This is a genomic window from Paracoccus spongiarum (assembly GCF_030732095.1).
Lineage (GTDB): Bacteria > Pseudomonadota > Alphaproteobacteria > Rhodobacterales > Rhodobacteraceae > Paracoccus > Paracoccus spongiarum.
The window spans coordinates 113,054-162,779 of sequence record NZ_JAVAMQ010000010.1 but is presented as its reverse complement, the minus strand read 5'-3'; the positions used below and the strand labels follow the sequence as shown (position 1 = coordinate 162,779).

At 65.1% G+C, this 49,726-nt stretch carries 45 protein-coding genes, 2 tRNA genes and 3 pseudogenes (1 of these 50 only partly in view); 27 read left to right on the top strand and 23 right to left on the bottom strand.

What is annotated here, in order from left to right:
* Positions 1-157 precede the first annotated feature (157 nt).
* Both Q5Y72_RS12510 and Q5Y72_RS12505 read right to left on the bottom strand, forming a co-directional pair.
* The gene (locus Q5Y72_RS12510) at positions 158-655 is read right to left on the bottom strand and encodes a hypothetical protein (protein WP_305963749.1); all 498 of its coding nucleotides are present in this window, start codon (positions 653-655) and stop codon (positions 158-160) included.
* 282 nt (positions 656-937) lie between these two features.
* Positions 938-1,405, bottom strand: coding sequence for a type II toxin-antitoxin system RatA family toxin (locus tag Q5Y72_RS12505; RefSeq protein WP_305963748.1), 468 nt, complete (start codon positions 1,403-1,405; stop codon positions 938-940).
* Between the two features lie 69 nt (positions 1,406-1,474).
* Here Q5Y72_RS12505 and Q5Y72_RS12500 point away from each other — a divergent pair, with 69 nt between their 5' ends.
* Positions 1,475-1,660, top strand: coding sequence for a hypothetical protein (locus Q5Y72_RS12500; RefSeq protein WP_305963747.1), 186 nt, complete (start codon positions 1,475-1,477; stop codon positions 1,658-1,660).
* Between the two features lie 21 nt (positions 1,661-1,681).
* Here Q5Y72_RS12500 and ypfJ read toward each other — a convergent pair whose 3' ends face one another.
* The gene (ypfJ, locus tag Q5Y72_RS12495) at positions 1,682-2,533 is read right to left on the bottom strand and encodes a KPN_02809 family neutral zinc metallopeptidase (protein ID WP_305963746.1); all 852 of its coding nucleotides are present in this window, start codon (positions 2,531-2,533) and stop codon (positions 1,682-1,684) included.
* A gap of 197 nt (positions 2,534-2,730) precedes the next feature.
* On the opposite strand from ypfJ, the gene Q5Y72_RS12490 reads away from it, so the two are divergent.
* The 4 genes from Q5Y72_RS12490 (at position 2,731) to Q5Y72_RS12475 (ending at position 7,814) form a co-directional block, all read left to right on the top strand.
* Positions 2,731-3,309 carry a YqaA family protein gene (locus Q5Y72_RS12490; protein WP_305963759.1) on the top strand — a complete coding sequence of 193 codons (579 nt, stop codon included), beginning with the start codon at positions 2,731-2,733 and terminating at the stop codon, positions 3,307-3,309.
* On the top strand, positions 3,306-3,773 hold the full coding sequence (locus Q5Y72_RS12485) for a disulfide bond formation protein B (RefSeq protein ID WP_305963745.1): 468 nt from the start codon (positions 3,306-3,308) through the stop codon (positions 3,771-3,773). Before Q5Y72_RS12490 ends, Q5Y72_RS12485 begins: the two co-directional genes overlap by 4 nt.
* A 169-nt stretch (positions 3,774-3,942) precedes the next feature.
* Positions 3,943-6,654 carry a DNA gyrase subunit A gene (gene gyrA / locus Q5Y72_RS12480; RefSeq protein WP_305963758.1) on the top strand — a complete coding sequence of 904 codons (2,712 nt, stop codon included), beginning with the start codon at positions 3,943-3,945 and terminating at the stop codon, positions 6,652-6,654.
* A 62-nt stretch (positions 6,655-6,716) separates the two neighbouring features.
* Positions 6,717-7,814 carry an AI-2E family transporter gene (locus Q5Y72_RS12475; RefSeq protein WP_305963744.1) on the top strand — a complete coding sequence of 366 codons (1,098 nt, stop codon included), beginning with the start codon at positions 6,717-6,719 and terminating at the stop codon, positions 7,812-7,814.
* A gap of 21 nt (positions 7,815-7,835) precedes the next feature.
* On the opposite strand, the gene Q5Y72_RS12470 is transcribed toward Q5Y72_RS12475, so the two are convergent.
* The 4 genes from Q5Y72_RS12470 to Q5Y72_RS12455 form a co-directional block, all read right to left on the bottom strand.
* Complete coding sequence (locus Q5Y72_RS12470) at positions 7,836-10,313, bottom strand: DUF3772 domain-containing protein (RefSeq protein ID WP_305963743.1); 2,478 nt, start codon at positions 10,311-10,313, stop codon at positions 7,836-7,838.
* A 6-nt stretch (positions 10,314-10,319) separates the two neighbouring features.
* Positions 10,320-11,351, bottom strand: a complete 1,032-nt coding sequence (locus Q5Y72_RS12465; protein ID WP_305963742.1) for a cysteine synthase A — start codon at positions 11,349-11,351, stop codon at positions 10,320-10,322.
* A 94-nt stretch (positions 11,352-11,445) separates the two neighbouring features.
* Positions 11,446-12,534 (bottom strand): NUDIX domain-containing protein, encoded by a 1,089-nt coding sequence (locus Q5Y72_RS12460; RefSeq protein ID WP_305963741.1) that lies wholly within the window; start codon positions 12,532-12,534, stop codon positions 11,446-11,448.
* Positions 12,531-13,415, bottom strand: coding sequence for a DUF2059 domain-containing protein (locus Q5Y72_RS12455; protein ID WP_305963740.1), 885 nt, complete (start codon positions 13,413-13,415; stop codon positions 12,531-12,533). The genes Q5Y72_RS12460 and Q5Y72_RS12455 overlap by 4 nt, the downstream gene beginning before the upstream one ends.
* Positions 13,416-13,513: 98 nt before the next feature.
* Between Q5Y72_RS12455 and Q5Y72_RS12450 the strand changes: the two genes are divergently transcribed.
* The 3 genes from Q5Y72_RS12450 (at position 13,514) to Q5Y72_RS12440 (ending at position 16,301) form a co-directional block, all read left to right on the top strand.
* Positions 13,514-13,603 (top strand) — tRNA-Ser (locus Q5Y72_RS12450).
* Between the two features lie 921 nt (positions 13,604-14,524).
* Positions 14,525-15,379, top strand: coding sequence for a retron St85 family effector protein (locus Q5Y72_RS12445; protein ID WP_305963757.1), 855 nt, complete (start codon positions 14,525-14,527; stop codon positions 15,377-15,379).
* Positions 15,369-16,301 (top strand): retron St85 family RNA-directed DNA polymerase, encoded by a 933-nt coding sequence (locus tag Q5Y72_RS12440; RefSeq protein WP_305963739.1) that lies wholly within the window; start codon positions 15,369-15,371, stop codon positions 16,299-16,301. The genes Q5Y72_RS12445 and Q5Y72_RS12440 overlap by 11 nt, the downstream gene beginning before the upstream one ends.
* A 107-nt stretch (positions 16,302-16,408) precedes the next feature.
* Here Q5Y72_RS12440 and Q5Y72_RS12435 read toward each other — a convergent pair whose 3' ends face one another.
* The 7 genes from Q5Y72_RS12435 to Q5Y72_RS12405 form a co-directional block, all read right to left on the bottom strand.
* The gene (locus Q5Y72_RS12435; RefSeq protein WP_305963738.1) at positions 16,409-17,257 is read right to left on the bottom strand and encodes a hypothetical protein; all 849 of its coding nucleotides are present in this window, start codon (positions 17,255-17,257) and stop codon (positions 16,409-16,411) included.
* Between the two features lie 775 nt (positions 17,258-18,032).
* Complete coding sequence (locus Q5Y72_RS12430) at positions 18,033-18,533, bottom strand: HIRAN domain-containing protein (protein WP_305963737.1); 501 nt, start codon at positions 18,531-18,533, stop codon at positions 18,033-18,035.
* Positions 18,534-18,557: 24 nt separating this feature from the next.
* Positions 18,558-19,994: a peptidoglycan-binding domain-containing protein gene (locus Q5Y72_RS12425; RefSeq protein WP_305963736.1), complete on the bottom strand. Its 1,437-nt coding sequence runs from the start codon at positions 19,992-19,994 to the stop codon at positions 18,558-18,560.
* Between the two features lie 231 nt (positions 19,995-20,225).
* Positions 20,226-21,503, bottom strand: a complete 1,278-nt coding sequence (locus Q5Y72_RS12420; protein WP_305963735.1) for a hypothetical protein — start codon at positions 21,501-21,503, stop codon at positions 20,226-20,228.
* A 396-nt stretch (positions 21,504-21,899) separates the two neighbouring features.
* Positions 21,900-22,211, bottom strand: a complete 312-nt coding sequence (locus Q5Y72_RS12415) for a ParB/RepB/Spo0J family partition protein (RefSeq protein ID WP_443147231.1) — start codon at positions 22,209-22,211, stop codon at positions 21,900-21,902.
* A 77-nt stretch (positions 22,212-22,288) separates the two neighbouring features.
* A complete protein-coding gene (locus tag Q5Y72_RS12410) occupies positions 22,289-23,599 on the bottom strand; it encodes a recombinase family protein (protein ID WP_305963733.1) in 1,311 nt (436 codons plus the stop codon).
* Positions 23,596-24,051 carry a DUF2924 domain-containing protein gene (locus tag Q5Y72_RS12405; protein WP_305963732.1) on the bottom strand — a complete coding sequence of 152 codons (456 nt, stop codon included), beginning with the start codon at positions 24,049-24,051 and terminating at the stop codon, positions 23,596-23,598. The genes Q5Y72_RS12410 and Q5Y72_RS12405 overlap by 4 nt, the downstream gene beginning before the upstream one ends.
* A 291-nt stretch (positions 24,052-24,342) precedes the next feature.
* On the opposite strand from Q5Y72_RS12405, the gene Q5Y72_RS12400 reads away from it, so the two are divergent.
* The 7 genes and pseudogenes from Q5Y72_RS12400 to Q5Y72_RS19910 form a co-directional block, all read left to right on the top strand.
* Complete coding sequence (locus Q5Y72_RS12400) at positions 24,343-24,702, top strand: helix-turn-helix domain-containing protein (RefSeq protein WP_305963731.1); 360 nt, start codon at positions 24,343-24,345, stop codon at positions 24,700-24,702.
* A 102-nt stretch (positions 24,703-24,804) separates the two neighbouring features.
* On the top strand, positions 24,805-25,419 hold the full coding sequence (locus Q5Y72_RS12395) for a glutathione S-transferase C-terminal domain-containing protein (protein ID WP_305963730.1): 615 nt from the start codon (positions 24,805-24,807) through the stop codon (positions 25,417-25,419).
* Between the two features lie 61 nt (positions 25,420-25,480).
* Positions 25,481-25,966: a DUF1772 domain-containing protein gene (locus Q5Y72_RS12390; RefSeq protein ID WP_126155449.1), complete on the top strand. Its 486-nt coding sequence runs from the start codon at positions 25,481-25,483 to the stop codon at positions 25,964-25,966.
* Positions 25,967-25,981: 15 nt separating this feature from the next.
* The gene (locus Q5Y72_RS12385; RefSeq protein WP_082658013.1) at positions 25,982-26,428 is read left to right on the top strand and encodes a hypothetical protein; all 447 of its coding nucleotides are present in this window, start codon (positions 25,982-25,984) and stop codon (positions 26,426-26,428) included.
* A gap of 498 nt (positions 26,429-26,926) precedes the next feature.
* Positions 26,927-27,724: pseudogene (locus tag Q5Y72_RS12380) on the top strand (baseplate multidomain protein megatron); the annotation flags it as partial.
* Between the two features lie 14 nt (positions 27,725-27,738).
* Positions 27,739-27,867: a hypothetical protein gene (locus Q5Y72_RS20035; protein ID WP_504222731.1), complete on the top strand. Its 129-nt coding sequence runs from the start codon at positions 27,739-27,741 to the stop codon at positions 27,865-27,867.
* Between the two features lie 73 nt (positions 27,868-27,940).
* Positions 27,941-28,141: pseudogene (locus Q5Y72_RS19910) on the top strand (D-Ala-D-Ala carboxypeptidase family metallohydrolase); the annotation flags it as partial.
* Here the strand turns inward: Q5Y72_RS19910 and Q5Y72_RS12375 are convergent.
* A complete protein-coding gene (locus Q5Y72_RS12375; protein ID WP_371930819.1) occupies positions 28,050-28,787 on the bottom strand; it encodes a heavy-metal-associated domain-containing protein in 738 nt (245 codons plus the stop codon). The pseudogene Q5Y72_RS19910 and the gene Q5Y72_RS12375 sit on opposite strands and share 92 nt — an antisense overlap.
* A gap of 153 nt (positions 28,788-28,940) precedes the next feature.
* Between Q5Y72_RS12375 and Q5Y72_RS12370 the strand changes: the two genes are divergently transcribed.
* The 4 genes from Q5Y72_RS12370 (at position 28,941) to Q5Y72_RS12355 (ending at position 31,291) form a co-directional block, all read left to right on the top strand.
* Positions 28,941-29,138, top strand: coding sequence for a heavy-metal-associated domain-containing protein (locus tag Q5Y72_RS12370; RefSeq protein ID WP_090614344.1), 198 nt, complete (start codon positions 28,941-28,943; stop codon positions 29,136-29,138).
* A gap of 512 nt (positions 29,139-29,650) precedes the next feature.
* Entirely contained in the window at positions 29,651-30,145 is a 495-nt protein-coding gene (copM, locus tag Q5Y72_RS12365; protein ID WP_305963728.1) for a CopM family metallochaperone, read from the top strand.
* A gap of 120 nt (positions 30,146-30,265) precedes the next feature.
* Positions 30,266-30,664: a Cu(I)-responsive transcriptional regulator gene (gene cueR / locus Q5Y72_RS12360; RefSeq protein ID WP_305963727.1), complete on the top strand. Its 399-nt coding sequence runs from the start codon at positions 30,266-30,268 to the stop codon at positions 30,662-30,664.
* A gap of 159 nt (positions 30,665-30,823) precedes the next feature.
* Positions 30,824-31,291: a c-type cytochrome gene (locus Q5Y72_RS12355; RefSeq protein ID WP_305963726.1), complete on the top strand. Its 468-nt coding sequence runs from the start codon at positions 30,824-30,826 to the stop codon at positions 31,289-31,291.
* Between the two features lie 17 nt (positions 31,292-31,308).
* Here Q5Y72_RS12355 and Q5Y72_RS12350 read toward each other — a convergent pair whose 3' ends face one another.
* Both Q5Y72_RS12350 and Q5Y72_RS12345 read right to left on the bottom strand, forming a co-directional pair.
* Positions 31,309-31,920, bottom strand: a complete 612-nt coding sequence (locus Q5Y72_RS12350) for a class I SAM-dependent methyltransferase (protein WP_305963725.1) — start codon at positions 31,918-31,920, stop codon at positions 31,309-31,311.
* A 10-nt stretch (positions 31,921-31,930) separates the two neighbouring features.
* Complete coding sequence (locus Q5Y72_RS12345) at positions 31,931-34,264, bottom strand: heavy metal translocating P-type ATPase (protein WP_305963756.1); 2,334 nt, start codon at positions 34,262-34,264, stop codon at positions 31,931-31,933.
* Positions 34,265-34,602: 338 nt separating this feature from the next.
* Here Q5Y72_RS12345 and Q5Y72_RS12340 point away from each other — a divergent pair, with 338 nt between their 5' ends.
* The gene (locus Q5Y72_RS12340) at positions 34,603-34,857 is read left to right on the top strand and encodes a hypothetical protein (RefSeq protein ID WP_305963724.1); all 255 of its coding nucleotides are present in this window, start codon (positions 34,603-34,605) and stop codon (positions 34,855-34,857) included.
* Between the two features lie 287 nt (positions 34,858-35,144).
* Here Q5Y72_RS12340 and Q5Y72_RS12335 read toward each other — a convergent pair.
* Positions 35,145-35,219 (bottom strand) — tRNA-Gln (locus tag Q5Y72_RS12335).
* A gap of 94 nt (positions 35,220-35,313) precedes the next feature.
* On the opposite strand from Q5Y72_RS12335, the gene Q5Y72_RS12330 reads away from it, so the two are divergent.
* Positions 35,314-36,498 carry a BaiN/RdsA family NAD(P)/FAD-dependent oxidoreductase gene (locus Q5Y72_RS12330; protein ID WP_305963723.1) on the top strand — a complete coding sequence of 395 codons (1,185 nt, stop codon included), beginning with the start codon at positions 35,314-35,316 and terminating at the stop codon, positions 36,496-36,498.
* Here Q5Y72_RS12330 and Q5Y72_RS12325 read toward each other — a convergent pair.
* From Q5Y72_RS12325 to Q5Y72_RS12310, 4 genes are read right to left on the bottom strand one after another with little or no spacing between them, the layout of a single operon-like run.
* Positions 36,495-37,814, bottom strand: a complete 1,320-nt coding sequence (locus Q5Y72_RS12325; RefSeq protein ID WP_305963722.1) for a mechanosensitive ion channel domain-containing protein — start codon at positions 37,812-37,814, stop codon at positions 36,495-36,497. The two genes, Q5Y72_RS12330 and Q5Y72_RS12325, sit on opposite strands and share 4 nt — an antisense overlap.
* Positions 37,811-38,653 carry a 3-deoxy-8-phosphooctulonate synthase gene (kdsA, locus tag Q5Y72_RS12320; protein ID WP_305963721.1) on the bottom strand — a complete coding sequence of 281 codons (843 nt, stop codon included), beginning with the start codon at positions 38,651-38,653 and terminating at the stop codon, positions 37,811-37,813. Before kdsA ends, Q5Y72_RS12325 begins: the two co-directional genes overlap by 4 nt.
* The gene (locus Q5Y72_RS12315) at positions 38,650-40,434 is read right to left on the bottom strand and encodes a KpsE/RkpR family capsule polysaccharide export protein (protein WP_305963720.1); all 1,785 of its coding nucleotides are present in this window, start codon (positions 40,432-40,434) and stop codon (positions 38,650-38,652) included. Before Q5Y72_RS12315 ends, kdsA begins: the two co-directional genes overlap by 4 nt.
* Complete coding sequence (locus Q5Y72_RS12310; RefSeq protein ID WP_305963719.1) at positions 40,418-41,071, bottom strand: ABC transporter ATP-binding protein; 654 nt, start codon at positions 41,069-41,071, stop codon at positions 40,418-40,420. The genes Q5Y72_RS12315 and Q5Y72_RS12310 overlap by 17 nt, the downstream gene beginning before the upstream one ends.
* Positions 41,072-41,244: 173 nt before the next feature.
* Here Q5Y72_RS12310 and Q5Y72_RS12305 point away from each other — a divergent pair, with 173 nt between their 5' ends.
* Positions 41,245-41,910, top strand: a complete 666-nt coding sequence (locus Q5Y72_RS12305; RefSeq protein ID WP_305963718.1) for a uracil-DNA glycosylase family protein — start codon at positions 41,245-41,247, stop codon at positions 41,908-41,910.
* 155 nt (positions 41,911-42,065) lie between these two features.
* On the opposite strand, the pseudogene Q5Y72_RS19905 reads toward Q5Y72_RS12305, so the two are convergent.
* A pseudogene (locus Q5Y72_RS19905) lies at positions 42,066-42,266 on the bottom strand (carboxymuconolactone decarboxylase family protein); the annotation flags it as partial.
* Between the two features lie 139 nt (positions 42,267-42,405).
* Between Q5Y72_RS19905 and Q5Y72_RS12295 the strand changes: the two are divergent.
* The 5 genes from Q5Y72_RS12295 to Q5Y72_RS12275 all read left to right on the top strand — a co-directional run.
* Positions 42,406-43,737 (top strand): aspartate aminotransferase family protein, encoded by a 1,332-nt coding sequence (locus Q5Y72_RS12295; protein WP_305963717.1) that lies wholly within the window; start codon positions 42,406-42,408, stop codon positions 43,735-43,737.
* Between the two features lie 196 nt (positions 43,738-43,933).
* Complete coding sequence (locus Q5Y72_RS12290) at positions 43,934-44,905, top strand: TAXI family TRAP transporter solute-binding subunit (RefSeq protein WP_305963716.1); 972 nt, start codon at positions 43,934-43,936, stop codon at positions 44,903-44,905.
* Between the two features lie 149 nt (positions 44,906-45,054).
* On the top strand, positions 45,055-47,820 hold the full coding sequence (locus Q5Y72_RS12285; RefSeq protein ID WP_305963755.1) for a TRAP transporter permease: 2,766 nt from the start codon (positions 45,055-45,057) through the stop codon (positions 47,818-47,820).
* Positions 47,813-48,235: a universal stress protein gene (locus Q5Y72_RS12280; protein ID WP_305963715.1), complete on the top strand. Its 423-nt coding sequence runs from the start codon at positions 47,813-47,815 to the stop codon at positions 48,233-48,235. Before Q5Y72_RS12285 ends, Q5Y72_RS12280 begins: the two co-directional genes overlap by 8 nt.
* 48 nt (positions 48,236-48,283) lie before the next feature.
* Positions 48,284-49,726, top strand: partial view of a formate--tetrahydrofolate ligase gene (locus Q5Y72_RS12275; RefSeq protein WP_305963714.1) — the 5' portion only. The gene runs 228 nt beyond the window's last position; only the first 1,443 of its 1,671 coding nucleotides appear in the window; its start codon is at positions 48,284-48,286; its stop codon lies beyond the right edge, outside the window.

The window sequence follows — 49,726 nt, the reverse complement described above, 5'->3', positions numbered from 1 at the left end:
GCGGCCAGCTTCAGGACGTCATAGACTTGGCGTATGGCACTGATAGCCGCATTCCAGTTGTCAGGTTCCATGAGATCCTTACCTTTCGTCATATGCATTGCGACTTGCCCAGCCGATTGAATATTCGCAGAACTTACCCGTCGATTGGCATCATTGCTCAACGGCGCGGTGATAAAGACGATGAAAGCAACGGGCGCCCGCTTAGGTTTGAGGCCAAAGACCTCTGTTGCACGCGCCTCTGGCGCAGCACGAAATCATTCAGCAGCCAGGGCTTGATCCGTTCGTCCAGCCGTGGCGGGCCGGGCGGGGCCTCGGGCAGCGCCTCGGTCACCTTGCGGACATGCAGGTGCAGATAGGCATAAAGCGCCGCGCCCAGGATCGGAGCGAAGACAAAGAAGGAGAATGTCGGGATCGAGACATTGACCAGCGGCAATTGCGTCTGCCGGCTGTCCACGAAGAAATCGACATCCTCGACCCCCAGCGTGGTGACCAGCGCGAAGGCCAGATAGGCCAGCAGCGCCAGCCAGTTCGTCCGCCCGGTCGCGGTCAGCGCGTCGATGCGGGCGATGGGGTCGATCTGCGCGGGCGGTGTCGGATCGGGCCGGCGCGCAGACCGGCGCCACAGCTGACGAAGATTGCGACGCGCGCGCGACATGGCACCACCCGACCTGACACTGGCAACCCCGCGATGCCAGCACGGATCACCCGGCCCCGGAACAGCCTCGCCCGCGCCCGCCGTTGCGCCGATCCGGTTAACGCAGCGTGCGCAAGCGGTGTACGCCCTGTGCACGCCCGGTGCCTGTCCGGTGCACCCGCTGTGCAGGCGGTTTTCGTGGCGGATCAACCGCTTGCCGAATCGCGACCCAGGCCTGCCACCACCCCGGACGCGCCGCGCCGGGGCTGTTGCGTTAACGCCGGTCCGGTCGGAAAACGGGGCTCAGCGCGGCCCGTACAGTGCCCGCGCCCGATCCTCGAAGGCGCGCACGATCCGCGACATCGCCTCGTGAAAGACGACCCCGATCAGCTTTTGCAGGATCGCGTTGCGGAACTCGAAATCAACGAAGAAATCAACGTGACAGCCGCCCTCGGGCCGGTCTGCAAAGGTCCAGCCGCTGCGCATGTGGCGAAACGGGCCGTCGAGGTATTCGGTGTCGATGCGCAGCCGCCCCCGGTCGTCCTCGGGCCACAGCACGACGCGGCTGCCAAAGCGTTCGCGGAAGACCTTGAAGCTGATGACCAGATCCGCCGCGACCTCCTCGGCCCCGTCCGCCCGCCGCGTGCGCGCCCGCACCCGCGCCGCGCTGTTCCACGGTAGAAACTGCGGATAACTTTCGATATCCGCCACAAGATCGTACATCTGGCGGGCGGTATAGGGCAGGTTTCGGCTGTCCTGGTGATGCGGCAAGGCGGTCTCTTGAGTCTGGTCGTGCCGGCATGGCATGTCTGCCCCGGGACATAGCAGGGCAAACACCCGATGAACAACCTGATCTGGCTGCTGCGCGCGTCGAAATGGGCCCGCAACCCGCCCTCGGCGCGCCGCGTCCGGCTGGTGCTGGCGATCGTCGCGCTGGCGATCGGGGTCGTCGTGCTGGAACGGCTGGGCTGGTGGCCGGACTGGGCGCGGCTGGAGGAAGGCCGCGCCGTCCGCCTGCCGCGCTGAGCCCCTTGGCCGTTCAGCCCCTCAGCCGCGCGCCGCCTGGAAGGTGTCGCACTGCGCCATGTCGCCCGAGCGGAAGCCGCGCATCAGCCATTCCTGCCGCTGCGCCGCGCTGCCGTGGGTAAAGCTGTCGGGCATCGGCGTGCGTCCGGCATTGGCCTGGATCACGTCGTCGCCGACCGCCTGCGCGGCCCGCTGCGCCTCTTGCAGGTCGCCCTCGTCGAGGGTGCCGAACATCTTCTCGGCGCCCCGCGCCCAGATGCCCGCATAGCAATCGGCCTGCAATTCGGTCAGCACCGACAGCTGGTTCGACTGCGCCTCGCCGGACCGCGACCGCGCGGCATTCACCTGGCCCAGAACCCCGGTCAGGTTCTGGACATGGTGGCCGATCTCATGCGCGATGACATAGGCATAGGCAAAATCGCCCCCCGCCCCCATCCGCTTTTCCATCATGTCGAAGAAGTCGGTGTCCAGATACACCTTGCGGTCATTCGGGCAGTAGAACGGCCCCATGGCCGCCGAGGCGCCGCCGCAGGCCGACTGCACCTGGCCGCGATACAGCACCAGGCTGGGCTTGACATAGTCCATGCCGGCCTGCTGCGGCAGGACCGCGCCCCACACCTCTTCGGTATCGGCCAGCACGACCGAGACGAATTCGCCATATTGCTTGTCGCGCTCGCTGAGCTCGACGGTGCCCTGCTGCTGGGGCTGACCCTGATCCAGTTCCTGCACCAGCGGCGAGATGTCCACGCCGAAGAAATAGCCGACCGCCAGCACCACCAGCATGCCCACGATGCCGATGCCGCCCGCGCCGGCGATACTGCGCCCGCGCCGATCCTCGATGTTGCTGCTTCCGCGCCTGCCCCGCCACTGCATCCCTTGCATTCCTCCGCAAAACATGGATTGCGCGCTGCCACCCGGCGCAGACGCGTTGTCGCCAGCATCCTGGCCACCGCCCATCCGGGCGTGCCATTGCGGATGAAATCATCACAGCGTCGCGACGGCAACGCAAGATGCTTGACCCGGCAAAATCGCCGGTCCATCCACGGCGGCGACATGACGAAGGGGCGGTGATGCTGCGCAGGCTTTACGACTGGACGATGGGGCTTGCCGGGCACCGCCACTCGATGTCGGCCCTGTTCGGGGTCAGCTTCATCGAAAGCTCGGTCTTTCCGATCCCGCCTGACGTGCTGATGATCCCGATGGTGCTGGCCCGGCGCGCACGGGCGATGGCCGTGGCGCTGGTGGCAACCGTGGGCTCGGTCCTGGGCGCGTTGCTGGGCTACTGGATCGGGGCGGCGCTGATGGACACGGTCGGCCAGTGGGTGCTGACGGCCTATGGCAAGCACGCGGCCTTCGACCAGCTTGCCGCCCGCTTCTCGGAATATGGCGGATGGGCGGTGCTGTTCGCGGCGCTGACCCCCTTTCCCTTCAAGGTCATCACGATCTTCTCGGGCGGCGTGGGCATGTCGCTGCCGCTGTTCGTGCTGACCTCGGTGATCGGCCGGGCGGCGCGGTTCTTCATCGTGGCGGGGCTGCTGTGGCGCTTTGGCCCGCCGATCCGCGACTTCATCGAACGCCGGCTGGGGCTGGTGTTCACGCTGTTCATGGCGGCGCTGATCGGCGGCTTCGCCGCGCTGAGGCTGCTGTGACCGCGCGGCGTCTCGCATTGCTGGCCGGGGCCGGATCGGCCGGCTTGCTGATCGCCGCCCTCGGGTTTCAGGCGGCCGGCTATGCGCCCTGCGAATTGTGCATCCTGCAACGCTGGCCGCATGTCGCGGCGGTGGTCGTCGCAGGCCTGGTCTGGCTGACCGGACGGGTGCGGGCGCTGGCGATGCTGGGCATGGTCGCGGCAGGCGCGGCGGCGGGGCTTGCGCTGTATCACGTGGGCGTCGAGCAGGCCTGGTGGGCCGGCCCCTCGCATTGTTCGGGTGGTGTGGGCGATGTGGCGCGGATGTCCCTGCAGGACCTGACCGAGCGTCTGAACGCCGCGCCGGTGGTGCGCTGCGACGAGATCGCCTGGAGCCTCCTGGGCCTGTCGATGGCGGGCTGGAACGCGCTCTGCTCGGCGGTGCTGGCCAGCCTCTGGGGACTGGCCGCGACGCGCGCCCGCTGAGGCCCGGCAGGGCCGAAAAAGCCGGGCACAAGATTGCCCCCACCAAGGCGGTCGGCTATACCGAAGCTCAACAAGATGTTGAGGAAATCCCGTGGCCGACACTCCCGAAGACGACCTGCCCGAAACCCCGGATTCGGGGGACGGCAGCGGCGCCGACCTGCGGAGCGTGATGGCGCATGACGGCCCGGTCATCGACATCAGTTCCGAGATGCGGACCTCGTATCTGGACTATGCGATGTCGGTCATCGTCAGCCGCGCGATCCCCGACCTGCGCGACGGGCTGAAGCCGGTGCATCGCCGCATCCTCTATGCGATGGACGAAAGCGGCAACACGCCCGACAAGCCCTATCGCAAGTCGGCCCGGCCGGTGGGCGACGTCATGGGGAAATACCACCCGCATGGCGACGCCGCGATCTATGACGCGCTGGTGCGGATGGCGCAGGATTTTTCCATGTCGCTGCCGCTGCTGGATGGGCAGGGCAATTTCGGCTCGATGGACGGCGACCCCCCGGCGGCGATGCGCTATACCGAAGTGCGCATGGACAAGCCGGCGAACTTCCTGCTGATGGACATCGACAAGGACACCGTCGATTTCCAGGACAATTACGACGGCAAGGACCGCGAGCCGACCGTCCTGCCGGCGCGCTTTCCCAACATGCTGGTCAACGGCGCGGGCGGCATCGCGGTCGGCATGGCAACCAACATCCCGCCGCACAATCTGGGCGAGGTCATCGACGCCACGCTGGAGCTGATCGCCAATCCCGACCTGCCGACCGAGCGCATCCTTGAGATCATTCCCGGCCCGGATTTCCCGACCGGGGCGCTGATCCTGGGCCGGTCCGGCGCCCGCAAGGCCTATCTGGAGGGGCGCGGCAGCGTCATCATCCGCGCAAGGACCCATATCGAAGAGCCGCGCAAGGACCGGTTCGCCATCGTGGTGGACGAGATCCCCTACCAGGTCAACAAGTCCACCCTGATCGAGCGGATCGCCGATCTGGCCAAGGAAAAGCGGGTCGAGGGGATCGCCTCGGTGCAGGACGAATCCGACCGGCAGGGCGTGCGCGTCGTGGTCGAATTGAAGCGCGATGCGACCCCGGACGTCGTGCTGAACCAGCTGTTCCGCTTTACCGCGCTGCAGACCACCTTCGGCTGCAACATGCTGGCGCTGAACGGCGGCCGGCCCGAGCAGCTGCCCTTGCGCGATTTCCTCACGCATTTCATCAGCTTCCGCGAAGAGGTCGTGGCGCGGCGCACGGCCTATGAACTGCGCAAGGCCCGCGAGCGCAGCCATGTGCTGTGCGGTCTTGCCGTTGCGGTCAGCAATGTGGACGAGGTGGTGGCCACCATCCGCAGCAGCGCCGATGCCGCCGAGGCCCGCGAAAGGCTGATGGAGCGCCGCTGGCCGGCGCATGACATCGCCGAATACCTGCAGCTGATCGACGATCCGCTGCATCCGATGAATGATGACGGCACCTACAACCTGTCGGAAACCCAGGCCCGCGCGATCCTGGACCTGCGGCTGCAACGGCTGACCCAGATCGGCGTCAAGGAAGTCACCGACGAGTTGCAGGGCCTGGCCGACGCGATCCGCGAATTCCTGGCCATCCTGGCCTCGCGCGACCGCATTCTGGGCATCATCAGCGACGAGTTGCGCGAGGTCCGCGACCTGTTCGCCGTGCCGCGCCGCACCGAGATCACCGACTGGTCCGGCGACATGATGGACGAGGACCTGATCGAGCGCGAGGACATGGTCGTGACCATCACCTCGGGCGGATATATCAAGCGCACCGCGCTGGCCGAGTTCCGCAGCCAGCGGCGCGGCGGCAAGGGCCTGTCCGGCATGGCCACCAAGGAAGACGACGTGGTGACCACCCTGTTCGTGGCCAACACCCATACCGAACTGCTGTTCTTCACCACCGACGGAATGGTCTATCGCCTCAAGACCTGGCGGCTGCCGCTTGGCGGCCGCACGGCCAAGGGCAAGGCGATCATCAACATCCTGCCGATCGAGCCCGGCGTGTCGATCGCCGCGCTGATGCCCGTGGACGCCCCGGAAACGGAATGGGAGGCCTACCAGGCCGTCTTCGCGACCTCCGAGGGCGACGTGCGGCGCAACGCGCTGTCGGATTTCACCAATGTGAAGTCCAACGGCAAGATCGCGATGAAGCTGCCCGAGGGCGTCAGCCTGATCGGCGTGCGCATGGCCACCGCCGATGACGACGTGATGCTGGTGACCGCGCAGGGCCGGGCGATCCGGTTCCCGACCCCGGCGGTGCGCGTCTTCAAGGGCCGCGATTCCACCGGCGTGCGCGGCATCCGTCTGGCGGCCGGCGACAGCGTGGTCAGCATGGCCGTGATCCGGCATTTCGAGGCCGATCCCGCCGAACGCGCCGCCTATCTGAAGATGCGCCGGGCGGTGGCCGGGGCGCTGGATGACGGTGCCGAGGCCGATGACGACGAAGAGGCCGTCGAGGCCGGCAGCATCACCCAGGAACGCTATGCGCAGATGTCGGCGGCCGAGGACCTGATCCTCACCATCACTGCCAGGGGCGCCGGCAAGATCAGCTCCAGCCATGATTACCCGGTGCGCGGGCGCGGCGGCCAGGGCGTCATGGCCATGGACCGGGCGATGCGCGGCGGGCCGCTGGTGGCCAGCTTCCCGGTCGAGATGGACGACCAGATCATGCTGGCCACCTCCACCGGCCAATCCATCCGCGTCCCGGTCGAGGGAATCAGCTTCCGCTCGCGCAGCGCGGGCGGCGTGCGGGTGTTCAACACCAGCACTGGCGAGGTGGTCGTGTCCGTGGCCCGGATCGCCGAACAGGGCGAGGCAGAACCCGGCGCGATCGCCGATGGCGACGATCCCGAAGAAGATAGCTGACGTCGGCGCGGGGGTCGGGCTATGCTCGGCCCCGCATCATCGGCACGAAGGCAGGTCAGGCATTGGACGGATCGGGTGAATCGGTACTGCGCGAACGGCTGCAGACAGGATTTCTGGGCATCATCGCCTTCGCGCTTCTGCTGTTCATGCTGGTGCAGGCGCGCTTCATCCTGATCTCGCTGGCCATCGCGATCATCCTGTTCTCGCTGACCTCGGACGCGATCTTCGCGATCTCGTCGCGGCTGAAGGTGCCGAACTGGCTGGCCACGACGCTGGCGCTGATCGGCATCGCGCTGGGGATCCTGTGGATCTCGACCACCATCGTGTCGCAGGTCAACGAGGTGGTGGTGACGGCGATCGCCTATGCCGAACAGGCCCAGGCGGCGCTGCCCAGCCTGACCGAATGGCTTGGCCCCGAGGCGCAGGAACGGCTGCTGACCGCGATCTCGAACGTCAACATCACCGGCTGGATCCGGTCGCTGGCCGGACAGGCCACGGGCATCCTGCAGGGCAGCGTGCTGGTGATCCTGTTCGTGGGCTTCATGTTCGCCGAACAGGTCTGGTTTCCCGCCAAGGTCGAGCGGCTGACCGAGGACGCCGGCAAGGCCGTGCAGGTGCGCCGCATCATCTCCTCGATCATGCACCGGGTGAACCGCTATCTGGTGGTCAAGGCCGGGGTCAGCGCGGTGACCGCCGCCGCCGTCTGGGCGATCTTCCGCATCGCCGGGCTGGAACTGGGCGGGCCGGTCGCGCTGCTGACCTTCGTGCTGAACTTCATCCCCTCGGTGGGCTCGATCATCGCGACCGGGATCACGGTCCTGCTGGTCTTCGTGCTCAGCGGCGACACCACCCTGACGCTGCTGGTCGGCGCCGCCTGCACGATGGTCCAGTTCGTGATAGGCAATGTGCTTGACCCGATGCTGCTGGGCCAGACGCTGCGCCTGTCCAGCTTCGGCATCATCCTCAGCCTGGCCTTCTGGGGCGCGGTCTGGGGCATTCCGGGGATGTTCCTCGCGGTGCCGATCATGGTGGCGCTGATGATCGTGTGCGCGCATATCCCCTGGCTGCGCCCGGTCGCGGTCATGCTGTCGCGCGAAGGACTGCCCGACGATGGCAGCAGCGACGACCAGCCGGCCCCGCCGCCCTCGCTGGCCGCCTGATCCGGGCGGGCCGTGGCCCGCCTAGCGGTCCCCGCCATCGCCATCCGCATCCGGCAGCCCCGTCTCGGCACCGTCGAAGGCGATGCGCGGGTCGTTGCGCGGCGGTTGGGCGGGCCGATCGTCGGGGCGGTGGTCGGGAATGTCGCCGTCGGGCCCGGGCGCGGCCCGCAGCGCCTCGGGGTTGCGCAGCCAGATGTCGCGCTGCGCGAAGGGGATCTCGATCTTCTCGGCGGCAAAGCGTTCGGCGATCTGGTGGCAGACCTCGGATGTCACGCCCAGCCCGCCGGTCACGTCGGACAACACGGCCCGGATCTCGAAGTCCAGCGCATCGGCCCCGAAGCCGCGGAACAGCACCGCGGGCGCCGGGTCCAGCGTCACGGTGGGCTGGTCGTCGATGATCTCGCGCAGGATGCGTTCGACCTTGCGGGTGTCGCTGCCATAGGCCACGCCGACCGGGATGATGATCCGGCCGACCTTGTTGTGCCGGGTCCAGTTGATGACCGGCTGGCTGATCAGGTCGCTGTTGGGCACGATCACCTCGGTCTTGTCGAAGGTCTCGACCTGGGTCGAGCGCACCGAGATGCGCTTGACGATGCCCTGCTGGCCGCCCGCGCTGATCCAGTCGCCGACGCTGACCGGACGCTCGATCAGCAGGATGATCCCCGACACGAAATTCGAGACGATGTTCTGCATCCCGAAGCCGATGCCCAGCGACAGTGCGCCCGCGACGATCGCCAGCGAACTGAGGTCGATGCCCGCCGAGGTGATCGCCAGCAGCACCGCGACGACCACGCCGAGATAGCCCAGCCCCGACACGACCGCGTTCTGGCCGCCCGCATCCAGCCGCGTCTTGGGCAGGATCGAGCCGCGGAACACGCCCTGGATGGCGCGGGTGACGAAATAGCCGATGCCGAAGACGATCAGGAATGTGACCACGCCGCCCGGCGAGATGGTCACCCCGCCCAGGCTGATGCCGTTCGAGAAGGTCGTCCAGATCTCGGACAGATCGGTTTCGCGCGCGCCCCAGATCAGCATGAACAGCGGGATCGAGGCGAGGATCAGCAGAAACCCGATCAGCAGCGGGGCCAGCCCCTCGCGCGCGCCTTCCTTGCCGCGCATCATCATGTTGAAGACGTCGGCGATGAAATCCTGCAACAGGATCAGCAGGCAGACCAGTGCCAGGGTCAGGATGCTGGGCCAGATCAGCATGTTGGCGAAGTTGACGAAGCCGACCGCCCCGACCAGCAGCGCCACGACGGCGACGATGCGAACCAGCAGCCCGGCGACCGCCAGGATCCGGTGGCGATAGGCCAGGTTGCGGCCTTCGCCCGCGCCTTTCAGGCTGCGCAGCGCCTTGCCCAGCCGGAACAGCGCCACCGCCGCAAGGATCAGGATGACGTAGTGACCGACCGAGATGGTCGCATCCGCCAGGTCCATCGGCACGCGGGTCACGCGATCGCCGATGCGTTCGTAAAGGCCCGACAGCGGCAGGGCGGCCCGCGACAACACATGGTGGACCGCAAAGATCACCGAAAGCGTGTTGACCATGCGCCGGGCCTTGTTGCGCGCGCCGTCCGCCATGTCCAGCGTGTCGTAGGTGATGGCGTGGCGCGGGAACATCTGCCGCGCCATCCAGGCGCCGCCGAACAGGATCACCCCGGCGCGCGGCAGCGCATCCAGGAACGGCGTGGTCCATTGCCCTGCAAGCCCGGTGGCCTTGATCGCGCTGATCGCCAGGTAGACCCCGATCATCGGAATCGCGATCTGGGCAAGCGAGACGATGAAGGCCACGACGGCGCGCGAGTAGTCCGAGGCCCGTGCCGACAGCCGCGAGGGCAGCGATTCGACCCAGATCCGCCCGAAGGTCAGCAGCACCAGCGCGGCCAGAAGATAGCCCGCGACATGCGGCAGGCGGGGCCGCAGCTGGGGCCATTCGGCGCTGTCGGCCAATTGCCCGACCTCGGCGGCGACACCATCGGCCAGCTTCAGCCCGTCGCTGGCCGCCACCGTCCAGCTCGACGGCAAGAGGGGCGAAGGCGACAGCCGCGCAAGCTGCAGCGCCTGCAGCGCGGCGGTCAGTTCGTCGACCCGCTTGATCAGGGCATCGGCCCGGCTGAACGCCTCGACCGCCTGCAGTCGCGGGGCCTGCAGGGTCGACAGCAGCTCGTTCAACTCGGCACGCCGAGCGGCCAGATCGGCGTCCTCGGTCTCGCCCTCGGCGGGCGCGGGCCCCAGCGCGTCGATCTGGTCCTTCACCGTCGCGATGCGGCTGCCATTGATGTTCTGCGCCGCCTGAAAGCGGCTGCGCCATTCGACCAGCCTGTCACGCATTGCCGTCAGGCGCTGGCTGTCGACGCCCGCCTCCTCGACAACATCCTCGGCCATGGTCGCGACGCGTTCCCAGGCCTGATAGTCCGGGGCATCGCTGTCCTGCGCGGCCAGCGGCGCGGCAAAAAGCAGAAGGACCGTCAGGATGACGGCGAAAAGGGATCGAAACATGGGCTGTCAGTCCTCGAAGACTTCGGGCAGGTCCGGGGCTTCGCGCGTCATCCAGCCGGGCACCGGCAAGCCCTTGGCGCGCAGGAAATCGGGGTTGAACAGCTTGGTCTGATAGCGGTTGCCGTAATCGCAGAGGATGGTGACGATGGTGTGGCCCGGCCCCATCTCGCGCGCCATGTGGATCGCGCCGGCGACATTGATCCCCGATGACCCGCCAAGGCACAACCCCTCGTGTTCAAGCAGGTCGAACACGATCGGCAGCGCCTCGCTGTCGGGAATGCGCCAGCTGAAATCGGGGGTGAAGCCCTCGAGGTTGGCGGTGATGCGCCCCTGCCCGATGCCCTCGGTGATCGAGGTGCCGGGGGCGTCGAATTCCCCGGTGGTGTAGAAGGAATGCAGTGCCGCCCCCTCGGGATCGGCCAGCCCGATCCTGACGCCACGCGGCTGCAGCGCCATCGCCACCCCGGCCAGCGTTCCGCCCGAGCCCACCGCGCAGACGAAGCCGTCGACCCGCCCGCCGGTCTGATCCCATATCTCGGGGCCGGTGGTTTCCAGATGCGCCTGCCGGTTCGCGACATTGTCGAACTGGTTGGCCCAGACGGCGCCGTTCGGTTCGGTCAGCGCAAGCGCCTCGGCCAGTCGGCCCGAATAGCGCACATAGTTGTTGGGATTGCGATAGGGCGCGGCCGGCACCTCGACGAGGGTTGCACCGGCAAGGCGCAGCATGTCCTTCTTTTCCTGGCTCTGCGTCTCGGGGATGACGATGACCGACCGGAAGCCCAGCGAGCCGCCCACCAGGGCCAGACCGATCCCGGTATTGCCCGCCGTCCCCTCGACGATCGTGCCGCCGGGCTTCAGCGCGCCGCGCGCGACGGCATCGCGGATGATGTAAAGGGCGGCACGATCCTTGACCGACTGCCCGGGGTTGAGGAATTCCGCCTTGCCGAGGATCTCGCAGCCGGTCATCTCGCTGGCGCGGTTCAGCCGGATCAGCGGCGTGTTGCCGATCGCGTCGGCCAGATCAGAACAGATTCGCATCGCGACCGGCCCTCCCTCGGGATGGTTTCAGTTTCCCGAATACCTACACATTGCCTGCCCGTGGGGGCAAGCCCGCCCCGCCCGGCACCCGGGCTCACGATCCCGCCAGTTCCCGCGCCATCTCGTCGGCGCGCAGGTCCAGCCACAGGGACAGCATCGCCAACGGGCCGTTGCTGATCTGCCCGTCCCGGACCATCCGCGAAAGCCGCGCGCGCGTCACAAGATGGCCGCGGATATCCTCGGCCTCGCCGTCCAGCCCGTGAATGCCCACGCTGCCATCCGGCAGGTCCGCCGCGCCCACGAAGAGATGGAGGTATTCGGTGATCGCGCCGGGGCTGGGATAGTGATTCACCGCGGGGAACATCCGGCCAAGGCGCAGATCGGCCTCTTCCAGCGCCTCGCGCCGGGCAGCGTCCTCGACGGTCTCGCCGGCGTCGATCCGGCCGGCGATCGGCTCCAGCAGCCAGGGCTGCGGATCGTGGCGCAGCGCCGGCGCAAAGCGGAACTGCTCGATCAGCAGCACCCGGTCGCGCTGCGGATCCCAGGGCAGCACGACGACCGCATCGCCCATCACGAAGCCCTCGCGCCGCACCCGCGCCGAAAAGCCGCCCTCATGGGTGCGGTGCGACAGATCCCAGGTCTCGACGGCAAAATAGCCGGCAAAGGGCGTCCGGCGGTCATGGCAAAGAACATCGCCCGCGCCGCGCCGCGCGACCAGGTCGCCCCCCGAGACCGGACCCGCCGCCGCCCGCATCCGGCTTTGCACCCAGACGCCGATCATCGGCAGGCGCGCGGCAAGCGTGGCCGGATCGGTGTCCTCGGGCGCGTCCAGAAGCTCTGCGGCGATGCCCGCCGCCAGATCGCCCTGCCAGCCCGAGGCGTCCGCTGCCTCCGATGCCCCGCCGGGCTGCACGCCCAGCAGGGGGCCCGCCTCGGTCTCGACCATCGCAAGCCCCATGACCGCCGCATATCGGCTCAGCCGCGGCGTGGCCGGGACCGGCACCGCCATGATGCCCGCGCCCTGCGCGCTCAGGACCGGCCAGCCGCCAGCCTCGATGCCCGCCATCCGCCCGCCATGCAGGCCGCCCGCCAGCCGCCGCCCAGCCTCTCCAGGCCTCAGCCCGATCGCGGCCATCATGCGCGGATCGGCCAGCGGCCCGGCCAGCAGCACCCGGCGGCTCAAAGCTCGCTCCCCTGCATCTGCGCCGCTGCCGCAAGGCCAAGGTCGCGCGAGGTCTGCAGAAAGATCGCGTCGAAGCCCTCGAACAGCAGGGCCGACAACGCCTGCCCCTCGGGGGAGCCGGCAAACCCGATGTAGCGATCCAGTTCGGCATCGCTCAGCGGCGAATAGGCCAACATGAGATAGGCCTCCATCCAGCCAAGGGTGGCGGCCCGGATCTCGGCCTCCTGCGACCAGGCATCGGCCAGCATCTGGTCCTCGGTCATCGGCATGTCGAAACCGCCCCCGTCCGAAAATCCGCGCGAAAAGGCCACAGCCGCGTTCAGGCCACCGGCGACGTTCGGGCCGATCAGGTCGGCCTCCTCGATCAGGCGTCCGATCCGTCCGACGCGCGGATCGTTCCGGCTGGCCGCGGTCGCGAAAGCCTCGCGCGCCAGCGCCTCGGCATCGGGATCAAGCATCGCCCGCCGCGCCGTCGTCTCGAGACCGACCAGCCGCCGGCCCAGATCAGTCTCGTAGAAATCAAGTGCCGCCTGAAGGCGCGCCTCCGGCACACCCGCGGCCGGACGCCGCAGCGCGGCGCGAAACAGCGCCTCCAGCCGCGCCGGCTCATGGATGCGGGCGACGCTGTCCAGCCAGCCAATCCCCGCGCCACCATCGCGCAGGGTGTCCAGCATGGTCCGCGCCTCGGCCAGCGCCTCGTCACGCAGGATGGGCATCAGCTCGGCCAGCCGCCGCACCCGCCACAGCCGCAGATCGACCTGCCCGGCCTTCGGGCCGGCCTTGGGAACGGGCGCCGACAACGGCGGTTCCTGCGCCGGGCCGGGCCCCGCACAAAGCACCAGAAGCCCCAGAAAAAGCGCCAGGCAGGACGTTCGGAACATGGCGGGCCCCCTTGCCTGCTGACGCGCTTTTTTCGGCGAAACCCCCTTGCACTTCAACCCCCACCTGTCTACATCCCCGCCTCACCACACCACAGCGCGGAGAGGTGCCGGAGTGGTCGAACGGGGCGGTCTCGAAAACCGTTGAGCCTGCAAGGGTTCCGTGGGTTCGAATCCCACCCTCTCCGCCACTTGCCGCCACGAAAGCGTTCTCCCGATCCGGCTGCGGCCGGATTTTTCCGTTGTTTTCGAGGGTTATGCGGGTGGGGCTGAGCACTGGCGCTGCCGCCAAAAGCCCCGGAAGCGGTCTCTCAGTGCCAATAGTCTCCGGACCTGATGACTGCACCAATTTGGTGAATAGCCTGTAAATATCTGCAATTTAACCGTATTTCTGACCGGCAGCCTGAACACTTCGACGCCAGTGGCACTCGCCGAGATGGAACAGAAATCGAACGTTCCCCATTGCGGCCGTTCGCTGCGCCTGCACAATTAACGTCCTTAACGTTCCAACGGGCGGACTGCCGACATGCGGCGATGCAGCGTCGCATCCGCGGCAATCTGGATAAGCCGACATTCAGGGACAGGGCGATAACTGGCGGGCGAGACCCGCAGGTCGGGCGGAAAGCCGTCTGACGGCAGTGCGGCACCGCACTCACAGCAAGCCCGCGAAAGAGGTCCTTCGCGCCCTTTGCAGCATGTGCTCTTTCATCCGCAAAGGAACGGACGGAAAGCCGATCGACATCGCTGCGGCACGGTTTTTGCAGCAAACATGAGAGATCAGTCATCGGCACAGACCGCCGAGGGAATCTCATTCGCAACTGATAGTTGCGCCATGGTAGGGGCTTCGTGTGAAATTTTACACTTGCACGGTCACTAAGCATTTGCGAAAGTTGAGATCTCTTAGCTGGGTTCTGTCAAGCAGGAACTCTATGCCGGGTGTTTAGCCAGGCTGAACTGAATTGTACGCTTTTGGGCGCCGACTTCGGCCTTCGAAGTCGAGCCCGGCTTCACTCGGCCTCGACTTCGAAGGCCGAAGTCGGCCGCTTAAGTAAGAGGAACTACAGTTGACGCACCCGATTATCGCAAAGGAAAATAGTTCCTTGCGTTCTCGGGTGCTGCGCCTTCTAAAAGAGGGTTATCTTTATCCCGGTCGAAGTAACATCATTTTTGTATGCGGTGGCAATGAGTCGAGCCAAATGCGGCCGAGGTTTATGTCCTATTGCGCAGAGGCCAAAGTCGAGTATCTGCTGTTTCAGCCCGAGTATGCTATCGACTATGCTCACTCCCTCAGTGATGATCCGTTTAACCTAAGTGCTTTCGAGAAAGTAATTGGAGAACTTTCGCTAGCTATAGTAATTTTTCCGGAGGCACCCGGCTCTTTTGCCGAGGCGGGATATTTTTCCGCATTTGATTCCTTGGCCAATAAGAGCATTCTTATTCTGGATCAAGATCGCCTCGACAAAGACTCTTTTCTTTCGCTGGGTCCCGCAAAGTTGATAGGCGACAAGACTAGATTTCACCCTCAAATCCAGATGTCATATGCAGCGCCTGATTTTTCCGGGATTATTTCAAGAATAAGGGAGCGAGGTCGCTTATCTAGGCGAAAATCTTTTCCGGACACATCATATTCAAAGACTGGCTACTTTGACAAATTTTCCATCGTTCATTGCATATATAATATCCTTGAAGTGGCGACGGTTGATGATGTCCTTTACATTTGTAGGGGGCTGTTCTCCGGGCGTGCAGACATAGGGGAGATTCGGGAGGTATCATCAATCCTCTTGGGCGCAGGGCTCATAAGGCCTCATGGCGATGCTGGGGAGTTTTCTTCAGAGCCAATAGATAGAATAAACTGCACTACACGAGATGGTTTCAATGAAGAGCGAAACTCCATAAAGGTGGAGGTAATGAGCCTTCTGGTGGATTCTGGAGCCCTACTACTGGGAGATGCCGCATATGTTGCGTGAGATCCTAGCAGAAAAATCTGGTATGTCGCCGGCTAGGATAGAGAGGCTTCAGCTAAACGCCTCGCGAATGTACAAAACCTACTCAATCCCGAAGAAGGATGGGTCGGATCGAGTTATTTCCCAGCCAACGCCGGAATTGAAAGCTGTTCAGAGATGGCTCGCCCGCGGCATATTTCAGCAGTTGCCGGTGAGTGCTTGTGCCACCGCCTACAAGGCAGGCGCATCAATCCGGAAGAATGCCGAAGCTCACGTTGCTTCAGCATTTACCATACATCTAGACTTCAAGGACTTCTTTCCTTCTTTCTCGCGTGATAATATCAGGAGTTTCCTGTCAGAGGCCACTAGATTAAGCCATGATGACATCTCATTTTGTTCGGACGTCGTCACCAGAAATGGCCACCTGACGATAGGGGCACCCTCGTCACCATCAGTAACGAACGCCTTAATGTTCTCATTTGATGCAGCAGTTAGCGAGTGGTGTGCACGCCGCGATCTTGCTTACACTAGGTATGCTGACGACATTAACATTTCCGCGAAGTCTTCGAACAGCCTGTCTGAGGTAGAGGTCTTTGTACGCGAGACAGCTAGATCCTTCAGGTATGCCAGTTTAACGATCAACGATAAGAAAACCGCCTATCTATCAAGAAAGTATAGGCGATCAATCACCGGCATAAACTTAACGCCAGAAGGCAGGATTTCGATTGGTCGAGGCAGAAAAAGAGAGATAAAATCGTTAGTGCATAGCTATACGATTGGTACGCTTCAAGCTGATCTGTTTTGGAAGCTCGGCGGGTTAATCGCATTCGCAAGTGACGTTGAACCTGCTTTCGTTGACTCTTTAAAGAGCAAGTATGGAGCGCGCGTAGTGGAGGAAATTTTACACCAAAGGACACCAAGAGGATTAAAGGAGGCAATTAAGTAGCGCTGTGTCACAGCCGCGGTTTTCGCTGTCGACCGCTTTGATGTCAGCTTCAGGTGATCGCGTTGTGCCCAATGCAATGTGCTCAGCCGGCCGCTTGGGATCGAGATTTACTTTGAGGCTAAGCTTAACGCATTCAAGACATCAACATCCCCGGCGAGGAACTGTGCTACTTCAAGACCCGTCCTCAATTCGGAAGCTCCGCCTTCAGGATGTTTTATCTTTGGAAGATTCGAAACTCTTCGGAACTCTGTGTCCAGTCCAAGAGTATTATCCCTCCACATAATCCCGCTTCCACCACTGGGCCAGGCGCACGTCGAGTCCAAGAGCAACGCTGTATCAAGATAGAAATTCGGGCCGGGAAGCCCACCACTGCGTCCAGAGCTTTCGGCAACATATGCCTTTGTGAAAGCAAAGTTCGCCTGAAGCTGAGGCACAACATCAAATGAGGGCCTAGCAGTGGACGCTTCCCGTATTGCTTGTTCAGCGGTCAGTTGCCCGTCACGGAAACGGTAAAGGATAGAGTTCACCTTGCTATGGTCGTTTTCGACTTTGGCCCTTCGCCCCCTCATCCGGAAACCACAGGCAACCACCATTCGAATCCCTGGATCTCCACGCTTGGCCTCAAGTTCGTTGATCGCGCTAAACAGTTCCCAGCTCCTTTCCAAAAAGTCGTGGCTTATGGAACGGCCCCGCAAGGACAGGTCTCGGTAGGCTGCGACGCCGTCGTTTATGACAAGACTTGGAAAATGTCGGTTGCTATGTTCTGCTACGACACGGTGAAACTCGCGCATTCGAATGATGCTGGTCTTTGCGCGTTCATCCAAGGGATTGAAGCCAGCCTCAGCTATTTTTCTCCCGTAGCCCAGTAGGTCTCCCCACGCAACAATCGAAACTTGAAACGGGAACCTATTTCCCTTGGCAACGGGAGGGTTGTTTTGGGGAACTTTGGTAGCCATGTGTCCAACGAGTCTTGAAACCTATTTGTGGTGCCTAAGCTATGACCGTAGGCGAGTGGTTAAGAGTCCGCTTTAGGAGGCCGCAGCTCAGAGGTCAGAAAGACACCGGACGACATTTTAGACCGTCAACTGATCGAGATGGATCAGCTGACGCAGTCTAGCTTATCTCTGCCAGTATCGATCACCTTGAGAAGTTGATCTACCTAGGACTGTTAGGCGCTTGGCAGACTTTTTCTCGCCGAAAGGAAAGCTCCTAGCGAACTCCAGGGCAGCTGCTTCGGTGGCAAAGGCGTATACCAAGCCCGGATTCCCAGTTGTGCTGAAGCTGCCCTTTCGCCAAGTGGCATAGCTCCATCCACTGTCGCCACGCCCGACAAGCCCGACCAAGGATGCGCTTCATCGTGTTCTCGGGTGCCACCAAAGGTCTCTGGAAGATGAATTTCTCTACTCATTTGGCCGGCCTTCCATGGATTTGTCAGCGTTGGATCGTTCTTGGGCAAGCACGTCAAATATGGTCATTTTTCCATTCCTTAGGCAAGCCTTGGGCAAGGTCGGCCCGGAAAATTCTGAATGATCTTCCGACGGACCGTCATCTCACGCAACCAGCGGCGACGACATGCTGCATTGTCGCCGCCCGAACGGCAACTATATGAAACGCCGCCACGCAGCATGGCTCAAGCTCGACTGGCTGCAAGGGGCCGTCCGGGAGAGCGTTGCCGCGCTTTGGCATCCCAAGCGGGTCGGCAGGATATGGCGCGTCCCGTCGGCTGGTGTCTCATTGCTCCTTCGCCCCCACGCCAAAATCTACCCAGCCCCGGCGAGGCAGTCGCAGCTTCACACCAAAGTTCCCCTGATCGTGCTGGTTCGTCCTCCAGCCGCCACGGATCTGAGCCTTGAGATCGGCCTCCTCGATGCCCTGCTGGCGCATCATCTCGCCGATCCGCTTCGCCTCGGCCGCTGGCAGGTATCCGACTGTCACGCCCTTGATTTCGACCTTGACCGCGTTCGGGTCATAGCTGTTCGCGGGATCGAGCGCGATGACGGCCGGGATCTCGAAGGCCTGGCTGTCGCGCTGGTAGCCTCCCGCCACCTTGGCCAGCGCGTCCTGATAGTTGCTTTCGCCGACCATGTTCGAGGGGAAGGTCTTGAGATTCGTGACGACGCTCCCGCGGCGTGCGTTGGCCTTCGCCGGCCGTGCCTTGGGCTCAGCCGCCGACGAGGAAGCGGGCGGTGCAGATCTGTTCTTGCCGCCGAACAGCGCTTTCAGAAGCCACATCGCATCATCCTCCTGGTTCTTCCGTTACTCGGCCGCGAGCGTAATGCCCATTGCTTCGAGGCTCGCCCGATCAGGCGCACCCGTTGGGGGCAATCCGTTCTCCTCCTGCCATTCCCGCATCGCTCGCGCCGAACCGTTACCCCAGACTCCATCCGGAGCGCCCGTGTCGAAGCCGGCGGCGTTAAGCATGGTCTGGATGGCACGATAGTCGTCGCGGGTGAGCTCGAGAAGGCTGAAGCCGCAGGCGCCGGCCACCGCCTCGACAACTGGCTGGATACCGGCGAGATCGAACGAGGCATCGTATCTCTGCCCGCCATCCTCAATGCGGAAGAAGACCTTCTCGGCGTCCAGCAGGCGACGCATCATCGCCTCGGCGCGGACACCAAACAGGCCGGAACCCTTGCTAGTGGTGAGCTTCGACCATTGCTGGGTCTCGGCAGGTCGGTCGTCGATCCTGATGGAGGTTGGAAGCGTGTCGGAGCGGAAATTGCCGCTGATATAGGTGTCTGCGTCATAGATGACCGAGCTCTCGCCTTCGCGGCACCTGAAGAACAGCCCGGGCGTCGTGGGAATGAACCCGGTCTCAGGAACAGCCGAGACGTTGCGTGCGAACACCAGCGGCGAGTCGTCGATCTCGGCCCGGGTTTCCTCGAATCCCCACCAGCCCCGAATCTCGTATCCTTGACCCGCCATGGCCGAGAAGATGCTCTTCGTGTAGTCGATCTCGGGATAGTCCGGATCCGCCCATTCAGGCAGGCTTGCCCGGCTGTCAGGCTCGGCCGCGTCTTCTGGACGATCCGCCGCCGGGGCCGTCGAGGCGACCTGGGGCGCGGCCGTCACCGCCACCGGCACGATCGTCCCATAGCGGGCCGCCATCCAGGCGGCGCGCAGCTGGGTCAGGGTGAGCTTTTCGGTCAGCACGCGGGAGACGGCAAGCGCGCCGACCAGACCGCCGGCCCCGGCCGCCTCGGCCTCCGCCTCCTCGATGATCTTCATCTGCGCCTCGATATCCCGCAGGATCTCGGCTGCCCGCGCTTCGTCAGGCGCCGCCACCGGAACGGTGATGGCGGTGACGGCGCCGCCGCCGGCCGCTGCCGCCTGGTTCTCGAGGATGGCCCGGGTGAGCTTCAGCGTCTCGATCCGTGCCTGGATTAGCGTCACGATGAGGCCGCCTTCGTAGCCGGCGAGCTCTGCTTCGGCCTCGGAGATCTCCTCTTCGATCCCTGCCACTTCGGCGCGCAGGGCCGAGAAATCCACGGAGGCGGCGGCTTCAGCGGGCACGGCCGGGGCGGGGCTGTCCTGCCCTAGGGCGGGAGCGGAGGTGCCTGCAATGAGGAGCGCGAGTCCGAGCGCCTTCTTCGAGGAAATGGTCGTCTTCGCTGCGCAGTGAATATAGGAAAGCATCAAGAGATCCCCGTAAATGTTCTGAGAAAACGTTATCCGATGCTCGGATTCGAGCAAGGGAGGCTAGAAGGGAGACGATTACCATAGGGGAAATTTTCAACATTAAATGGCCGACGGTTCTGCGGAGGCTCAGCCACTGATGCCGATCGAATCCCGAGGTTCCGCCATCACTGCGAAGCCAGTTGTATTGCCGCGCCGCCGTTAGACCGCACTCGGCGCCCCCAGGCGAACTTCTATAAAAGCTAGGCCAGTGAAGCTGCGCCTGCAGCAAATGACTGCGGTCCCGCCTCACCTGACTGAGGAGATGACGCCCGAACTCTGGATTGGCCTGCCGCCATAGCCCTTCGGCCAGCACCACTGCATATCGATAACGTAGCTCACCGCTGCGCATTTGGAAGCGGCCAAGCATTGGCGTTCGCATTCATCCAGAGAGATGCCACGGATGCCGTTGGCCAGAAGATCTGCCCCACGTAGATCGAGCCCGTTTTGTCGAGTCATGCGCGGCATTGGAGCCGGCGTAGGCGGAGGCGGAGGGGGAGCAGTTCGGAAGAAGCGACGCATGCAGCCATCAACCATGTCGCGGATCTTGGGGTCCACCACCTCCCCGGCAAAGCCGTAGGAGATGCTCTTATCCATATTAAAGACCTTACCGCCGATGGCCGAAGCGCCTGCGATCTCGGCCGCAACTTGAGGAGTGATCTGAAAGCCCGCGATCGTCTCGCCGTTGCCGTGCTGTATATAGCCGAACTCGTGGATCGTATGATCGTAGCCTCCGGCATGCACCATGAAGGGCCCTGCAAACGGCATGGGCGGCTCCTGCAGAAAGGTAATACCGTAAGGCCCTTCGTCACCGCAGCCGATGATGATCTTGTTTTGGCCGACGAAGGCATCTTGCTCGACGCGCAGCGATATCTCTCCCTCGTAGTTCACATACTCGACGGATTGTCCCCTCACGCCTTGAGAAACGACGCCGAGATCAGCAAGACGTTGGTGATCGACCAAGACCATGCTGTCGCCGCGCGCCGAGACGATGTCGGCGAGAAAATCGCTGTCGACCCCGCGGCTCTGGAGATAGGTGAGGATGATCGAGGTTAGTTCCTGACCCATTGCCAATGCGTCCGAACCGGTCAGCTCGTTCTCGGTGTAGAACTGGTGAACGCCCAGCCTGGCACCGTTTTCTATGAAGCGGAAGTCGGCCCCGAGATAGGCGTAGACGCAGGCGCTGGCGCAAATTGGAGAGCTGTCGCCTGCAATGCGCGAGGACGTGCTCTCGGGCCGGGCGGCAATGACCTGGCCAATGCGGATGCCCTCCATGAGTGCGCCGCCGGGGCTGTCAAACTCGAAGCTGATGTCGTTAATGGGCCGACCCTCGTAGCGCAGCAGCTCTGCCTTCAGTGCGGCAGCGTCACCATGCACGATCTCGCCGGACAACTTGACCGTCAAGCTGGCCGGCATGAACTGCGTGGCTTCCCTATAGCTGCTCGAAATCTGCATGGCTGCGCTACCCTGTGGGCCGATGATGGCACCGAAAAAGAGTGCGGCGGCAAAGGCGAGTCGATCGAGCACTGGCAACCTCGAAGCGGGAGCATCAGGAAAACCATTGCAAGTTAACGTGGCGCGCCTCTAGCAATCAACATGCGCCGGGCGACATCGATCAAAGTCGCCATGAATTTCCTCCCTCAGGGTGAAACGGTTCTCCAACACGGACATGATATCTGACAGCCACAGCTTCGCGGGGACCGAGAGACTACGCAAATGGGATACAATGCGGATTTGGCATGACAGTTTTCTGCGCGGAGCACCAACGTCCGGTGTGGGGAAGCGACAGCGCGGCATCCCTCAAGGGTCGACCGGCCGCAAAGGGCCGACCGTTCGCGCTGCACCTGCATTCGCTGCGGTCAGTCCGAATGTCGCTGATGGGCTCGAACCGGCCGATCGTTGCAGTTTGCACGAACAGCCGCTTCAGGTGATCTGCCCGAGGTGCTCCGGCTGCGCCGCCCACGCCGACGGAAGAGGCTCCAGCACCCTTGCCAGCGTCACCTCCGGCCCTTGCTTTCCGTCCAGGATCGCCTCGACGAGGTCGGGGGCGATCAGCGTCAGCCGTAGAACACGCGTCATGTAGGACGGCGCGATGCCCTCGCGTTCGGCCAGTTCGGCGATGGTGGCGAACTCGCCCGACTCCAGCATCCGCTTCCAGCGGAAGGCGCGGGCCAGTGCCTTTACCAGCGTGTTGTCGGTCCGCCGCGAGCGCGCCGCGCCTTCTGGCAACTGCATCGCCTTCCTCCCGCCGCGCTTCACGACGCGGAACGGGATGTGGAGTGTTACCGTCTCGGGGATTGGCGTGGCTCGGGTCATGCGGCCGCCCCCATGTCCCCAGCCAACATCTCGCGCGCGAGGCCGCCAAGGCCGTCCATCCGGAGCCGGAAGTTGAGCCCGTTCGTGCCGATATCGACGCGCTCGACCAGCATCGCCACGATGCGCGCCTGCTCGGCGGGGAAGAGTTCGTCCCACAGCGGGTCGAGCTGCTGCAAGGCCGCGCGTGCGTCGGCCCCGGTGATCTCGCCGTCCTGCACCCGGGCGGCTTTCCACGTGCCCGCCACGATCTCGGGCTGGCGGAACACCGCGCGAAGCTGGTCGATGACAGCGCCCTCGATCTCGCCCGCAGGCACGCGGCCGACCGGACACGAACCAGCACCGTGCTTCAGCACAGTCTGACTGACATAGTAGCGGTACAGCCTGTCGCCCTTGCGGGTGTGTGTGGGGGAGAAGGCCGCGCCATCGGGCCCGAACAGCAGCCCCTTGAGCAGCGCGGGCGTGTCGGCGCGGGTGCGGGCAGCGCGCTTGCGGGGGCTCTCCTGCAGGATGGCGTGGACGCGGTCCCACGTCTCGCGGTCGATGATGGCGTCGTGCTCGCCGGGATAGCTCTCGCCCTTGTGGACCGCCTCGCCGATGTAGGCGCGGTTGCTGAGCATCCGGTAGATGTACTTCTTGTCGATCCGGTTGCCGCGGGGCGTCCGGATGCCGCGTGCGCCGACCTCTCGCGCCAGTTCCGTGCAGGACCCGATCTCGAGGAAGCGGGCGAAGATCCAGCGCACATGCGCGGCGTTGTCGTCGTCCACAACCAGCTTCCGGCTCTCGACGCGATAGCCATAGGGCGGGACGCCGCCCATCCACATGCCCTTCTTTCGGCTGGCGGCGACCTTGTCGCGGATGCGCTCGGCCGTCACCTCGCGCTCGAACTGGGCGAAGGACAGCAGGATGTTCAGCGTCAGCCGCCCCATGGACGTGGTCGTGTTGAACGACTGCGTGACAGAGACGAAGGTCACGCCGTTGCGGTCGAACACCTCCACCAGCTTGGCGAAGTCGGCCAGCGACCGCGACAGTCGGTCGATCTTGTAGACCACCACCACATCGACCAGCCCGTCATCGATATCCTCCAGCAGCCGTTTCAGGCCGGGCCGTTCCAGTGTGCCGCCGGAGATGCCGCCGTCGTCATACTGATCGCGGACCAGCACCCAGCCCTCGGAGCGTTGGCTGGCGATGTAGGCCTCGCAGGCCTCGCGCTGGGCATGCAGGCTGTTGAACTCCTGCTCCAGCCCTTCCTCGGAGGATTTGCGGGTGTAGACCGCACAGCGCAGCTTGCGGACGACAGGTTTGTTCATGCTGGCCTCCGATGGGTTTTCAGCCCAAAGAACACCCACCCGTTCCAGCGCGTGCCGGTGATGGCGCGGGCGATGGCCGACAGCGACTTGTACGGCCGCCCCTGCCATTCGAAGCCGTCGGCAGTGACGGTGACGATCTGTTCGACGCCCTGCCATTCGCGCAGCAGCCGCGTGCCGGTGATCGGGCGGTCGCGATCGGCGCGGATGCCGCGCTTCTTGCTGTCGCCGCCGTCGAGGTCCTCGCCGAGGCGTTCCAGCCGCCGGATCGTCTCGGGCTTCAGCCCGCCATAAGCCAGTTCCTGGATGCGATAGGCCAGGCGGCTTTCAAGATAGCGGCGGTTGAACGGCGGCGGCTCGCTGTCGAACAGATCGCGCCACTGCTGCTTCAGCTCGGGCGTCGGCGTGGTCTTGAGCGCGGCCAGGCGCGCGGGGATGGGGTCGTGGGTCATCATGCATTTCTCCGGTGCGTTGGAGCTGCATGACCGCTCTGTTGGCCGCGAGAGTGAAGCGGAAATTCTCCATATCCAGCAGTATCTTGCGCGACGTCTCGCAGGTGCAGCCTGACCAGCCCCATCGCCAGAAGCCTGCAGAGTTCGGCCCGACGCTCGGTCGGGGTCATGAGATGTGTCGGATAAGGGTTCATTGCGCGGCTCCGTGCCCTGTCTCGGCTGAGCGGGCGGCCAACTCGAACGCCTCGATGTCGATGAGGCGATATCGGATACGGCCAGTTGCCCTTTGCGTCGATGGCCCGGCCACGCCAGCACAGCGATGCCGTCATATCCAGGATCCAGGAATGGCTCGTCGATCACTATGACACTTCGGCACCTGTGGCTGTCATGGTGGATCGCTCGGGCCTGTCGGAACGTAGCTTCAAGCGCCGGTTTTCCGCCGCCACCGGCTATACGCCCGTCGAATACGTTCAGGCGCTCCGGATCGAGGAAGCCAAGCAGATGCTCGAGACCGAGGACATGGCCATCGAAGACATATCCGCCGCCGTGGGCTACGAGGATCCGACCTTCTTTCGCAGGCTGTTCAAGCGCCGCGCCGGCGTGACCCCGGCACAGTATCGCCAGCGCAACCGACTCCGCAGTCTTCCCAGGTAATGGCTGTTTTGCCCCGAAACCGGTCGAAACGCCTCTGATCTGGTCCGGTCCGATCTGCGACGGTGGGGATGCAAGTTCCACGGGACAATCAGGAGACCGGACATGGATTTCTACCACACCCCAACCAGTTGCTCGCAGGCCACGCACATTCTTCTGCGCGAAGCGAAGCTCGATTTCCGGCCACATCGTGTCGACATCTTCAATCGCACGCTCGAGGACGGTTCCGATTACACGCGGATCAATCCCAACGGCTATGTGCCCGCCCTGGTGCTTGATGATGGCATGCTGCTGACCGAGAACGTTGCCATCCTGGACTGGATCGCAAGCCAGGCTGATGGCCTTCCGCCCACGGGCCGACTTGGGCGAACGCGGCATCTGCAGATGCTTGGCTTCATCTCGACCGAACTGCACAAGCCCTGCATCCCGCTGTTCTTCATCGAGGACGCGGAACAGCAGAGCCGGATCCGGGATCTGCTGTCGTCCCGGTTCCGCAGGATTGGGTCAATGATGGCGGGCGACCATCTGTTCGGAGACCGCTTCACCGGCGCGGATGCATTCCTTTATGTCATGCTTCGCTGGGCAGCGATGCTTGAGATCGCGACGCCGAAGGTTTTCGACGCGTTCGTCGATCGCGTCGAACAGAGGCCCGCGGTGCAGGCCGCTCTCGCCGCCGAGGCGGTGTCGCCGTTGCACGCCGACGTGGCAGAATGCGCCTGATCAAGGGCGCCCCAAGGGCGAGGCATCATTAGTCCCCAGGGGAGATCGAAGGAGCACCCTCATGACACAGGCGCTTTCCGTCCTTGCGGTCCTGCTGGTCGCCGTGACCATGGGCCTTGCACTTGCCCATGCGCTGGAGTTTCCGGGAAAGCTGCGGCTGGACGAGCAGACCTATCGCGCCGTGCAGGCGATCTATTATCCCGGCTTCACCATCGGGGGGCTGATCGGAGAGCTGGGAGCACTTCTCCTTCTGCCGGTCCTGCTGTTCCTGCTGCCAATCGGCGGCGACCGGTTCTGGTGGACTGCCGCCGCCCTTGCCTGCCTGGCCGCCGGGCACGCGGTCTACTGGCTCGTCACCCATCCGGTGAATGCGGTCTGGCTGCAGGACACGGACATTTCGGGACCGGGAGCCGCCTTCTTCTCCATCTATGCAGGACGCGAAGCAGATTGGCAGCACCTTCGGAACCTGTGGGAGTATTCCCACATCGCGCGCGCCGTGCTGGGCATGGTCGCGCTGACTGCCATGGTCATCGCGCAGACAGCTTAGGGCGGGCTGACGCGATTGACGGATCGAAACATCGAAAAGCGGATCGAGGAGAAACGCCAGATGACGACAAATGACAAACGCGGCTTGGTCCGCATTCTGAACATCGATGCGGCGACCTGTCTCGCGATGGGGCTGCTGCTGGTCCTTGCCGCGCGCCCGGTCGGCACAATCACGGCCATTCCTGGACCGGTGCTGTTCTACGCCGGCGTATTGCTGATCCCGATCGGCATCTGCATGGCCGTGATTGGCCGCGCCGGAACCGGCAGCGCGCTTGCTGTATGGCTCGTCATCCTCGGCAATGTCGGGTGGACACTTGTCAGCGTGGCACTACTCGCCTTCATCACCCCCAATGTCCTCGGAATCGCGCTGATCCTCACGCAGGCGCTGATCGTCGGCCTTCTGGCCTGGCTCGAATACCGCGCCTGGAGCAGCTTGGGCGACCGCGCTGACGCAGTTGCATGATTGCGGGCGACTGTAACGGCGGAGAGGTGGGATTACACAGCGGAAAAGAACGGCGCGCGGCATTGAGCCTTCAGTCCCGCGCGCCGAAAGCCACTCGGCTCGTGATTGTGGCCAAAAGAACTGGAGAGGGTTGGATATCAGGCCCATTCCCTCCGCCACTTGCCCTCGCAAAAGCGTTCTCCCGATCCGGCTGCGGCCGGATTTTTCCGTTGTTTTTGAGGGTTATGCGGGAGGGGCTGAACACTGCCCTTGGTGCCAGAAGGCCCGGAAGCGGTCTCTCAGGACCGATATTCTCCGGACCTCATGACTGTGCCGCTTTGGTGAATAACTTGTAACTATCAGAATTATATTGGTTTTGTCGACGTCCCACCTGAACACTCCGACGCCAGTGGCGTTCGTGAGAAGGAACCCGGATCAAACATTCAACAGGCGCATCATAGCCTTGCCGCGCTGAATCAATCAGCTGCCTTCCTGTTCCCGCAACGCTGAGACCCGACCATGGCCACCCTCGTCCTCGGCGCCGCTGGCGCCGCCATTGGCGGTTCGATCGGCGGCGCGATCCTCGGCGTCAGCGCCGCGACCATCGGCGGCTTCATCGGCTCCACCATCGGCTCGGTCGTCGACAGCTGGATCATCTCGTCGCTGGCGCCCACCCAGCGCATCGAGGGCGCGCGGCTCGACACGCTGCGCATCACCTCGGCCACCGAGGGCGCGGTCATCCCGCGGCTCTACGGACGGATGCGGATGGGCGGCAACATCATCTGGGCGACCGATTTCCGCGAGGAGACGAAGACCACCACCCAAGGCGGCGGCAAGGGCGGCGGGGGCGGCAAGGTCAAGACCACCGAATATCTGTACTACGCCAGCTTCGCGGTCGCCTTGTGCGAGGGGCCGATCACCGGCATCGGCCGCATCTGGGCGGACGGCAAGCCGATGGACCTCTCCGGCGTCACCTGGCGCTGGTATCCCGGCGACGAGGCGCAGACCGCCGATCCCTTCATCGCGGCGAAGATGGGGGCTGCCAACACCCCAGCCTATCGCGGCACCGCATATGTGGTCTTCGAGGAACTTGCACTCTCGACCTTCGGCAACCGCCTGCCGCAGCTCTCCTTCGAGGTGTTCCGGCCGCTCGCGGACCCGGACACGGCAGAAGGGCTGACCCGCGCCGTCACCATGATCCCGGCATCGGGCGAGTTCACCTACGCGACGCAGGCCATCCGCAAGACCGATGGCGGCGCGACGGTGCCCGAGAACCTGAACGCGCTGGCAGACTTCACCGACATGGTGGAGGCGCTGATCTGCGCTCCCTGGTGGACTGCATCCGGCTGGTGCGCCGCACCGCGATGCAGACGGCCGTCCGCATGATCACCACCGGCGTCATGCTGGCGCTGCTCGCGGGCATCGCGATCAAGCTGAAGATCTTCGGCGGCGGCCCGTAGCCGCTCACCATTCCCCATTCATCAGCCCGCAATGACCCGCCCTCGAGGCGGGTTTTTCGTTTCGGAGGACCCCATGACCACGACCTTCCACCGCCATTGGCGCGATGTGCCTGCGGGCAGCTGGCGCTGGCCCAATTTTAGCCCGGCCGAGATCGCCTGCCGGGGCACTGGCAAGCTGCTGATCAATGAAGCAGCGCTCGACAAGCTGCAGGCGCTGCGCGACTGGCTGGGCAAGCCGCTGATCGTCCGCTCCGCCTATCGCAGCCCCGAGCATACCAGCTCTCGCGCATGCCGACGGTGTTCATGACGAGGTCATGAACCGCCGGGATCAGGTGCGAGCCCATCTCCAACACGAACACTGGCAGCGTCAGGATGGCCGCGATGGCGACGTCGCGACCTAACGCCGCTTGCTCCGCCTGCTTGCGGGACGCATGCGCCTCGTCGTCTTCATTCCCATTTACCGTCCGAGCCTCATACCCCGCAGAGGCGACTGCAGCGACGAGATCGCGATCCGCGACAGTGCCGGAAGTCGAGAGCGAAGCACGTTCGGTCGCCAGATTTACGGTGGCGGATGTGACGCCCGGAACTGCGAGCAGCGCCTTTTCCACGCGCGCCACGCAGGACGCGCAGGTCATGCCATCGATGGCGAGCGTGATCGCACGGCCTGGAACCTCGTAGCCTGCGTCTTCGATCGCCCGGACCAGACTGGCCTGATCGACAGGCTGGACCAAGGTTACATCGGCACGCTCGGTGGCGAGGTTGACCGTCGCCTTTCCCACGCCTTCAACGCGGTTCAAGGCCTTCTCGACTCGCCCGACGCAGGAAGCACAGGTCATCCCGACGACCGGTAGCGAGACGGTGGCGAGTTTTGGTGTCAGGTTGGAAGCGATCTCGGCGCTTCCTGTCGCGTGGACGTTCATCGTCAACTCCATTGGCGAGTGCTGTTGGAGCTCTTCTGCTCTTTCCAGTCACTGGAAGGTCAACACCCGATTTCGTGTTGATGTCGCCCCTTGACCTTCCACCAACTGGAAGCCCCATCTTGAAAGGTAAGCAGAACCCTTCAGGAGAGTGCCATGCAGTTCCAGATCGACAACATGACGTGCGGCGGCTGCGCCAGGAGCGTCACCAAGGCGATCCATTCGGTCGATCCGCAGGCGAAGGTCGACATCGATTTGCCCCAGAAGCGGGTGACCGTGGAGTCGGGCGTCGATCGATCTGCTGTTGCGTCCGTGCTCGAGGACGCCGGGTTCTCGCCTCGCCCTGCGGCATGACGCTCGGCCAATAGTCAGAAGCAGCGCCAAGAGGAACGCGCTTACTTGAAGCGGGTTGTAACTGCTGAGTAAGCGTCTTCCCTGGTGGATAACCATTGATGAAAAAATCAGCGCGGATTTGGAACATGGCAATGGCAGCGTTACTGGCGCTGACATTCGCCTTCATCTGGCCGCCTGCCAACTTTGGCTCCCCATCACCCAACGATCACACAGCGCAAGCGGAATCCCATACTCAACACGCTCATGCCAAACCGAGCGACCAGCACAGCATTCTCACCGTTCAGATGGACGCCGACTGTGATGCTGCGACATTAGGCTGTTGCATGATGGCTCATTGCTGTCGGGGGATTTCAGTCGGAGCGCATGAAATTACCACCGTTACGGCCAGCGACGAGACGACGGCTGCCGCACCGGTTCGGGGCCTCGGCAGCGATCCAGGAGTGATCCTCCCCCCTCCGCGACGTCTGTGGCTCTGATCGCTCGACAATCCAATACATTTAGGAGAACTCAAGATGACTATCGCAAAGACGATCCTCGCCGCGGCTGTCGCCGCAACCGCATTCTCTACGCCTTTGCTGGCGCAGGACGCGGAATTCCAGCTCCCCGAGCAGTGCACGACAGCTGCAGCAGCAGGCGGTATGGATCACTCGGCCATGGGTCATGGTGGCATGCAGGATGATCAGCCGGGGGGTATGGATTCCGGCATGATGGGCATGATGGGTATGGGAGGCATGGATCTCGAGTCCATGCCCGAGCATGTCCAGGAAAACATGCGCCGGATGATGATCAGCATGCCGGCCATGCACGAAGGCATGATGAATGAGGATGCCGACGTGGCCTTTGCCTGCGGAATGATCGCACACCATCAGGGCGCCATCGACATGGCTCAGGTCCTTCTGGAGCATGGCGATGATCCCGAGATGATCGAACTGGCTGGCGAGATCATTGCCGCACAGGTCGGCGAGATCGAGCAGATGACCACATGGCTGGCTGAGAACGCCAACTGAAACTCAGCTGGCCGCGCGGTGCAGGCCGCGCGGCCATTTCTGTCTCTTCGCTTCGAAACCTCTTGAGCTTCCAGTGGCTGGAACCCCTATAATGGTGGAAGCAGCTTCGGAGACGACGCCATGAACATCGGAACAGCCGCCAGGCAATCGGGCCTCCCGCCCAAGACGATCCGGTACTACGAGGACATCGGTCTGCTCACCGCCGACCGGGCCGCCAACGGCTACCGCGACTATTCCAACGAGGACGTCCACCGGCTGCGCTTCGTCCAGCGGTCCCGCAGCCTCGGGTTTTCGGTCGAGGAATGTCGGCAGTTGCTCTCCCTCTATACCGACCGCGACCGCGCCAGCGCGGATGTGAAAGCGATCGCCACCGAGAAGCTTGGCGAGATCGACCGCAAGATCGCGGAACTGACCGGGTTGCGGGAGATGCTCGGGCATCTTGTCGAGAATTGTCACGGCGACGCCCGCCCGGACTGCCCGATCATCGACGGGCTCTCGGGAAGGTCGCGCGACCACTAGGACTCAGGAGATCGGAACGATGATGGGCGACGGCATGATGTGGGGAATGGGACTGTGGGGCGTGGTGGTCGCCATTCTCGTGGTGCTCGCTGTCGCCGCCCTCGTCAAATACATCTTCTTTCGCTGATGGCCGGATCCTGGCGCAGACGGGCGCACCGGATGCCGGTCAAGCCCATCTTGCCCGATGTACTTCTGTTGCCCGCATTATCCGCGATGATCGCGCTCATGCCGCTTCCGGCCGCGGCGTTCCTCCACGCCTCCAAGACAGATACCGGCTCCGGCCGAGAACTTTACGTCGAGCACTGCGCGGCCTGCCACGGCGTCGATCTGGAGGGACAACCCGACTGGCGCAGCTCCGACGCCAGTGGGCTCTATCCAGCGCCGCCCCATGACGAGACCGGCCACACCTGGCATCACGATGATGCGATGCTCATCGACTACATCACCCGAGGCGGTCAGGCTGTCCTGGACGACATGGACGTGACCTTCACATCGGGCATGCCGGGCTTCGGTTCCATGCTGGAGCAAAGCGAGATCGAAGCGATCCTTGACTACATCAAATCAACTTGGCCCGAACACATTCGCGAGCAGCAGGCGCAGAGGTCGAACGCCGCCGCTGCCGATTGACGCTTTCACGACACCCTTCAGACCTTCTGAAAGAGCGCGAAATGAAACCGCTGCACGCTGCCCCAGGGCGTTCGGTGCGCGTGGCTCAGCGATCGGACCAGCCGATACCCGCTGCCCAGCCGATCCGAAAGCAGGGCTGCATCATAGCGCGCGACCGGCAAGCCGCTGCACGATGTCGGGCCATCGAGGGCGAAAGTTCCAATGATGGCGTGGCCGCCGGAGACCAAGGTCTGATCCATGACTTTCAAATAGGTGTCCTGATGGGAAGCCTCGGTCAGGAAATGGAACGCGGCCCGATCATGCCAGACGTCGAAGCGGCCGGAGGGCTGCCAGTGCAGGACGTCCGCCACCACCCATTCGATCGATGCATCCTGAGGCAGTCGCGAGCGAGCCTTCGCGAGAGCGGTTTCCGAGATGTCGAGCACCGTGATACGGCGGAACCCGTGTTCCAGCAGGCAATCCACCAGCCTCGATGAGCCGGCGCCGACATCGACGATGGCCGCGTCCTTGCCCGCGCCAGTCTCCGCGATGAGGTCGAGCGATACCTGCGGACGGTCTTCGAACCAGCTTGTCTCTGCCTCCTCTTTGCTCCAGTAGACGTCTTCCCACCGGTTCGGGTCTTCGGACATCGTCATCCCTTCACAGCTCGGTCCGCCGCAGTCGCAGCGCGTTACTGATCACCGAGACGGACGACAGGCTCATCGCCGCCGCCGCGATCATCGGGGACAGCAACATCCCGGTCAGAGGGTAGAGCAGCCCGGCCGCGACCGGCACGCCAAGGGCGTTGTAGGCGAAGGCGAAGAACAGGTTCTGCTTGATGTTGCGCAGGGTGGCGCGGGCCAGCTTCCGAGCGCGGACGATGCCCATCAGGTCGCCGCCAAGCAGGGTGATGCCTGCGCTTTCCATCGCCACATCCGCGCCGGTGCCCATGGCGATGCCGACATCGGCGGCGGCCAGTGCGGGCGCGTCATTCACCCCGTCGCCCGCCATCGCGATCTTGTGGCCGTCGCGGCGCAACTGGTCGATCAGATCCTTCTTGGCTTCGGGCAGGACCCCTGCGCGCACCTCGTCGATGCCGAGCTTTCCCGCAACCGCCTGCGCCGTGCGTTCGTTGTCGCCCGTCGCCATGATCACCCGCAAACCTTGGGCGTGAAGTTCCCTGATCGCCTGCGCGGTGGAGTCCTTTATCGGATCGGCCACCGCCACGATCCCGGCCAACGCGCCTTCAACCGCGACGAACATCGCAGTCTTGCCCTCGGCGCGCAGGGTGTCGGCCTTTGCCTCGGCCGCCCCCGTGTCCAGCCCCATCTCCCGCATCATCGCGGCATTGCCGAGCGCCACCGCGCGTCCCCCGACACTGCCACGCACGCCCTTGCCGGTGACGGCGTCGAAATCGGCCGCCTCCTGTCGCGGGACGCGCTGCGCCTCGGCGCCCTCGACGATCGCCTCGGCCAGCGGATGTTCCGAGCCGCGCTCGAGCGCTGCGGCCAGCGAGAGCAGGTCGGCCTCCGTCACGTCCGCCAGCACCACGGTATCCGTCAGCTTAGGCTTCCCCATGGTCAGGGTGCCGGTCTTGTCGACGATCAGCGTATCGACGGCCGCCATGCGCTCCAGCGCCTCGGCGTCCTTGATGAGCACACCCGCCTGTGCGCCGCGTCCCGCCGCCGTGGTGATGGAGATCGGCGTCGCCAGCCCCAACGCACAGGGACAGGCGATGATCAGCACCGATACGGCCGAGGCGATGGCAAAGACCAGCGCAGGTTCGGGGCCGACGGTCAGCCAGACGACGAAGGCTATTATGGCGATGGCGACCACCGTCGGCACGAACACGGCCGAGACCCGGTCCGCCAGTCCCTGGATCGGTGCACGGGATCGCCGCGCGTTCGACACCATCGCGACGATCTGCGCCAGCACGGTATCGGACCCGACCTTTCCGGCCTCGATCACGAGAGAGCCGTTCTTGTTGATCGTGGCCCCTGTCACCGCATCGCCCGGACCTTTTTCGACCGGCATCGACTCGCCGGTCAGCATGCTTTCGTCCAGCGAAGACCGCCCTTCGATCACCGTCCCGTCTACCGGTACGGCATCGCCGGGGCGCACGCGGAGCCGGTCGCCCTCCATGATGTTCTCCAGCGGTGCATCGTATTCGGTGCCATCCGGCAGGATGCGCCGCGCGGTCTTGGGCGCGAGGTCGAGGAGCGCGCGGATCGCGTCACCGGTCCGTTCGCGCGCCCGCAGTTCCAGGACCTGACCCACGAAGACCAGCGCAACGATCACCACCGCCGCCTCGTAATAGGTGCCCACGCCGTGGCCCATCCGGTACTGCTCCGGGAAGACGCCTGGCAGGAAGGTCGCAACCAGCGAATAGAGATATGCCGCTCCGACGCCGAGGCTGATCAACGTCCACATGTTGGGGCTGCGGTTCACCACCGAGTCCCAGCCACGACGGAAGAATGGCAGCGCCGCCCAGAGGATGATCGGCGTCGCCAGTACGAACTCCAGATAGCTCGCCGTCTGGTGGCCGATCCAGTCGCGCACCGGCAGCGCCACCAGTTCGCCCATCGTCAGGATGATGAGCGGCACCGCTGCCGCCGCCGAGATCCACATCCGCCGCGTGAAATCGGTCAGTTCCTCGCTCGGCTCGTCTGAGGGCACCATCGGCTCCAGCGCCATGCCGCAGATCGGGCAGGATCCCGGAGCGTCGCGCACGATTTCTGGATGCATCGGGCAAGTGTACTGCACGTTGGCCGGAGCTGCCTTCCTCTGCCCGGCAGCCCGTCCCGAGGCGTAGAACCACGGATCCGCCTTGAACTTCGTCTGGCATTTCTCTGAGCAGAAATGGAAGGTCGCGCCATCGAACTCCGTATGACGTCCATCTGGCTTGACAGCGACGGTCATCCCGCAAACCGGGTCCTTCGCCGTTTCGGTCCCAGCCGGGATATGGGGCGACGTGTGATGATGATCGTGGTCCATGTCCTGCCAACCTTTCAATGTCATGCATCACCTTGCGGCTTCCAGTGACTGGAAGCTCAAGCCCTTTCTTTTCGGTTGTGAGCACCCCCTTATCGGAAATGCGCGCCAGGAATACGCGGACCAACAAGACCACAACTGTGCCGACGATGCCCATCACGACGATCATCGGCTCAGATCGCGAACAGGTAGAGGATGTCAGCTGTAGAACTGCATGTGCAGCAATCTGGGCTACCCCAGCCAGAACATCCGGAGCGGCATCCAGATCGCCATCGCCATCATCATCAGGTTCCCGTGCAGCATGGGCCGAGTTCCAGCGAAAATGCGCCGCGCTGGGCAGGATGATCGATGTTGAGACCTGCGACAACTTCTTCCTCAAAGCCATCGGCGCCGACGCGCAGCCGCTTGGCTGGCCTTCCCCTCTTGAATCGCATTTGGGCAGGTCCGCCGACGGCATTCCTTTTTTCGCGCAGAGCGAGAAAGCGGTCTGGCTGTTCGACCGAACACCAACCGTGGCGCGCGCTGCCGCCGCTCGCTACCCGGTCATCGGGCTGAAAGAATGCCAGGACGCCAGCGTTCCCAGCACGAGGAGGTGACGGGCCGCCCGGCCCAGTGCCTCGGACAGGAAGCAGGCTCGGAGCGACAGGGTCAGAAACGCGCGGCCGCATTTTTCTGCCACAAGGCGCGGAATCCGCCGACAGGCGTAGACGTGGGGCAGCAGCGATGCAGCCCAGGACCGGCCGGGCGGCGACGCGGCAGGGGCCGGGGCCGGCGGCGCGAGCCGCGCTGTGTCACAGCCTGTGTCACACCCTCGCCAGGCTGTCACACGCGGCATCGATCGGCAGATCTCGGGTCGCTGTTCTTGCTGAAATTTCCGGATGACTGGCTGGGGCGGTAGGATTCGAACCTACGGTACACGGTACCAAAAACCGATGCCTTACCACTTGGCCACGCCCCAACCGTGCGGGGGTGAATAGCCAAGACGAGAGGGGGGTTCAAGTCGAAAAATGCCGAAACTTGCCTCGGCGGGCGACGACCATTAAGCGCGCGGGATGGAGCATGTGGATCTTGCCATATTGGGCGCCGGGGCGGCGGGGCTGTTCTGCGCGGGGTTGTCCCTGGCGCAGGGGCGGCGTGTCGTCGTGCTGGATCACGCGGCCCGTCCGGGCGACAAGATCCGCATTTCCGGCGGGGGGCGCTGCAACTTCACCAACATGGCGGCGGCCCCCGACCGGTTCATCTCGGCCAATCCGCGCTTCGCCGCGAGCGCGCTGGCCCGGTTTTCGCCCGCCGATTTCGTCGCGCTGGTCGATCGCGCAGGCATCGCCTGGCATGAAAAGACGCAAGGCCAATTGTTCTGCGATGGCAAGGCCACCCAGATCACGGGCATGCTGCTGGACCGGATGAGGGGTGCCGATCTGCGCCTTGGATGCGCACTTGGCGAGGTGCGCCATATCGGCGACCGGTTCCGGATCGACACCGGACAGGGCCCGATCAGCGCGGCGCGGGTGGTGGTCGCCACTGGCGGAAAGTCGATCCCGAAGATGGGCGCGACCGGCTATGGCTACGAGGTCGCCCGCGCCTTCGGTCTGCGCTGCCTCGAGACCCGGCCCGGTCTCGTCCCGCTGAGCTTTGCCGAGCAGGATCTGGCGCTGTGCAGGCCGCTGGCCGGGCTGTCGGTCGAGGCGGCGATAGCCCATGGCGGTGCTGCCTTCCGCGATGCGCTGCTGTTCACCCATCGCGGCATCAGCGGCCCGGTGATCCTGCAGATTTCCAGCTTCTGGCAGCCCGGCGAGGCGCTGCGGATCGACCTTGCCCCCGATCTCGACATCGCGGCCGCGCTGAAGGCGGCGCGCGGCAAGGCTGGACGGGTCGGCCTTGCCACGACGTTGTCGCGGCATCTGCCCGAGCGCCTGGCCCAGCATGTCGTGGCGGAACTTGGGCTTCCCGATGCGCGGCTGGCCGATCAGCCGAACGCGGTCCTTGAGGCGGTAGGCGCGCGGGTCAACCGCTGGCACTTGCGTCCGGTCGGCACCGAGGGCTATCGCACGGCCGAGGTGACCCTGGGCGGCATCGACACCCGAGACCTGGACGCCCGCAGCATGGAGGCCCGCACGGTGCCGGGACTGCACTTCATCGGCGAATGCGTGGACGTGACGGGATGGCTGGGCGGCTACAACTTCCAATGGGCCTGGGCCTCGGCCGATGCTGCGGGCCGGGCCGCCGCCACACTCTAGGGACGCGGCTTCTGATTCAGCAGGTTGCGGCCGTCATCGAGGCGCTGGCGGTCGACGAGCTGCTCGAATGCGGCATCGGGACTGAGGTCAGGCAGCGGCGCGGGGCCGGCCGAAGGCGCCGCGGTCGGGGCGGCCGTGCCGTGCCGCGCACCCTCGAGGTCGATCCGGTGGATCGGCTCGGGTACGGCAAAGCCCGCCTGATCAAGCGCCTCGCGCAGCCGGCGAAACGCCTCGCCGCGGGCCAGATCGAAATCGGTGCCGTCCTGCGACACCCAGCCCCCGGCACGGATCACCAGGAACTCATTGCCGGCGGCTTCGACCCATGCGACCGGCTCGGGCCGGGGCAGCACGAAATCCATCTGCGCCAGGGTCTGCAGGGCCAGGTCGCGGGCGGCGCCGAGATTCGAGACCGGGTCGACGGTCAGGTCGACCAGGAAGCGCCGTTCGGGATTGCGGGTGAAGTTGGTCAGCACCGCCTTGTAGACGATCTGGTTCGGGAAGCGGATGTGGTTTCCGTCAAGCGTCAGCAGCGTGGTGCCGCGGCTGGTCATGCGGATCACCCGCCCGCGCTGGCCCGCGATCTCGATCAGGTCGTTGGGCCGGAACGGCTGGCGCAGGGACAGCAGGATGGTCGCGACGAAGCTTTCGATGCTGTCGCGCGCCGCGAAGGACAGCGACAGGCCAAAGATGCCCGCCGCGCCCAGCAAGGTGCCCAGAAGCGCGGTCGCCTCCATCAGGTCCAGCGCCACCACCAGCGCCACGATCCACGCGGTCAGGCGCAGGCACTGGGCGAGGAAATCGGCGATGAAGGGGTTGGGGGCGATTCGCGCCAGGGTCTTCTGGCGTCGCGACAACCAGCCGCCGATCACGACGATGCTGCCGCCGACGACCAGCCCCAGAAGCACGAAGGGCAGGCCGGCGACGACCTGGCTGACGCGCTGCACGAAGCGGTCGCGCACCGAGCCGAGCCGCATCCCGATATCGGTGCTGAGCCTCACGCGATCCTCGATCGTGGCGACGCCGTCGATGCGCGCGATCAGCGCGTTCAGCCGGTCGATCGTCTCCTGCTCGGTGACCTCGCCGGTCAGCGTCACGATCCCCGCATCGACATGCGCCCGGACCGCATCGAAGGCCGCCACCTGAGCCAGGATGCTGTCGATCCGGTTGCGGATCGCCAGGTCGATCGCGGCGTTGTCCTTGACCGAGATCGTCCCGCTGGGCAGCTGCGCCTCGGCCTCGGCCTCCTGCGCGGCCAGCGGCAGGGCCGCGAAAAGCGCCAGGATCAGCGTCGTGGCAAGGGCGGCGATGCGCGTCATGCGCGGATCGGATCGGCCTTCGCCAGGGCGTCGAACCGCATCAGCGAGGCGACGAGCCCGGCCATCTGGTCCAGCGGGATCATGTTGGGACCGTCCGAGGGCGCGGTATCGGGTGCCTCGTGCGTCTCGATGAACACGCCCGCCACGCCCAGCGAGACCGCGGCACGGGCCATGACCGGCGCAAATTCGCGCTGCCCGCCCGAGGATCCGCCCTGCCCGCCCGGCTGCTGCACCGAATGGGTGGCGTCCATGATGACCGGATAGCCGGTCCGCGCCATGATCGGCAGCGACCGCATGTCCGCGACCAGCGTGTTGTAGCCAAAGCTGGCACCGCGCTCGGTCAGCAGGATACGGTCATTGCCGGTCGAAGCGACCTTGTCGGCGACATTCGGCATGTCCCAGGGCGCCAGGAACTGTCCCTTCTTCACGTTGATGACCGCGCCGGTCTCACCCGCCGCCAGCAACAGGTCGGTCTGCCGGCACAGGAAGGCCGGGATCTGGATCACATCAACCAGCTTGGCGGCCTGCACCGCCTGCGCGGCGTCATGCACGTCGGTCAGCACCGGGCAGCCCAGCCGCTGTCGCACCGTCGCGAGGATCTCGAGCCCCTCCTCGATCCCAAGCCCGCGCCGCCCCCTCAGCGAGGTCCGGTTCGCCTTGTCGTAGCTTGCCTTGAAGACATAGCCCGCGCCCGCCGCCGCGCAGGCATCGGCCATGCGTTCCGCAATCATCAGCGCATGGTCCAGCGATTCCAGCTGGCACGGACCTGCGATGACGGTCAGGGGCAGGTCGTTTCCGCAGCTGAGATCGCCGATCTGGACATGGCGTGCCTGGGTCATGTGGATACCTGTTCGCGAAGGATCGAGGCTGTCAGGGACAGCATCAGATAGATACCCGAAAAGATCAGGAAAGCCACCAGCGTGTTCTGGAACGCCTTGGGATAGGTCGCCTCGTCCGGCGGCACCGGCGCCACCGACAGCGACAGGTAGCGCACCTGCTTGTTCGCCTCGATCCGCGCCGTTTCCATCTGCGCGGCGGCGGCGGCCAGCAGTTCCTGGCGGGTCAGCAGGTCGCTTTCGGCGATCCGCAACTCGCCCGAGATGGCGGCCAGCGAGCTGCGCCGGTCGCTGCCCTCGGTCAGTTGCAGCCGGGTCTCGGCGATCATGTCGCCGAGGCGCCGGATATCGCCCCTGAGCCCCGCGACGCGGCTTTGCTGGGGCTGCGGATTGGCCAGCAGTTGGCCCAGTTCCAGCTGCTTGGTCGCCAGCTGGCCCTCCAGCACCGCGATCTGGTTCATAACCACCGAGCCCTCGGCGACCGGGTCCAGCACACCCAGTTCCTGCTGCAACTCCTGGACGCGGCGCTGCGCGGCCAGCACCTTTGCCTCGGCGTCCTCGTAGTTCCGGCTGGCGCCAGCCATCTGGTCGTCGCGCAGCCGAGAGGTCATCCGGTCGACCTGCTCTTCCGCATAGTCGATCAGCGCAAGCGAGAATTCCTGACTGAGGCGCGGGTCCGGGGCGATCACCTCCATGTCCAGCACGCCCTCGGTCGGGTCATAGCCGATCTTCACCGAATCCAGATAGACCCGGTAGGCCGCCTCGTTCGTGGCCTCGGCGTCCAGCCGCTTGACCGGATCGATCGCCGGGTCCTGGAAGGCGCGCTTGAACCCCTTGTCCCCATCCAGCCGCAGCATTGCATCGCGCGAGGTCAGATAGCTCTGCACCGCCACCGAATCCGGGTTGGTGGCCAGCTGCGATCCGCTGAGCAGCCCGCCAAGCCCGCCGCCACCGCCAGACTCGGCCGTCTGGATCTGGAACTGAGAATAGGTGGCGTAAAGCGGGGTGGCGATGCGGAAGTAATACCAGCCCGCAAGGGCCGTCGGCAGGACCACGAAGAACAGCAGCCGCAGCGTCAGCATCGCCATGCGGCGACGGCGACGACGGGCGATGTCGCGCTGGATGCGGTAGATCTCGGCCGCGCGGCGTTCCTCGGTCAGCGCCTCGCGCGAGGGCAAGGGCGGGCGCGACGGCCCGACCTCGGTGCCGGGGCGGACGGTCGCGGGCGGCCTTGGCGCGGGAACCACGGCGGGGGTGTTGCGCGCCGGCGCGGCCTGCGCCGCGGTTCCGGCATTGGCGAGGATCTGGCTCAGCGCGGCGCGATGGGACGGATCGATCCCGCGTTCGCGCAGCCGCAGGACCGCCTCTTCGTCTGATTCGACCGGGATCTGGTGCAGCGTGGCGATGCGGCGGGCGATACGCAACTGCCGTTCGGTCAGCTTTTCCTCGCGGATCGCCTTCAGCTTCAGGGCCAGCGCGGCCTTGTCCTCGGCCGCCGCCACCGGGGTGTTGGCCGCGCGCGGCGGATCGCCCGCAGGCGCGGCGGTTCCGAAACCGTCATCGACGGGCTCGCTGCGCATCATGCGGTCGCGTTCCTCCTCGGACCCCGCGCCGACCGGGCCCAGACCAAAGCGCGGCGGCAGGTCGGCCTTCTTGCGAAGTTCGATCCGCACGCCTTGGACCGGCGCGGTGGCCGCGGGCGGAACCGCATCGGGGTCCGTGTCGGGACGCACGGATTCGGTCGGCGACAGGTGAAAGCGGCGGGCCTTAGGCGGTGTAGTCATAATACTGCTTGGCCTCGTCAAGGGACTCGAACATGTACAGCTTTCCGTCGCGCAGGATGGCCGCGTTCCGGCAGAATTTCTCGATCGTCTGGGCCTGGTGCGACACGATCACCACCGTCGAGGCCCGCAGCCGGTCGAACAGCACCGCACCCGCGCGGCGGTTGAACTCGGCATCCATCGTCTGCGGCATGCCCTCGTCGATCAGGTAGATGTCGAATTCCAGAGACAGCAGCAGCGCGAAGGAAAAGCGCTGCCGCATCCCCGCCGAATAGGTGCCCACCGGCATGTCGAAATATTCACCGATATCGCTGAGCCATCGCGCAAAGGCCGACACGTAGTCCGGGTCCAGCCCGTAGATGCGGGCGATGTAGCGGGCGTTCTCGTTGGCCGAATGCCTGCCGACGACGCCGCCCATGAAGCCCAGCGGGAACGAGATGCGGCTTTCGCGGCGGATCTTGCCCTCGTCGGGCTTTTCCAGGCCGCACATCATGTTGATGAGGGTGGTCTTGCCGGTGCCGTTGGGCGCCAGGATGCCCAGGGAATTGCCAAGCTCGACCCGGAACGAGGCCTGATCCAGGATCACCTTGTGCTGCGTCCCGGTCCAGAAGGACTTCGAGACATTGTCAAATTCCAGCATGGCTGTCCGTCACCATCCACCACGTTCTGCCCGGCCCGCCATGCCGGTCGTCAGACAGAACCTGCCGGACCATAGGCCCGCCCCCGCTGCAAGTCCAGTTCACTTCCGTGATGCCTGACAACCGGTGCGCGTGTCACCCTTCTTTCGCAGCGCATTTTCACTAGATGTGAACGATGTCCAGCCTGATCCACCGCATCGCGGCCTGCCGCCTCTGCGCGCCACGCTTTGCAGCCACCGCCACCGCCCACCGGCCGCGTCCGGTCGCGTGGTTCCGGCCTACCGCGCGCATCCTGATCGTGGGCCAGGCCCCCGGTGCCCGCGTCCATGCCAGCGGCCGACCCTTCACCGACCGGTCGGGCGATCGGCTGCGCGACTGGATGGGGGTCGACGAGGCCGGCTTCTACGATCTGGACCGGGTGGCGATCGTGCCGATGGCGTTCTGCTTTCCGGGCTATGACGCGCGGGGCGCCGACCTGCCGCCTCCACCGCTCTGCGCCAGCACCTGGCGGGCCGAGGTGATGGCGGCGCTGCGCCCGCGGCTGACGCTGCTGGTCGGCGGCCACGCCCTGCGCTGGCATCTCGGCGCGGCAAGCGTGACCGAGGCCGTGCGATCCTGGCGACGCCATGCGCCGTCCACCTTTCCCCTGCCGCACCCCTCGTGGCGCAATACCGGCTGGCTGCGCCGCAACCCGTGGTTTCAGTCCGAACTGCTGCCCGCGCTGCGCGCGGCGGTGGCCGCCGAACTGGCCTGCGGCGCCGGCGATGCGTGCAGCTCGGCCGCCACATCGGCATCCAGCGGCACGTCAAGGCTGTTCACCACGAAGCCCAGCACCGAATAGAACCCGACCGTCGCCATCAGGTCCAGAAGCCCCGCGACCCCCACGAGCGCCGCCACCGCCTCGCGCGTGGTCGGCTGCAGGCGGGCCGAGGCGGCCAGCTGGTCCACGGCCTCGGCGAGCACGCGATCCTCGGGCGTCATTTGCGCCAGCGGGCCGGCGAGGCTGGCGATCCGGGCGTCGTCCATGCCGATCGCGCGGGCGCGGCTGACGTGGTGGGCCCATTCATAGGGCGCATCCAGCCGATGGCCCGTGCGCAGGATCACCACCTCGCTTTGCTGATCATCAAGCGCGCGGTCGCGCACCACATGCTGACGCAGCGGCGCCCATGCCGCCAGCAGGGCCGGGTGGCGGGCCATCACCCGATAGACGTTCAGCCGCCCGGCAAAGCCATCGCGCAGCGCGGCAACGGATTCGGGCCAGTGGCTGTCGTTTAGGGGTTCATACCGGGCGCTCATCGGGACATCCTTTCGCAGCCAGAGACTCAGGAACCTCGTCATGTCGCATGTCTTCCCCCGCCATTGCCACGTCCAATTGCCCACCGCCGTCGGCGGCGAGGGGGTGTGGCTGATCGATTCGGATGGCAAACGCTATCTCGATGGATCGGGCGGCGCGGCGGTCAGTTGCCTCGGGCACGGCGATGCCGAGGTGACCGGGGCGATCAAGGCACAGCTGGACCGGCTTGCCTTCGCCCATACCGGCTTTCTGACCAGCGAACCGGCCGAGGCGCTGGCCGACCTGCTGATCCGGCACGCGCCCGGCGATCTGGACCGGGTCTATTTCGTCAGCGGCGGGTCGGAGGCGACCGAGGCCGCGATCAAGCTGGCCCGGCAGTACTGGGTGGAAAAGGGCCAGCCGCAGCGGTCGCGGCTGATCGCGCGGCGGCAAAGCTATCACGGCAACACCATCGGGGCGCTGTCTGCGGGCGGCAACGCGTGGCGCCGCCAGCAGTTCGGCCCGCTGCTGCTGGATGTCAGCCATATCGCGCCCTGCTATGAGTATCGCGACCGCGCCGATGGCGAGACCGCCGAGGATTACGGCATCCGCGCCGCCGAAGCCCTCCGCACCGAGATCGAACGGCTTGGCCCCGACACGGTGATGGCCTTCATGGCCGAACCCGTGGTCGGCGCGACCGCCGGCGCGGTGCCCCCCGCACCCGGCTATTACCGGCGCATCCGCGAGATCTGCGACGAATACGGCATCCTCCTGATCCTCGATGAGGTGATGTGCGGCATGGGCCGCACCGGCACCCTGTTCGCCTGCGAGCAGGACGGCATCGCGCCCGACATCCTGTGCATCGCCAAGGGTCTGGGGGCCGGGTACCAGCCGGTCGGCGCGATGCTGTGCAGCCGCGCCATCTATGAGGCCATCGCGCAGGGCAGCGGGTTCTTCCAGCACGGCCACACCTATATCGGCCATCCCGTCGCCACGGCGGCCGGCCTGGCTGTCCTGCGGGCGATCCTCGGCCGTGACCTGCTGGCGCAGGTGCGCGACCGGGGCGAGACGCTGCACTCGGCGCTGCAGGCGCGGCTTGGCCAGCATCCGCATGTCGGCGACATCCGCGGGCGCGGGCTGTTCCGCGGCATCGAGATTGTCGAGGACCGGGCCAGCAAGGCCCCCTTCGATCCGCAGCGCAAGGTTGCGGCGGCGCTGAAGAAGGCCGCCTTCGCGCGCGGGCTGATCTGCTATCCCATGTCGGGCACGATCGACGGGCGGACCGGCGATCACATCCTGCTGGCGCCGCCCTTCATCATCACCGAGGCCGAGATCGGGATGCTGGTCGACCGGCTGGCCGGCGCGATGGACGAGGTGCTGGGCGTGGCGGCGTGATGCGGCGGATGCGCAGGTAGGCGTATGGGGCGGGCGTCACGCCCGCGCAGGTTGCCTGATGCTAGGCAAAACTGCGAATTTCCCGGAAAAGGGATTGCCAAACGGATGGAGGGCGTTACCGTATCGGAGTAACGCGCGCCCCAGAAATGCGCGATAAAATTACGCCAACATCCTGACTGGAAAGGGAGAAAATTCCATGATCAGATACGCATCCGTCCTGTTGACCTCAGCTTTCGCCTTGGGCGCGACGGCCGCGGCGGCGCAGGAAGAGCGCTTCATCACCATCGGAACCGGCGGACAGACCGGCGTGTACTATGTGGTCGGGCAATCGATCTGCCGCCTCGTGAACCGCGACACCGAGACCACCGGCATCAAGTGCACCGCGCCCTCGACAGGCGGGTCGGTGGCCAATGTCAACGCCATCAAGTCGGGCGACATGACCATGGGCGTCGCCCAGTCCGACATCCAGTATCACGCCTATAACGGCAGCTCGCCCGAATTCGAGGGCGACATGAAGTTCGACAATCTGCGCGCGGTCTTCTCGGTCCACCCCGAACCCTTCACCGTGGTGGCCCGCAAGGACGCCAATATCGCCAGCTTCGACGACCTCAAGGGCAAGCGGGTCAATGTCGGCAACCCCGGCTCGGGCCAGCTGGCCACGATGGAGGTGGTGCTGGGTGCCAAGGGCTGGTCGATGAGCGACTTTTCCCTTGCCTCGCAGCTGAAGCCGGCCGAACAGTCGGCGGCTCTGGGCGACAACAAGGTCGACGCGATCATCTATACCGTTGGCCATCCCAACGGCTCGATCCAGGAGGCGACCTCGACCGTCGAGGCCAACCTGGTGCCCGTCGAGGGGCCGGAAATCGACAAGCTGGTCGAAGAAAACGCCTATTACGCCAAGGCGACGATCCCCGGCGGCATGTATGCGGGCACGGATACCGACACCAACACCTTCGGCGTGAAGGCGACCTTCGTGACCTCGGCCGATGTGCCCGAGGATCTGGTGTACGAGGTGGTGAAGGCCGTGTTCGACAATTTCGACCGCTTCAAGGGCCTGCACCCCGCCTTCGAGAACCTCGAGCCCGAGGCGATGGTGACCGAGGGCAACAGCGCCCCGCTGCATCCGGGCGCCGAGAAGTACTACAAGGAAAAAGGCTGGATCCAGTAATCCGGCAAGCTTAGGGGGCGGCCGGATCGGCCGCCCTTCGTCTTCATTTCAGACAATAATAATTCCCATCGACAGGGGGCTGAAGCGTGAGCGACGAACCGAAGACCAATCCCAAGCGTGACGATCAGTTCGAGGCCAGCGCCGTCGAGATGTCGGCCTCGGGCCATGGCGGCCTGTCGCAGGACGAACTTGACGCGCTTGTGGCGTCCTCCGACACCGGGGCGCGCACGCCCCCCGGAATGGTCGGCAAGCTCATCCTGATCACCGCGCTGTGCTGGTCGCTGTTCCAGCTTTGGATCGCCTCGCCGATCCCCTTCATGGTCGGTTTCGGCGTTATGAACGACACCGAGACGCGCTCGATCCACCTCGCCTTCGCCCTGTTCCTGGCCTTCATGGCCTATCCGGCGGAACGCACGCCGGTCCAACTGGCCCTGGGGGTCGGAATTCCCGTCCTTATGACGGTCCTGTTCATCGTCGGGTCCAAGACCGGGGTGCCGGTCTGGTGGATCCCGCTTGTCGGCCTCGCGGTGGTCGCCGCGATCCTGCTGGGCAGTCCGAAAACATGGGTGCCGCCCTGGGAATGGGCGCTGGCCCTGGTCTCGGCCGCCGCCGCCCTCTACATCTACTTCTTCTATGACGGCATCAGCACCCGCATCGGCGCGCCGATCCTGCAGGACTATGTCGTGTCGGTCGTCGGGCTTCTGCTGCTGCTGGAGGCGACCCGGCGCAGCCTTGGCCCGGCGCTGATGATCGTGGCCTCGGTCTTTCTCGCCTATACCTTCCTCGGTCCCTACATGCCGGGCATCATCGCCCACAAGGGCAACTCGCTGGCCGAGGTCGTCAATCACCAGTGGATCACCACCGAGGGCGTGTTCGGCATCGCGCTTGGCGTCTCGACCAGCTTCGTCTTCCTGTTCGTGCTGTTCGGCGCGCTGCTGGACAAGGCCGGGGCCGGGAACTACTTCATTCAGGTCGCCTTCTCGCTGATGGGCCACATGCGCGGCGGGCCGGCCAAGGCGGCCGTGGTCAGTTCGGCGATGACCGGGCTGATCTCGGGCTCGTCCATCGCCAATGTCGTGACCACCGGCACCTTCACCATCCCGCTGATGAAGAAGGTGGGCTTCAGTTCCGAAAAGGCAGGCGCGGTCGAGGTGGCCTCGTCGGTCAACGGCCAGATCATGCCGCCGGTTATGGGCGCCGCGGCCTTCCTGATGGTCGAATATGTCGGCATTCCCTATTTCGACGTGGTCAAGCACGCCTTCGTGCCGGCCACGATCAGCTATATCGCGCTGGTCTACATCGTCCACCTCGAGGCGATGAAGGCCGGCATGGAGGGCCTGCCGCGGTCCTACGAGCCAGGCCCGCTGATGAAACGCCTGATCGGCACCGCCTTCATCATCGCCGCGATCTGCGCGCTGTCGCTGCTGGTCTATTACGGCATGGGCTGGATCCGCCCGGCCTTCGGGGCGGCCGCGCCCTACATCATCTTTGCGCTGCTGACTGCGGCCTATGTCGGCCTGCTGTGGGTCGCCTCTCGCGAGGAACCGCTGGAGCTGGACGATCCCAACGCGCCTGTCACGACGCTGCCGCTGCCCGGTCCCACGGTCCGCTCGGGGCTGCATTTCCTGCTGCCGGTCGTGGTCCTTGTCTGGGCGCTGATGGTGGACCGGCTGTCGCCGGGCCTGTCGGCCTTCTGGGCGACCGCCTTCATGATCTTCATCCTGCTGACGCAGCGCCCGCTGATGGTGATGCTGCGCGGCATGGACCGCACCGGCAACAGCACGACGGGCGCGGCCCTGCGCTCGGGCGTGGACGATCTGGTGGACGGGCTGATCTCGGGCGCGCGCAACATGATCGGCATCGGCATCGCCACGGCGACGGCCGGCATCATCGTCGGCGCGGTCAGCCAGACCGGCGTCGGCTCGGCGCTGGCCGATGTGGTCGAGGTGCTGTCGGGCGGCAACCTGATGCTGATCCTGCTGCTGACGGCAGTGCTGTCGCTGATCCTGGGGATGGGCCTGCCGACCACGGCGAACTACATCGTCGTCTCGGCGCTGCTGGCCCCGGTGATCGTCACGCTTGGCCAGCAGAACGGGCTGATCGTGCCGCTGATCGCGGTGCATCTGTTCGTCTTCTACTTCGGCATCATGGCCGACGTGACCCCACCCGTCGGGCTTGCCAGCTTTGCGGCTGCGGCGGTGTCGGGCGGCGATCCGATCCGCACCGGCGTGGTGGCCTTCTTCTACAGCCTGCGCACGGCCGCCCTGCCCTTCCTGTTCATCTTCAACACCGACCTGCTGCTGATCAATGTCGACTGGATCCACGGCATCTTCGTCTTCATCACCGCGACGGTGGCGATGCTTCTGTTTGCCGCGGCAACACAGGGCTGGTTCCTGGTGCGCAACCGGATCTGGGAAACCGTGCTGCTGCTGTTCGTCGCCTTTGCGATCTTCCGGCCGGGCTTCTTCATGGACTACATCTACCCGCCCTATGACGACTTGCCGCCCACGCAGCTTGAACAGGCGCTGGAACAGGCCGCCCCCGGCAGCGACCTGCGGCTGCGCATCGCCGGGCTGAACGATGTCGGCCAGCCGGTCGAGACGACCGCCCTTCTGGCCGTTCCCGAGGGCGAGACCGGCGCCGACCGGCTGGCCGCTCTGGGCATCGAGACGGTGCAGAACGGCGACGAGGTGGTGATCGACAACGTCGCGTTCGACAGCCCCGCGCAGGCTGCCGGCCTCGACTGGGATCAGCGGATCCTTCTGGTCCGCGCCCCCGCTGCGGCGCCTTCGAAATACTGGATGTACATCCCGGCGGCGCTGGTGCTGGCGCTGGTGGTATGGCTTCAGCGGCGTCGCGCCGGCCCCGGCACCGGGTCGGCGCGCCGCAACGAGAAGGGGTTGAGCCATGCATGACAATGTCCTGTTCCCCATCGACCTGCAGCACGAGGCCAGCTGGTCGCGGGCACTGCCGGTCGCGCGGCAACTGGCGGGCACGGACGGCACGCTGCATCTTCTTGGCATCGTCCCCGACATCGGCAGCTCGATGGTGGCGACCTTCCTGCCGCGCGGCTTCGAGGCCAAGGCCCTTTCGGGCATGAAGGAGGCGCTGGACAGCTTTGTCGACGCGCATCTGGCCGGCGCGCGGGTCGCCGTGCATGTCGGGCACGGCCATGTCGCCGAGACGATCCTGAAATGGGCGCAGGACGTCCAGGCCGATGTGATCGTCATGGCCAGCCACAAGCCCGACGAGTTGCGCAGCATCCTCATCAGCAGCCACGCCAATTCGGTCGTCCGCCATTCCCCGGTCTCGGTGATGGTGGTGCGCTGATCATGGCCGCCGCGCCCGCCCGCAGCGCCGCGGGGCGATGATCGCGCCATGACCACGGATCTCGCGATCGCCCGGCAGGCCCGCAAGCTGCCGATCCCCGAGATCGCGGCCCGGCTTGGCCTGACCCCCGAGGACATCCTGCCCTATGGCCACGACAAGGCCAAGATCACCCGGCAGGCGCTGGCCGCGCTGGAGGGCCGGCCGATGGGACATCTGGTGCTGGTCACCGCCATCAACCCCACCCCGGCCGGCGAGGGCAAGACCACCACCACGGTGGGTCTTGGCGATGCGCTGAACCGGGTCGGCAAGCGCGCCACCATCTGCATCCGCGAGGCGAGCCTCGGGCCGAATTTCGGAATGAAGGGCGGCGCGGCGGGCGGCGGGCGTGCGCAGATCGTTCCCATGGAAGAGATGAACCTGCATTTCACCGGGGATTTCCATGCCATCACCGCGGCCCACAACCTGCTGGCCGCGATGATCGACAACCATCTTTACTGGGGCAATGCTCTGGGCATCGACAGCCGCAGGATCACCTGGCGGCGGGTGATGGACATGAACGACCGGGCGCTGCGCGACACCGTGGTGGGGCTGGGCGGTCCCTCGAACGGCTTCGTGCGGCAAAGCGGCTTCGACATCACCGTGGCCTCCGAGGTGATGGCGATCCTCTGCCTCGCCACCGGCCTCGACGATCTTCAGGCCCGGCTTGGCCGCATCGTGATCGGATACACCGCCGACCGCCAGCCGGTGACCGCGCGCGACCTTGGCGCGGATGGCGCCATGACGGTCCTGCTGAAAGAGGCTCTGCAGCCCAACCTGGTGCAGACACTGGAAAACAATCCCGCGCTGGTGCATGGCGGCCCCTTCGCCAATATCGCGCATGGCTGCAACAGCGTCATCGCCACGGTCGCGGCGCTGCGGATGTCGGATTATGTGGTGACCGAGGCCGGCTTCGGCGCCGATCTGGGGGCAGAGAAGTTCCTGGACATCAAGTGCCGGATGGCGGGTCTGCGCCCCGCTGCCGCGGTGCTGGTGGCCACGATCCGCGCATTGAAGATGAACGGCGGCGTCGAGAAGGCCGACCTCGCCGCCGCAAATCCCGGTGCCGTGCGGCGCGGCTGCGCCAATCTGGGCCGGCATATCGAAAACCTGCGCGGCTTCGGCCTGCCGGTGGTCGTCGCGCTGAACCACTTTGAGGGCGACAGCGACGACGAGATCGCGGCCGTGCAGGGCTTCTGCACCGAGCATGGCGTCAAGGCGGTGCTGGCGCGGCACTGGGCCGAGGGGGGCGCGGGCGCCGAGGATCTGGCCCGCGAGGTGGTCGCGATGGCCGAAGCCGGCCGCGCCGATTTCCACACCCTCTATCCCGACGCGATGCCCCTGTGGCAGAAGATCGAGACGGTCTGCACCCGCATCTATCGCGCCTCGCACGCCGAGGCCGCCCCCGGCATCCGCCAGCAGCTCGAGGCGTGGGAGGCGGCCGGCCACGGCGCG

Coding starts and splice junctions, on each gene's coding strand:
- Q5Y72_RS12510 (WP_305963749.1), bottom strand. CDS start 655: ATGTCGCGCGCGCGTCGCAATCTTCGTCAGCTGTGGCGCCGGTCTGCG.
- Q5Y72_RS12500 (WP_305963747.1), top strand. CDS start 1,475: ATGAACAACCTGATCTGGCTGCTGCGCGCGTCGAAATGGGCCCGCAAC.
- ypfJ (WP_305963746.1), bottom strand. CDS start 2,533: ATGCAGTGGCGGGGCAGGCGCGGAAGCAGCAACATCGAGGATCGGCGC.
- Q5Y72_RS12490 (WP_305963759.1), top strand. CDS start 2,731: ATGCTGCGCAGGCTTTACGACTGGACGATGGGGCTTGCCGGGCACCGC.
- gyrA (WP_305963758.1), top strand. CDS start 3,943: ATGGCGCATGACGGCCCGGTCATCGACATCAGTTCCGAGATGCGGACC.
- Q5Y72_RS12470 (WP_305963743.1), bottom strand. CDS start 10,313: ATGTTTCGATCCCTTTTCGCCGTCATCCTGACGGTCCTTCTGCTTTTT.
- Q5Y72_RS12465 (WP_305963742.1), bottom strand. CDS start 11,351: ATGCGAATCTGTTCTGATCTGGCCGACGCGATCGGCAACACGCCGCTG.
- Q5Y72_RS12455 (WP_305963740.1), bottom strand. CDS start 13,415: ATGTTCCGAACGTCCTGCCTGGCGCTTTTTCTGGGGCTTCTGGTGCTT.
- Q5Y72_RS12440 (WP_305963739.1), top strand. CDS start 15,369: ATGTTGCGTGAGATCCTAGCAGAAAAATCTGGTATGTCGCCGGCTAGG.
- Q5Y72_RS12435 (WP_305963738.1), bottom strand. CDS start 17,257: ATGGCTACCAAAGTTCCCCAAAACAACCCTCCCGTTGCCAAGGGAAAT.
- Q5Y72_RS12430 (WP_305963737.1), bottom strand. CDS start 18,533: ATGTGGCTTCTGAAAGCGCTGTTCGGCGGCAAGAACAGATCTGCACCG.
- Q5Y72_RS12415 (WP_443147231.1), bottom strand. CDS start 22,211: ATGCAGTTGCCAGAAGGCGCGGCGCGCTCGCGGCGGACCGACAACACG.
- Q5Y72_RS12410 (WP_305963733.1), bottom strand. CDS start 23,599: ATGAACAAACCTGTCGTCCGCAAGCTGCGCTGTGCGGTCTACACCCGC.
- Q5Y72_RS12405 (WP_305963732.1), bottom strand. CDS start 24,051: ATGATGACCCACGACCCCATCCCCGCGCGCCTGGCCGCGCTCAAGACC.
- Q5Y72_RS12400 (WP_305963731.1), top strand. CDS start 24,343: ATGGCCCGGCCACGCCAGCACAGCGATGCCGTCATATCCAGGATCCAG.
- Q5Y72_RS12395 (WP_305963730.1), top strand. CDS start 24,805: ATGGATTTCTACCACACCCCAACCAGTTGCTCGCAGGCCACGCACATT.
- Q5Y72_RS12390 (WP_126155449.1), top strand. CDS start 25,481: ATGACACAGGCGCTTTCCGTCCTTGCGGTCCTGCTGGTCGCCGTGACC.
- Q5Y72_RS12375 (WP_371930819.1), bottom strand. CDS start 28,787: ATGAACGTCCACGCGACAGGAAGCGCCGAGATCGCTTCCAACCTGACA.
- Q5Y72_RS12370 (WP_090614344.1), top strand. CDS start 28,941: ATGCAGTTCCAGATCGACAACATGACGTGCGGCGGCTGCGCCAGGAGC.
- copM (WP_305963728.1), top strand. CDS start 29,651: ATGACTATCGCAAAGACGATCCTCGCCGCGGCTGTCGCCGCAACCGCA.
- cueR (WP_305963727.1), top strand. CDS start 30,266: ATGAACATCGGAACAGCCGCCAGGCAATCGGGCCTCCCGCCCAAGACG.
- Q5Y72_RS12355 (WP_305963726.1), top strand. CDS start 30,824: ATGCCGGTCAAGCCCATCTTGCCCGATGTACTTCTGTTGCCCGCATTA.
- Q5Y72_RS12350 (WP_305963725.1), bottom strand. CDS start 31,920: ATGTCCGAAGACCCGAACCGGTGGGAAGACGTCTACTGGAGCAAAGAG.
- Q5Y72_RS12345 (WP_305963756.1), bottom strand. CDS start 34,264: ATGGACCACGATCATCATCACACGTCGCCCCATATCCCGGCTGGGACC.
- Q5Y72_RS12340 (WP_305963724.1), top strand. CDS start 34,603: ATGATCGATGTTGAGACCTGCGACAACTTCTTCCTCAAAGCCATCGGC.
- Q5Y72_RS12330 (WP_305963723.1), top strand. CDS start 35,314: ATGGAGCATGTGGATCTTGCCATATTGGGCGCCGGGGCGGCGGGGCTG.
- Q5Y72_RS12325 (WP_305963722.1), bottom strand. CDS start 37,814: ATGACGCGCATCGCCGCCCTTGCCACGACGCTGATCCTGGCGCTTTTC.
- kdsA (WP_305963721.1), bottom strand. CDS start 38,653: ATGACCCAGGCACGCCATGTCCAGATCGGCGATCTCAGCTGCGGAAAC.
- Q5Y72_RS12315 (WP_305963720.1), bottom strand. CDS start 40,434: ATGACTACACCGCCTAAGGCCCGCCGCTTTCACCTGTCGCCGACCGAA.
- Q5Y72_RS12310 (WP_305963719.1), bottom strand. CDS start 41,071: ATGCTGGAATTTGACAATGTCTCGAAGTCCTTCTGGACCGGGACGCAG.
- Q5Y72_RS12305 (WP_305963718.1), top strand. CDS start 41,245: ATGTCCAGCCTGATCCACCGCATCGCGGCCTGCCGCCTCTGCGCGCCA.
- Q5Y72_RS12295 (WP_305963717.1), top strand. CDS start 42,406: ATGTCGCATGTCTTCCCCCGCCATTGCCACGTCCAATTGCCCACCGCC.
- Q5Y72_RS12290 (WP_305963716.1), top strand. CDS start 43,934: ATGATCAGATACGCATCCGTCCTGTTGACCTCAGCTTTCGCCTTGGGC.
- Q5Y72_RS12285 (WP_305963755.1), top strand. CDS start 45,055: ATGTCGGCCTCGGGCCATGGCGGCCTGTCGCAGGACGAACTTGACGCG.
- Q5Y72_RS12280 (WP_305963715.1), top strand. CDS start 47,813: ATGCATGACAATGTCCTGTTCCCCATCGACCTGCAGCACGAGGCCAGC.